We start from the raw sequence: 44,095 nt of genomic DNA on the forward strand, positions 1-44,095 counted from the left end.
TAGGAGTTCCACCGGCTTCATCGTCGGTTCCGAGGGGAGCGGCAGCGGGGTCCGTTGCGTCGACCTTGCCGCTGCCCTGGTCGATTGCAATGCGCAATTGCTCAGTAGTCTCTATCGGCTTTTTTGGGTCGACCTTGTGACCAGTTTGAGGGGAAGCAGTGGACGCTCGCTTATCCTGCATGGTGTCTGTCATGCACGACAACTAAGACATCGTCTAAAAGTTGCTCCAAGCCGTCCACGCCTCAACTGCGGCAAGAGCGGTAGTCGAGGTGCGTCGTATCCGTCGTAACAGGGCGCACGCACGGGGATAGCCGACCACGAATAAGGATAGCCCCGTCCCGCTTGCAGTCTCGCGCCCGGTACGCAGGAACGTTTTCCCTAGTGCGAATGTTGGATGTACAGGGTTTTGGAGAAGATATGCAAAAAGCGCGCAATCCTAGTCCGGATCTTGGACTGGGTACGACAGTGCTAGCGGGAATGGGTGGAACCGTTTTACTAGCGGTGCTTTTTCTACTTTTTTCTTCAAGCGGGTCCCACAACGCCGACAAATTCGATCCGAAGAAGATGGTGAGCTACTCGATGCGTCCCACCACCCCTCCTATAGCGTTGCCTAATAGATGATGCCTGTTAATTCTGTTCATCCCCATAGCCGTTGCGATTGCCCCTCCGGCAGCCCGCGAGTGATCTAGTTGAGGCTCACGAGACTTTTCGTTTTTACCGTCCATTATCGGCACTGGTGTTCGAGAGCGGCCGACATCCCGGGCAAAGAGCGAGCTCCGTTTACGTTAAGAAAATCGACAGTCAGCGTGAACATCACGGCTGGTCCAAGACCGACGACTGGTAACCGAATCGTTAAGCAACTTCGGCGCCCTCCCTTCGTTACATCCGCTCACAAAGGAGAGTGATCATGGATAAGGACCGCATTGAAGGTGCCGCAAAGCAGGCAAAGGGCACGATCAAAGAAACTGTCGGTAAGGTGACGGGCGACAGTAAGACCGAAGCCGAAGGAACTGCAGACAAGGCTGAGGGCAAGGTGCAGAATACCGTCGGTGGCATCAAGGATAAGGCTCGCGAAGTGCTCAACAAGTAAATTATCGACCCTGGGTCGTTGGAGGCCGGACGTATGGGGGTTAATCCCGTACGCCGGCTTTTTTGCAACGCTAAGCACCCGGCCACTTTCAAAACCCCTTCTTCTTGCTCTTGTCGAATCTGTCGAACTTCCAAGTCCAGTACGGGCGGTCTGGATAGCGCTTCCTCCTGGGCAGCTTTACGATCGGTAGTCGCTGCTCGCTACCGTCGGCAAAGGTCTTGACGATGAAGCGCTCCTCACCCTCCTGAACGATCTCGATACTGAGGGGAGTTTTCGCCATACCCATCAAGTGCAACGATCGCATGATCGTTCCTAGATCATACTCAGAGTAACGGGGCCGTCCAGGATCGCCTGCCGATTTGACCGGATGAACACGCTTGCCAAAGCCTGCCAGACTCTAAAACGAGATATCAGACGGAACGAAATTCAAAACGGTTCGCACCAATCTAAATTGAGTGGTCCCTCAACTTCGCGGGACCAGTAATCTATGCTGAGGCGCATCAGGAGCCGCCCAACGCAGCCAAAATTTGCAGTGGCCGCTTTGTCAGAGCGGTAGTTCCATAACCACTCATTACGCGAATCCCGCCTACCTGTCGGATCACAGACGGTGGTACTCAGCATCAGCGACGCCAGCTCAGCAAAGTGTCGGCACTGACGCAGCCATCCGTCCCAAGGTTCGCGGTCGTGACCGGCCATCTCGGCCATGCGGATGTCCGTCAAGTAACTTGCGGCTGATATCTGTGAATATCTGGTCGAACTGCATTGCACGACGTCAGTTCTGGCGGTAACCGTGGGGCCTTGCAGGGATATTCACTCTTACGGATGAGGAAGGGAATGCCTTGCAACAATGCCCCAAACTCCTGTTCTTTGCTCCGCCGTCGATCCGACCGCGCGTGGGCCTATATCTTTAGTCTGTCCCGAGCAGCTATCTCCCAATCCTAATAACCCCCGCAACCACACAAGAGCGCAAATTCGCGCGATTGCAAAAAGCATTGAGACCTTCGGGTTCAACGCTCCGATACTGGCCGACAAGGACGGATGCATCCTGGCTGGGCACGGTCGCGTTGAAGCAGCAAAGCTGCTCGGTCTAACCAAAGTACCAATCATTTTCTTGCATCATTTGTCCGACGCGGAAGCCAGGGCATATATGCTTGCGGACAATAAGCTGACCGACAGATCGAGCTGGAACGAAGCAACGCTGGCCGTACAGTTGAAGGAACTTACCGACCTCGCGCTCACGTTTGACATTGAGGCGACTGGGTTTGAACTTCCCGAGATCGACTTTCGTATTCAATCACTTGAGCCAATCGACACAGTTGACGGAAGCGATGATTTTAAACTCGCAAGCGGACGGCCAACGTGCTCGCTGGGCGAGATTTGGCAACTCGGAGAACACCGTATACTTTGCGGAAACGCCCTAGATGACCTTTCCGGGCTCTTCGGAACCGAAAAGGCGACAGCTGCGTTTACCGACCCGCCCTACAATGTGAGGATTGATGGCCATGTGAGTGGCAAGGGTGCGGTACAACATCGGGAATTCCCAATGGCGACTGGGGAGATGTCGAAGGCCGAGTTCGCCTCATTTCTAGCGTCAGCCGTCTCCAGCATTTGCCGGCACACCATACCTGGCGCCCTAATCTATACGTGCATGGATTGGCGACACATGTCGGAGATCCTAGCGGCGGGTCAGTCGTCGGGTTGCGAACTGCTTAACGTCTGCGTCTGGGTCAAAAGCAACGGCGGTATGGGGTCGCTCTACAGATCGCGTCACGAACTTTGCTTCGTTTACCGTAACGGTGCAGAACCGCACTTGAATAATGTCCAGCTTGGGCGATTTGGACGCAATCGCACGAACGTTTGGAACTACCCTGGCGGCAATGCTTTCGCGAGAAGAGGATCTCTACGCAATCTCGAACACCATCCGACGGTGAAGCCCATTTTGATGGTCGCCGACGCAATCCAGGACTCGAGCAACCGCAACGACCTTGTCTTCGATCCGTTTCTGGGAAGCGGCACCACACTTCTGGCAGCCGAACGCATCAACCGCCGCTGTTTCGCAGTAGAACTCGATCCGCTTTACGTAGATACGACCATTAACCGATGGCAGCGGATGACCGGAAGGAAAGCCCACAACCAGTTGGGTGAGTCTTTCGCGGTCATCAAATCCAGGCGGAGCAACGTCAATGACTGACGGAGCGGACGAGTACTCGGTGGGCTACGCCAGGCCTCCTGGAGCGACGCGTTGGAAGAAAGGCCAAAGCGGAAATCCGAACAAAAAGCCGAAAGCACACGACGCTCCCGAAGGTTTAGCCAAAATCATCGACCGACTGCTAAATGACCCAGTCAAGGTCGTGATCAACGGTGTTCCTCGGAAGATGTCTGCGCTCGAAGCGATAATTCAACATTTGACGCAGAAATGGCTATCGGGCAATGAACGCGCCCTGCACGTCTTGCTCGAGTATCGGGATCACTTCCAGCATCGCCAAGCCTCAAGGCCAACAAAGGTCGTCGTTCTTGAAGACGGCTCGAATGCAGCAACACCGCTTCACCAAACCAGAGAATAGCATGGCGAACTACAACGTTGGATACGGAAAGCCACCTACCCATTCGCGATTTAAGCAGGGCGTTTCTGGCAACCCAAAGGGACGGCCTAAACGCGAACCGATAGATTCTGCCGGCACAATTACCGGTGTCCTCAATGCTCCGATAGATTACCGCGAAGATGGCAAGATCAAGCAAGTGTCCCGCCAAGAGCTAGGCACAAAACTACTAGTTCAGCGCGCGATGACCGACGTATCGGCGGCGGCGGCGTTGCTGAAGGCCCGTATCAAGGCTGGCAGAGGCGGTGACGACGCCGAAGCCCTGATCGTAGAGGTTTCAGGTTGGTGGTCTGAACACGAGGGTCAGGACTTAAAGAGCCGACAGGGTAATCTCGCCCAGAACGACTTGGAACCGCTCGGACATGCTAAAGAGGAGGGATAAACCAAATACCGTCCAAATTTCGATCGACCCGCTCCACGCTGGTCAATCGAAAGCCCTTGCCACTTTTCGAGGCCATCGCTTCAAGGCACTCCGGTGTGGTCGCCGTTTCGGCAAGACTGAACTGGCCAAGGGATGGATCAAGCATGGCCTGATCCTCGGGCAGGAATGTGCCTGGCTTTCACCGCAGCACAAGACGTGGTCGGAGGTCTACTCCGAGCTCATGTCCGACATGGCCCCGATCATCGCGACCACATCGAAGAGCTCCGGCGTGATGAAATTCATCACTGACGGTCGTTTAGACTTTTGGACCTTAGAGAACCGAATTGCAGGCCGCGGGCGTCGTTACCATAGGGTAGTTATCGACGAAGCGGCTTTTGGAAAAAATGGGGACAACAAGACCGACGGGTCCACGATGGAGATCTGGGAGAAATCCATCAAACCGACCCTTTACGATTTCGGCGGCGAGGTTCTCATTTGCTCCAACTCAGCCGGCAAGAATCCTGACAATTTCTTCTATAACATCTGTACGGATCCTCAGTACGGGTTCAAGGAAGTCCACCACTCGACCATGGATAACCCGCTGCTACCAAAGCGGATGCAGAACGAGACCGTGGAAGACTGGCTGACCCGTAGAGAGGCGTACCAGGATGACCTCAAGAAGAATAACGATCCCTTGGTATATGCGCAGGAGTATCTCGCAGAATTTGTCGATTGGTCCGGCGTTGCCTTCTTCAGCCGCGATAAGCTCCTTGCGAATGGGCAACCAGTACCCTACCCCGCTCATTGCGATGGAGTGTTTGCAGTTATCGATACGGCCTCCAAGACAGGGACCGAAAACGACGCAACCGCCGTAACTTACTTCGCCACCGATCAACACTCGGATCGACCACCGATCACGATTCTGGATTGGGACGTCGCTCAGATTGAAGGCGCGATCTTGGAGCATTGGCTACCTTCGGTATTCAAACGACTCGAAGAACTGGCACGCAAATGCGGCGCGAGAAGTGGTGCGCTTGGTGCGTGGATTGAGGACAAGAATTCTGGGACGATCCTGCTTCAACAAGCGCAGCGGCGGGATATGGCCGCTCACGCAATAGAGTCCAAATTAACGTCCTTAGGAAAGGACGAACGCGCAATGTCAGTTTCTGGCTACGTGTATCGGGGACAGGTCAAATACTCGGAGTATGCTTTCAACAAAGTGACCGAGTACAAGCGCAAAGTGCGTAACCACTTACTCGATCAAGTGGAAAGCTTCCGGATCGGGGGCAAGGATAGCGATCGCGAAGACGATTTGCTGGACACTTTTTGCTATGGAATTGCGATCTCGCTCGGGAACAGCGAAGGCTTTTGATTTTTCCTGCTACCTCATCTGACGGCCATTTTCGACGACCACACAGGGGACATCACTATCGGTCCCAAGAGGTCCTCTTATTGAGCACAGGTCGACACGGCCGGTAACGATTGCCGGGCAACCAACTTGGTCTGCGCCGGGAGTAGCCTTACACTGCAGTAAGACCCTTCTGAAATCACGTGCCGCATCGTCGGTGACAAGCGGGACTTTTATGGCATTGCGCGCCTGCCCCGGATTGGACCTCGCCTGGATTGCGTCCAGCTGACTTGGAAAGAGCCACTCCAAATTGCCATCGGGCAAATATGAACCTCTCATGGAAACCCGGGCTTGGGTCGCAGCCAGGCTCTTGGCATCCAGCGCAAATGTCTCGAAGGAAATCGCCTTGTATCCTCGGGCAGCATCGGATTTCCGATCGATGACTTCTTGGGCCTTTCGCGCGGCTGCTACCAAGACATTCTGACGGCATTGCTGCCGTTTGAGTTCAATCTGCTCAAGCAGGCGCGGCTGACGATCCTGTTCCAGCTTTCGTTGATGCATGTCATTGAGTAGCAGAATTGGGTTCAATACTGAAGTTGGAGCAACCGGAGTAAGTTTGGAAGCCTCCGCATTCTCCCTTTCGGCTTGCCGGTCACAACTTAGAAATGCCTCGGCTTGAGCTGCGTCTTGCTGTGTTGATCTGCTGTCGTTGCAAAGCCCTATCGATGGGGCGAGTAGAGCAGCAATTGTCAAAAGGCCCGGCACGCCGAGCCGGACGGATGTTACCGCTCTGACTGCTACGATACGGCACTGGCTGAAGCGATTGGCAGTCGGCTTTCGCACTCCTGTCGGATCATCGAGATGCTGTCTCGAGTTACGTTGATTGCTCATTATTGCCGCTACCCTCCCGCCCGAAGTCACGCGAAGATAGCTCACTCACGCCAGAATATCCAATTTTGGGATAATCCTATTCCGGGATCAGATTGCCTACCGCCGAATCTTTGGCCTGGCGGTGCATGCAAAAGTCCCTCAAATCGGCGGAATACACCCGTTTAGTTGCGCTACTTGTCGCAGTGCGGAAAGACGCCGGCGTTCGCCAGCACACTTTGGCCAAGAAGCTCGGACGACCCCAGTCCTTCATAGCCAAGTATGAAGGTGGCGAGCGCCGTATCGATGTTGTTGAGTTCGTCGCCATTGCTCGCGCCTTGGGCGCCGATCCGGTCAGGCTCTTTCGCGACTTTACCGCTGAAAAGCCCGCCAAAACTGAACGAAAAGCCGGCTAGTCCCCTCGTTATATCCGACCGTGGAGTTGCGTCGAATTCGCTCGACTTCAGCGGCCACCAGAGCGTCACTGTTCCCATAATTGGAGAACGAGATGGCCAAGCCTGTTTTCAACGATGCTGTTATCGCTTGCCTTGATGAGATGCATTCGCGGCTATCCGAGGCCGCCCGGATAGCGAAAGCCGCCCAGGCCTGCGCACAGGCCGGTAGCGCCTCCGAGGCAGTGACGATTTCGATGGATATCGAGCAATTGATCTATGAGGCGGGGCGCCTTCACGATGCCGCTTCGCTCCTGAACAGGCTTTCGCAGGACTGAGAGTACTTCGGCCGCTCTTGCCCGGCTTCTGAGCCGGGCTTGTGTCAGTGGCAGCACAAGATGCTGTCGTTGAAACGATGGAGAGCCAAATGGCCACCCGTAACGCAAAGCCGAAATCAAAAGCCTTAAAGTCTCAGACCGGCCGATCAGCTCCCAAGGCGGGCAGCACCACCAAGACGGCGGCCTCGAAAGCGAAGGAGGCATCAACCGGCTCTTCCAAACAGGGAGCCGTGCTTGGCCTTCTGCGCCAGCCCAAGGGCACGACAATTGATGCGATCATGAAGGCAACGGGTTGGCAGCAGCACTCCGTGCGCGGCTTCTTTGCCGGAGTGGTAAAGAAGAAGCTGAAGCTGAACCTCACGTCGGAGAAGGTGGACGGCGCCCGCACATACCGGATCGGCAAGGCGGGTTAGGCCTCGTGAGAACTGAGAATGGACTGAACAAGGCTGATCCAACCGTTGAGGCGGAGCTAGATCGGCTGCCGGCCATGCCGATCGCAGACCTGCGGAAGTGCTACCGCGAGCTATTCCGGACCGAGCCGCCAAAGGCGTTCGGTCCGGACCTGCTCCGCCGCAGTATTGCTCACACGATTCAGGAGAAGGCCTACGGCGGCCTTCCCCCGACCGTTCGGCGACTGCTTGCCCAAATGGTGAAAACCGCTTCGGCCAAGCCCGCTGGCCGTCTGGAGTTGCCTCAGCGGATCAGGCCGGGGTCCGAACTGGTGCGGACCTGGAACCGCAAGACGTACCGGGTCACAGTGACGGCCAGCGGCTTTGTCCATGGCGGCAAGACCTACGCCAGCCTTTCAGAAATCGCGTTCGTTATCACCGGCACAAAATGGAACGGTCCGCGGTTCTTCGGGCTCCGCTCGGCTCGTAAGGAGATCCCCGATGGCCAATGACGCCAAGGTACTCCGCTGCGCCATTTACACCCGCAAATCCACTGAGCACGGGCTCGAGCAGGAGTTCAACTCGTTGGACGCCCAGCGCGAGGCCTGCGAGGCCTACATCAAGAGCCAGGCGTTTCAGGGATGGAAGGCTCTGCCCCAGCAGTACAATGACCCTGCATTCTCTGGCGGCAACCTCGACCGCCCTGCCCTGAAAAGACTTCTTGCCGACATCGAAGCCGGCAAGGTCGATGTGATCGTGGTCTACAAAATCGACCGCCTCACCCGTTCCCTGGCCGACTTTGCAAAGCTGGTCGATGCCTTTGACACTAAATCGGTTTCGTTCGTAGCTGTCACCCAGCAGTTTAATACGACCACCTCCATGGGACGGCTGACATTGAACGTGCTGCTGTCTTTTGCCCAGTTCGAGCGAGAGCTGGCTGCAGAGAGGGTCCGGGACAAGGTGGCTGCCAGCCGGCGCAAGGGGAAATGGACCGGCGGCACGGTACCGCTAGGATATGCCACCAAAGACAAAAAGCTCGTCATCGACGAATCGGAAGCGGAGACCGTTCGGACGATCTTCAGGCTCTATCTGGAGCTGGGATCGTTCAGCAAGCTGGTTACCGAACTCGATCGCCGAAAGATTGTTACCAAACGCCGCAGCACCAAGGTCGCGAAATATCGAGGCGGGATACCGTTCACCTATGGACCTCTCGCCTACTTCCTGAAGAATAGAATCTACATCGGGGAAACACATCACGGAGGCAAATGGTTTAAAGGAGAGCATGACGCAATTCTGGACCAGCCGACTTTCGACCGTGTGCAGGAATTGCTGAAATCCAATACCGTGAAGCGCAAGGTCAAGTTTTCTGCGAGCGGTGCGCTACTGCAAGGTAAGCTGTTCGACGACAAGGGCAATCGGATGGGCCCGAGCTTTTCCAGCAAGAACGGTGTCCGCTATCGGTTCTATGTCAGCACCGCGCTGCGCGGCCGAAGTCACACCGCCGGCTCTGTCACGCGAATCTCAGCGCCTGAGATCGAAGGTTTGGTCGAGACTGCGCTCAGCGAAAAGCTACAGCTGCCAGCAGACAAGATGCTTGATCAGGTCAAAACAATCACCTTGTCCGACAATCGGATCCGGTTGGCGCTCAATCCGACGAGAGGCAAACAGCGCTTGATCGATATTCCCTGGACTCCAAAGCCGAAGGGCTCGGCGGAAGTGAATACTCCACCAACTGCCAAGGTCGATGAAAAACTCATCAAGTCGATCGTCCGGTCCCATGTATGGCTTGCCGATCTGTCAAGCGGACGTCAGACATCCATCGAAGCGGTCGCTGCAGAAGCCAACCTCCACCCCAAGATTATCCGGCAGGAACTGCGGCTGGCATTTCTGCCGCCCGATCTGATAAAGGCAGCTTTGGAGGGCGAAGCCACCATCGAGCTGAAGCAGATCCCAAAAACTCTGCCCTTGTCCTGGCAGGAGCAGCATCGATCGATCGGCTGAATTTCCGGTATCGAATGTTATGGAATACTTTGCCTCAGACGAGTTCTGACGCGAACGCTGCGACCGCATCTGCGGTCTCCATGGAATACGTTCTATAAAAACCACCGTATTGATGGGCGGCTCGCTGTAATACTCGACGTTGAGCATACATCGCCGTCGTTTCGTGACCCGCCAGGCACAACGAATTTCAGCGACACTGATTATTTCCATTTGCCGCTCGACTCTCACATCGATGGCTACGCGGTCGGATTCTGGTCGCGCCCCCATTACTGGTTCGGTCTGAGGGTCGGACCCACGCCCGTCAAAAAAGGTCGCCAGTGGATCACACGCGATGATGTGAACGATGATCCCCTTTTGAACGCAATTTTTGGTGGACCGACCGGGACCGGTGAGATCAGGCCCAGCAGTTTTTCTGGTGGGATCAGATATCCGGATATCGTCGTGGTTGTTGCTGACCAACTTGCTGCGAAGCGCCTTGCGGATACCAGGGGCGCTTCCAACATGCCGATTGACGGAAGAGCCCTGGATACATTCCCGACGATACTGGAAACCAGCAAAAGTCCTTGGTTCATTGCGTGGGTAAGCCCGTCCATCGTGCAAACCGAAGGACCGTTCAAGCTGAACGTATAAGGCGGAAAGCCACTCGGAGAGATGAACTGCAAGATGTGTGCGGTATTACCACACAATCTTGGCAAGGGGGCCCGCTGACGCGCCCCCGTTGCATCCCCCGGCAATTGACGCTGACGGCATCGAGCCTTTCGCGTCATCGACCGTATCGCCGCTCAACCTCTCGCAGGGCTTGGAGCCTTCCCGCTCCACCTGCACCAAACCATGGAGGACCGTTATGGCCGGTCCAGCGCCACTCGGGGCGAGCCTCCATGCTCCCCGAACCCCATGGTCACCGTCTTGCCGATGAAGGACGCGCGGGAGATTTCGCTTTCCCAGCACCCATCGACCAAAGGACGTTTCGTCGCCCTTGGGACCACGCGCAGGACTTGAAGCAATCCCGCTCCGCCTGCACCGAACCAGGGAGAACCGCGGAGCTGTCGATCGATAAGCTTGATTTCATGGTGTCGTACACGCATTATAATCAACATGTGGCGGCAACTACGGAAACCGGCGTTCTGACGTCATAGCGTCAGACTATTGCAACGATTGCGATCTTCCCGCCCCCCAACTTATCAATTCGAGAAATATGTATTTCGAGGCTGAGCCATCACAGATTACGCGCCTAGACAGCACTGCCCTAGTGCAGTTGATGAAGCTGCTCTTGTTGGCAGAGTCACAAACCAATGACATCGCGCTGCGGGCCACGACTGTCGCGTTACAGATTACGCACGCGGACGGTGGTGAAGATGGTCGAGTGGAGTGGTCCGGTGGGGTTACCTCAACGGACTACTTCCCAAGTACCTTTTGTATTTTTCAAGCGAAGGCTCAGAATCTCACCGATGCTTCAATCAAGCGCGAACTTCTGAAGAAGTCTAAAGTCAGGAGCGGAAGGGGCAAAACTGAACTCAACCAAGCAATTTTGGATGTGCTCGCAAATAAGGGCGCATACATCATATTCAGCTCGGCTGCGTTCACAGGCCCTAAAATAAAAAAACTTAAAGATGCGGCAAAGGCCAGCATTCGAGCCGGAAAGAAGCACCCGAGCCACTTAGCGGCTATAGAAGTGTATGACGCAAACAAGATCGCGACCTGGGTCAATTCGCATCCTGCTGTAGCCCTCTGGCTCGCTGAGCGTGAGCGGAAGCGCCATCTCGCTGGATTCCAGACCCATGAAGGTTGGGCAAAATCAGCGGATATCACCACGGGACCATGGATACCCGGTGATAGCCCGAGATTTATCGGCGTCAATGTCCAGCCTGCCGACAATTCAAAACAGACATCCAACCGTGAATGGACTTTTGACGAAGTTTCCAAAGAAGTGTCGGAGCGCCTAGCAAATTCCGGACAACTCGTTCGGATTTTTGGACCGTCTGGGTTCGGCAAATCGCGCTTCGCATATGAAATACTTAAACAGGACGACACGCTGCGCGGCCGTTTGAATCGCGCCTCTACAATTTATGCGGACGCTTCCATCGTCGGCGACGAGGTTGGCAAACTAGCTTTGGAGATTGCTGACAGCGGCGCATCTGCCGTCCTCGTTATCGATGAATGTCCAGACGACATGCATCTCAAACTGGCCAATATTGCGCAACGCAATGGTTCCAAATTGCGTATCGTATCCATGGATGTCGAGACCAAGGTGCTGCAATCGAAAAATACGCTTCCCATCAGGTTAGCACCCGCTTCTGACAAGCTAATTGAAGAAATCGCAAAAGGCGTTTCGCCAAAACTATCCCCGGCTGATACAAGTTTCATCCACGATGTCGCTGCTGGCTTTCCACAAATGGCGGTCCTAGCAGCACAACAGAACGCCGACGGACGAGCAACCTTTGACTCTGTGGATCAGTTGCTCAATCGAATTCTATGGGGCCGCAGGCCTCAAAATGCAGACGCGCAAAGAGCTTTGGAAGTACTCAGCATCTTTGATTGGATTGGTTTGTCCGGCGAACACGAGGCTGAAGGCCGGATGATCGCCCACGAGTTGGCGGGATTGAGCTTCGACTCGTTTGTCGAACATGTCCGATCTTTCAAATCGCGAGGCATCGTTGTCGAACGCGGTAGCTTTGCCCAAGTACAGCCGGTGCCACTAGCAGCCCGGCTTGCGGGGGCCCGTTGGGGGCTTATGCCAGACGGAAAGATGCTTACATTTTTCCGAACGACAAATCCTCGCTTGCAAGAAAGTATCCTACGACGCATCCGCTGGCTTGACGGCACATCGCAAGCGCGCACGTTCGCACGAACCCTCTTGTCGCCTGAAACGTTTGGCAACCTTGGAGCGCTCAACAGCAAGTTCGGGAGCGAACTCCTTGATCGTTTGGTGCATGTCGATCCAGACTTTGCGGAAACTACGATAGTGAGAGTTTTTGGCGGGTTGTCGATCGCTCAACTTAAACAATTTCAACAAGGTCGCAGAAATTTGGTCTGGGCGTTGGAGCGCTTAGTATTCCGTCGGCAGAGCTTTGTGAATGCCGCAACCCTTTTGCGACGCCTAGGCGCAGCAGAAACTGAGACTGGAATTGGCAACAACGCGTCTGGCGAATTTGAGCAGCTTTACCAACTGTACCTTAGCGGAACCGAAGCCGAACCAAGCTTGCGCTTGCAGGTTCTCGACGAGGGATTGGCGTCCTCGGATCCCGACGAGCAGGCTATAGCGTTCCGAGCACTCACTAGGATGCTGGATACCGGGAGTTTCACCCGCAGCGGCGGAGCCGGGGAAATTGGAAGTCAGACTAGGCTTGTGGATTGGCAGCCCAAAATGAACGGCGACATTTGGGAGTTTTATCGGGCCGCCATACAGCGCTTGCTCCCCATAGCTATCAGCGACGACAAACGCGCCGACGCTGCGATGCGCGCGCTTGCCTCGCACCTCCGTGGTCTTTTTCGAGCCCTACCGTTTGAAGAAATTGAAGCATTGGTGCGTACGGTTACCAAGGCTAAAGGCACGTGGATCGGAGGAATTCAAGGGCTGAATTCTTGGCTTTACTACGATAGTAACAACGGCACCCCTGCGAAGTTGAGAAAGGACGTTCGTAAACTTTTTGATGAACTCATGCCTACCGATCCGGTCGATCTCGCATTGCTTTACGCTGAAGGATGGAGCGCCGATTTCCACGATCCTGACGTCCCATTCGACCTTAACACCAATGATTTTGAGTATGCTGCAAGGCAGCTTGTCGAACAGGCAAAAACGATCGCGCGGAGCCCAAAGCTCGTTGATCGTGCGCTAAAGATTTTTGTACACAATGATGCCAAGTCCCCATTTCCACTCGGCAGGACGCTTGCGGAGTTTGTCCGCGACCCCGTGGCACTTTTCCGCAAAGCTGCAAAGCTAGTCGAAAGAGGAGAAAAGCGTCCGAACTTCGCATTCTTTTCGGGTATCATTTTTGGTGCAGATCAGCGGAATCCCGATCTCGCGCGCCGATGTGTTCGCATAGCTTTGAATTCCGGAAAACTACGCGAAAACGCAATATCAATGATCGGGTCGGGCAAACTCCAAGCTACCGACTTAGACCTTGTAGTCTCACTGCTGAAATCTGGCGATGTAAAACCAAGAGAATGCGCTGTTCTGTCTTACGGTCGAGGACTCGATCACCTTTCTGCGAAAGACATTATGCCGCTTATGAGCGAGCTTACGCGGCATGGATCGGGAGGTCTTTGGACCGTGCTTGACATGCTCGGCATGTATCTCCACGGCGGCAAGGCTATGGATAAGCTAATCGTCGATAAACTAAAATCGATCCTGACATCACCGCAACTGTTTAGTGCTGCAACTGACGCGTCGAGAAACGGGCATTGGTTCGAAACAAAAGTTTCGCAATTGTCTAACCGCGGCTTGATAACGGCAGATTTTGCAAGCCGATTGACCAAGCAAATGTTGAGCATCTGCCGGACTAAGGACCATGACGTTTTCCATCACCTGGACGGCCCCGTCCAGAACGCTATCAAAGTTCTATTGCCGGACTTTCCGAAAGAAGTGTGGACAGAGGTAGCAAAACTTCTTCTTACGAAGGATTGGTTGGTGCGTCACCGCATCGAGCGATTGTTGCAGATAAGCGGCGAAGAGCACATGGGCGGCGGACTTCTTGCAACAATGCCGGATGGGTTCTATTTGTCATGGGTTCGTTCCGCTCCGAAAGGTCGAGCCGCAATTCCCATGCATTGGCTTCCTGTGACCACAAAAACTCCTGATGGGAAGCTGAGCTGGACACCAGAAATTGAAGCCTATGTGAGGGAATTTGGCGCATATCCAGGCGTAATGGGTCAATTAGCTACGCGTTTGCATCCCAATTCATGGTGGGGATCGCTCGCACCGCTGCTCGAACCCTTAATACCGCTCGTGAACGAATGGACCACACATCCGCTTGAGCAAGTTCGCCAATGGGCACGGGAATACGTGGTTCATCTTCACCGAGAAATCGCTAACGCTAACCAAAGAAGCGAAGAGGACGTAGTGCGCTTTGGCTAGCTGTTCTAACTACACGCCCAGAAGTTCTTACCAACATGTAGCGAGGAAATAGGGCTATGCGCTACCTCGTCTGGCAAGTTAATTGAGGTACGGATGCTGTCACAGCTTGCTTGCTCCAATCAAGAACGAGACCGCATGTTTACGATGCGCCGCCCCGCGCGCCTTGGTGTAGTCAATTACAGACTTTGCCGCTGGTGGTCCCGCAGTGGACAGGAAGGCGATCAGCGCACCGGCAAATCCCATCCATGTCATGGAAGCCAATGAGATCGTCGGAACTTTCCAATCAGCGATAACGCTCTTCATCAAATCAGCAAACAATGCATCTCGGACACTGGCCATCTCCGCTTTGTACGAGACTAGGCGAGGTTGCAGCTCCGCAATCAAAAGTTTGGAAATCCGCTCTTGAAGCTCGTTGATCGGCAGATCATCGAGTTTGGCGGCCATGCCGTTTAACTCAGCGGTCCAGGCCTCATAAACATCCGCCGCTTTTCTCCGATACTCGAGAACATCGTTAGCCTCAATTTTTGCGAGAACGTCTTCGGGTATCACAGCCTTCGCGAACTCAAGTCCGATCAACCACGCGCCCGGTGCCTGCTTGCCGAGATAAACTGGATCGCCCGTTCTAAGCGACAGCAACTTCAGTAGATGCTGATCGTCGGCGACAGGACTCGCCCCGGCCTCCTGTGCAACGGTCAGCGCACTCGTGACCTGAATTGATGCTTCAACAATGATCGATTTGAGCGTAGCTCTGCGATCCTCGAGCGTTTCGACCTTAAACATGCGTCGCGGATCGCCCTCCTCGAGGAGGGTCAAGGGCATAGCTGGCGGGTCGGCCAACAGGCCGCGAAGAACGTCTTCACCACTTAAGCCATCACCATAATTCGCTTTGGGCTGGATGAATTTCGCAGCGAAGTTGCTGTCACGAAGTCCCGCCATAACCGCTGAGACGAAGACTGGGTTCTCAAGATCGGCAGCCGCGTAAGGTTGATACACATCGCCCGCTGGCCCCGAAGTGGGCGCATACACCGAGATCGGCACAATATCCGAAGCTCGAATCAAATCCCGCAGAGGAGATGCATGGCCTATGGTCCCCCAATTCCCAAATGTAACGGAAGGACGATCCATAAAGCAAAGCTCACTTCCGACGAGGAGCAACCTCTTCAGAGTGTCGTAAGAGCAGGCAGTGCCACCGCTATACAAAAGCTTCATAATAATAAGCTGTCGCCTTCCTCTTCCAATCTTGTTCAGTATGTCCACGGCATCGAAGTGATTACGCCTTTGACGGAGATACTTCGTCACTCCAGCTGTAGAGTCCGGATAGGATAATAACTGGTTTGACTGAAGCTTCGGAAATATCGTCGAGACGCTTCCACTTGTGGACCTCTTCGAGTGATAACAGTCCAATTTCGAAAGCATTGGTGATAATTCCGTCGCCAATGCGGTCGTGAAACCCAGAAAGACGCGTGACCGGGAACTGGCCAAAGTAGAGAATCTTAGAAACTAGCAATCCCACGGTGAGGTCGACCGGGATTTGCGTCCCGTATCCGTTCTCCATCTTCAGCTTACGAGCCAATATCGGAATGCGTGCATGTTCGCCGGGCTCGGTTGGATAATTGCCCGCGTCCCATTCAGCTGAAGCAATCGCAAGCATCGTGCCGAGTTCTTCGCCGGAGTCGGCATCCGTAATCATGGTCGTGGTCATAAAGTCATTGGGTAGCTTGAATGGTAGCGGCGCACTGGTTGCGACACCGAAAGACATCCTTGCTTCACGAAAATCGCACACTGCTGGCACTTTTAGACGCGCTTGCCACTTATGCGGCTCCGTATCCACGGGGCTATAGAGATCAATCTGTAATTGTTGTGCGCGCGTTTTTGCATTTTTAGTGAAACCAGCAGGGCAAACGATCACGCCTCTCATCGCCGACACGTCCTCGAACAGTCCAGCACACTCCTCTACATCCTTAATATCGACTGGGTGCTTATAGTCCTTGCAGTCCAGAACAATGCGCACGTTATACTGACCAATCTTGTCTTCGACTAAAACGTCGATCTGACGTTGCGCGCCAGATTTTCCCTTGAGACGAACATTGTGTGTCACCTGCGAGCGAGGAGCGAGGTCTTGCTGGATTCTTGCGACCAGCTTCTCAAGCTTTTTGTAGTCCGCGTCATCCTTCGGAAATTGTGCTTCTTTTTCAGTCATGTGTTCCAACCAACAGTTGCCGTTCGAAACTCAAGTGATCGTACCCTTGACGGCCAACTCGCAGAGTTTCTTTTTGATGAGATGTCCGAGCGCGTCTGTATCCGGAAGAGCCAGCAACTCACCGGTTGACAGGACAACGAGCTTACGGCGCTCCTTCAGCGCGGTTGCGACAATACTATGCGCCGCCGTCAGGTCGTCAGCATCGCCGGTTATGCCATGGGGGGATATGAGAATCCCAAAATCCAGACCCCGGTTGCGCAACTTCGTATCAAACCAATTCACCTCAATACTGCTGACAGCATTCGACCAGTTTTTTGACTCGATCAGGATGACGTTGGGAAGAAAGTGCAGGCCTGCTGCGTCCTGTTCATTCCACAACGCAACGTCTATCTCTTCCGTGTTGAACGGATTCATATCGTTGCGGTGGGTGATTGCGACGCCAGGCACGAGGCCAAACAGGTAGCAAATCATGTCTTCGAGGGCCTTGCCCCTTACGGCGGTTGTTCCCGCCCCGATTCCTGTCGCTATAAAACCTTGCAGAGTTGCGGTCTGGATCGCCGGCATCAGCGCTCCCCACCGTGAACACGGCGATTGCGCAGATCGCGGACGACTTCCGCGAAAGAACGGGTCCGCAATTGCTCAACGAGATCGACAATCGAATAAACAAGGATCGTAGGCGGTAATCCTTTTGGACTCGCTGAGAGGTATTCCGGACCTTCGCCGTACAAGAGCAGTCCCCAGGCTCCGCCTCGCGATGTAATCGCTTCAAATAGTTGATTGGCGGCGCGCCGCAGGTCGTCCGTTCCGCGAAAGCGGCTTTTTACCTCGATCAAAAGCGGATTCCCGACGAACGGTTGAAGTTCGTCCGACCAGACCGCAATGTCGGCCCCTAAATCGGGATTGGTGGCCTCCGATACAATGTCCGCGCCGGATCCTCGCAGCGCCTGAACAACCACCCGTTCGACGCCGCGATAGTCATTCGATGCTATCGCCGCACGTAAATCCCTGATGATCGAATCGGCATGTGAACCCAACGCGGGCCGGGACGGCGGAGTTATCGGCTGCTGGGTGTTCGGTCGTTCGGGGGACGCTAGAATCTGGTCCAGAGTGAAGTTAATTGCGTCGCGATTTTTCGGCCCTCCGCGGATCACTAGAAACCGTTTCAGGTGCGACGGGACCGCCGCGAGCTTGGGTGGCGCAATAAGTACAATCTGACGTCCAAGCGCAGCAGCCTGTCCAAGTTCGAACAGAACCCATTGGGATCGGCGCTCCGACGTGAGAACACCGATGACGAGGTCCGCCTCGATGAGTTTCCGGGAAATCGACTCGGACCAGTTTGCACCCGGGTATAAATCGTCAGGGACTGCGGCCTGGATCCCGCGCTGCACAAGAGCGCTCCGAAGATACGTCAGGTCCGTTCCAGCTGGACTGGATATGTAACAACTTCTGATCCGCCCCAAGTCACCACCGTATTGTTGTTCTGAAGCGTCAATCTAGCGAATTGCGCGACCGAAGCATAGAAAACGTGCGTTCCCGATAACTTGCAACTGTCGGGCGCGTCGGCTACGCAGATTGAGCTCTCTTCGCTGGGTCGCTCACGGAGCCAAGCCGTTACCGCGAATACGCGGAACGTTTGTCTCGGCCGTACGGCAACGATCCCTCGCGCAAAGTAAGCGGGGCGCGTCGCGCCCCGCCCTTTACGCCACGTTCTAAGAAGCGCTCTTCCAGAATGGTTCGACAAATATGTCTATCGGGGAAGCGCTGCAAATCGGGCAATGCCACATATTCTCTGCCATCTGCGTTCCCGAGGCGACGCAATCGCAGTGCAGGCAATGCCACTCGTTGCTAACGCCTTTCGATAGAGGATGCTCTGCCTGACCTTCCGCATCCGGCTTGGTCGATCGCCGGGGCCAATCGGCGGAGATACGCGCACGCACGCGCTCCGCGCCGTTTTGAGCGATCGCCAATGCCTTGGCCCTAAAGCCTGAGTCAAAGATCGGGTTGGCGTCGCTGAAATCATAAACTTCCAGCATGGGGCGCGCAGAAGGCGCATGGCCAACAACGATGGCCCAGTGACTGATCTGCGCCATGATGACCTCAAAATTCATGTGCAGCGAATACGGGTGGCCGTCCAGCTCCCCACGCTCTTTGACACCTTCGCTAATGCCGAGCATTGGAATGTCCATCACGGGATCCGTTGCTTCGTCGATGCTGGCCAGTGCGTCGATCGCGTCGTCCTCGGGTCGCCATCCTCTCCCCCATGCGGTCGTCAGGGCATTCCAGTGTGGTTGCCCGAGCGTGCTGGCTACGAGATCAAGCGCCACATGATGCGCGACGCGCCTCATGCGGGCCAATCGCTTGGCGAATGTTTTTAGAGATTGCAGGTCAAAATCGTTTGTCATGGTCCATTCCTCAGATTACGGACCGGACTGTGTGCCCACTGCCAATCAAGCCCGCCCAAATGGACGAATCATGAGGTTGATTTGAGAAAGCACCGCGTAGCTTCGCGTGATGGGCACACCGGCCTGTGCTTGAGGCCACGATAAGAGTAGAAAAGTTCGTTCAGACCGTCAAGCAGGTCCTTTGCACTACAATTGGACCTGCCGTGGTTAAACACCGCCGGAGAGCTAGGCATCAGCCAAATAGCGCTCAATCTGCACAGGCGTATCGTCGATGGTAAACTCAAACACCGTTTCGCGCACTTCCACGTCAACGCCACCATAGTGCATTTGCCGGTGGTGGTTAGCGCAAACGACCATAATGTTGGACGCCGCAAGCGAACCAACTTGCAGCTCTGAAACCGGCATGACGTGATGCGCTTCGGCGTAGTGCTCGCCGCTCTTCTTTAGGAAACCCAGCGGCTTTTGGCCTAGCGCTTCGCAAACTTGGCACTTGAAGCCAAGCGCCTTTTTCACCAGGCTGCCGACGCTGCCACGTTCGATGTATTTGCTTACGCGCTCCTTCACCTCGGGGCTTGCGTTCACGTACTTCTTTTGAAGTGCGGCCAAGGCGGCGGCGGAGCTACCCGTCTCCGGAGTGCTTGCTACGACTTCTTCAACGTCCTCACCAAGCAGCGCGACAACCGCGTGAAAGTCTTCGGCGCTGATAGGGAAGGATGCGGCCTGGAAACCATCGAGCAGCAGAGCCGAAATCTCGGCTTGCTCAGCGCGAATCTTTGCGATGGTCAGCGGGCGATTCAGATAGGTACGCAGGTAGCGTAAGCGCACCGTCGGCCATCCGGGTTCGCGCCCGGCGTCGTCATTCCAAAATTCATCATTGGCACCGGTGCCACTAAACGCGGCGCTCTCGACTTCACAAAGCGCGTAAATCCCAGCTTCGAGAGGTGGATTTCCAGCTCGTTCTTCTATGGTACGACGGTCGACGCCCACACGGACGATGCCGAGTTGGCCTGGCGCGAAGCGATCGCGGTCGGAAGGCCTCACACCCCAGGTGTCATGTTCGATATTGCGATCGAGGAAGTGGTCAATTGCCCATTTTTTCGGATTGCACACAAACACCCAATATGGCGCTGGCGCTGGTTGCGGCGAGGTTTGATCGACCACGCCAGCGCGAATTGCATTTACGGCGGCAGCAAGCTTTGCCGGATCCGCATGGAATTCATTCCAGACAACCTCTTCAAGTTTATTGCCTCGGACGAGGCCGACTTTTCCATCGACGGTGTATTCAGGATCAAATCGCCGGAAATTCATCATCTTCATGTAGACGCCGTTGACGTTCCGGAACGTTTGCGCATCTGACCCACTCCGCGCACCGGCCAACTGGCTGAGGAAGGCCGAAAGCTCCGCGACTTCAGAACTTGTCTTGGACGGCGGCGATATCCGATGGCGTAAGTAAAGATCCAAGGCGAGGATAAGCTCGTCGCGGCTCCAGCTGGGATTTCGTTTGACGGCGACAACGCCGTCTTCCCCATCGCTAGCATCGGCGGGCTTGTTCGGATCGGCATCCGCGAGACCTAACGCCCACGCTCGAACTTTCGCTTCGTGGTCACTAAACGCGCGCTTCCAGGAGATATGCGCTTGGCCTGGGAGCCGCTCGGTCTCGTTCAATACGAGTTCGAAGTCTTCATCGCGCCACACTCGGGCGCGCGCGGCGGCTTGCATTATTTCGATAGGGAACGCCCAATCCCGGTCTTGCTGCGACCATGCTAACTCGAATGGCTCATCAGCCAACAGTCCGAGCGGTGGCAGGTTCAAGGAGTAGCATGCGAAATCAATACGGGACTGAATATTGCCAAAGACGCGGCCAGAGCGATGCATATCCGTGAGCCCGATCGCCGCTGCAGCTTCTGCGTTCGTAAATTCTCCTAAGTGCCCATCATTGGAGCCAGCACTGTCCTGAAGCCATCGGAGAAGTTGTCCGGTTCGCTCCTGAGTCAGACTTGCGCCAGGTGCGGGTGGCTTGTCGGTATTGTTCGGCAATCCCAATGCTCGGCGCGAGTACCATTGCGCGCGCAATGAGAATTCTTCGGGATGATCGACGATGATCTGTTCATAGGAAAGTTCGACGAGATCGGCATCTTCCAGCGCCGTAAAGCCCTGGGTCGGTCTCGATTTCATGACTGATACTTCAGCAGCCCCGATCAATCCACGATTCTTGAGTTGGCTGAATGTCCGTGTAGCTGGATTTCCAAGTCGCTTTTGGATGCCGGCATATTCGCTGGCGGCACGCACTATCTTTTCCTCGGCAGGGGAAAGGTCAGTTAGGTCGAATCCCGTCCGTTCTGCTACCAGCGCACGACCAAGTTCAGTCGATTTCGCACGGATAGCTGCCCGGACTTCATCGGAAGAGGCCTTAAGCCTTTCCACGTTTGCTTCGAGCCGCGATAAGTCGTCCAACGACCGCACGCTGCGTAGGGCTCTTTCAATCCGCTCGTCCAAGTCGCGCCCCCTTTTAATTCACTTAGTTTCGTGAGATCCCCATCATATGCAACCATGAAGAGCTCATTCTTGGTGCGTTGCAGAGACTTCTGCCTCGTGGTCAAATCGACAGCAATTCGCTCCATTCCGTAGTATAGCGCGGGGACATGAAATCTCGTCGCAACTTCCAAGCCTGTTGCTTACCGGCAGCGGCATAAGTCAATGTACCGCGTCCGTAGTCCCGATTCAGAGAGTCGAGCGCCCGCATCAGCGCATTAGAGCGCGGCGTATCGGCCAAAGTCCAGAGATCGCCCTGGACTTTGGAAGCCGGTACAAGATCCAGCAACATCACGCCCGCTTTTTTGTAACGATACCCGTCTTTCCAGAGCAGACGCAACGCACGGGCAGCGGCGATTGCCAGCGTCCCGGAGTCAGCGCTTGCCACGGGCAAACGCACGGCACGGGTGGCATGATACTGAGCGTCGCTCGGCTTGAAGCTGTTGGTTTCAACGAATACCGCAATATGCGCGGTGGCCAGAGACTGGCGGCGCATTTTTTCCGCAGCGCGCGCTGTGTAGGAAGCTACCGCCTCGCACAATTCCTGAAAGCTCGTGACCGCTCGCCCGAACGAGCGGGACGCGATGATGCTTTTTCGATCCGGAACATGCTCTTCGAGTGCAATGCACGGAATGCCTCGCAGCTCCAGCACCATGCGCTGCATGACCACACTGAAGCATTCACGGATAAACGCCGGGTCGCTATCTTCTAATTCAAGCGGGCTTGATATGCCCAGCGCTTCGAGCCGTTCCGCGAACGGCGGGCAACGCCCCATAGATCAGTAAGCGCCATGCGGCTCAAAGTTTTTTCGACGGCGGCGTCATCAAGCATGACGAAGACGCCGTTGCGATCCGTGTCTTTCTTGGCAAAGCGGTTCGCGACCTTTGCCAGGGTTTTGGTGGCGGCTACGCCGACTGCCGGAATCCCGGTCCACTGCAAAACCGTTTGCCGCAACTGGGCTGCGTGAGATTCCAGTCGTGTCTCAAATCCGCCGAGCCCTAGGAAGGCTTCGTCGATGGAATAGATTTCCAGGTCAGGCGTGAAGCGCCCGAGAACTTGCATGACCCGCGCGCTCATATCTCCGTAAAGCGTATAATTACTGGATCTTATGATAACGCCATCGCGCTCGAACTTTTCTCGGTTCAGGTGCCAGGGTGCGCCCATCTCGACGCCAAGCGCCTTGGCTTCGTTCGAGCGCGCAAAGATGCCATTGGCCGTGAGACTTACCTACGACTGGCCAGTGGCGCACGCTATTCGACCCGACCGGTCGGGCGGCAGTCCTGATCGAACTCGTCTCCGCCGATAGTCTCCCCAAAACGGGAATATTTCCGGAAACGGCCGGAGACTTTCGGCGATTTCCGCCTCAGGTCCTGCAAAGCGGGAGTCCGGAGACCAAAGCGAATGCGCGAAAAGCCGGGATTTCCGGCCCATTCTCGGGTCTCTTGGGAAGCTTGGCAGAACGCTGGAATGCGTGGCTGCCCTGGGAGGGATCGAACTCAGACATCCCCGATTGAGTTTGGATCTTTGAAATATCAAGGGAATTTCGCCTCGAAAGCCTCGTTTTCATGCCCGGAGACTATTCAGCCTTCTTACAATCGAAGTGGGAGCCTGGAGACTAGCCGTGAAAAACGAATTGGGGCCGTTTTTCGAGCACTGGATGGCAGAGTTGGCAGTGAATTTGCGCCCTTCTGACCGCTCGATACCGCTGCTGTACGCGCGGCAATCGCTGACCCACTCGATGTTCCCATGTCTGCTCCTGGAAGATGAGCAGGCATCCGAAGCGGACATCGTCGGCTTGGACCTCTACTGTAAAATTGCCTAGTCTTGAGCGAGTGCTATGGGCCGCAATGCTTCGTTGAGCAGATGCACCGGGCTCGGTGCGAGGGAGCAGCAAATGAAACGAATATTCGTGATGAGCGGATTGTTTATTGCCGGTGCAGTCTTGGGAGGCATGACGATGGAATACAGTCGGGCTCAAACGCCCCTGTACTCGACGAACCAAATCTTACGCACGGACTTGAACAACCTCCCGGGTCAGGAACTGTTGATCTTCTCCTCGACATGGCAGCCCGGCTTTAGGTTGCCACTGCATCAGCACCCGAACGGACACGAGGTCACATTCGTTATCGAAGGGGAACAGACCTTTGAAATCGACGGCATTGGAACGAAGGTCGTGAAGGCGGGCGAGGCCCTATATACACCGCCCAATACCCCTCACTTTGGGCGCAATGCGACCGACAAAGCTTCCAAAACACTAGTGGTCCGCATCAAGGATAAAGATCAGCCGGTGATGGTCGAAGTGAAACGCTAGAAGCACCAGCAGACTGACGCTGGTTCGCGAATTTCACCCGGAGGCATGCCGGACTTATGGTAGGTTACTCCAATGCCGGTGTGTGGTGGGGGATAGCGCAATGAAGCGGCGCAAATTCATCAAACTTGTCTGCGCAGCCGCGGCGTGGCCGCTGCCAGTCGCCGCTCAGCAATCTTCCGAGCGTCGGGTAATCGGCGTTCTCCTGCCGATTTCGTCAACCGCGGCGGCGCGTAATCTCGAAGCGCTTCGCGCAGGGCTGCGCGGCCTTGGCTACACCGAGGATCGCAACATCACGCTCGAAGCGCGGTACGCTGACGGAGCAATCGAGCGTCTTCCTGGTCTCGCGGCCGAGTTGGTGGCGCTTAAGCCCTCCGTCATCGTGGCCGGCTCACCGCCGGCGGTATTGGCGGTGCGTAACATCACCCGCACTATCCCCATCGTGATGAACTCGTCCCCAGACCCGGTAGCGATTGGGCTGGCCAGCAGCATCTCTCGGCCGGGCGGCAACGTCACGGGATTTTGGTGGGCTGACAAGACACTGGTCGGAAAACGGTTCGGATTGCTCAAGGAACTACTTCCCGATGCGGTTCGAGTAGCTTTCCTTGTCCATCCTGATGATCCAACCGACGCGGAGGAAATCAAAGAAGCTCCGATAGCAATCCAACGCTCTGGGTCTCAACGTCCGTATCTTTGAAGCACGCACGGCAAGTGAAGCTGAGGCCGCCTTCGCAACTATAGTACGCGAAAACATGCAGGCGATTTGTTTCGGTACCTCTCCGTTATTCGTAAGTAACCGGACGGTGTTGGTCGAACTTGCAGCGCGTGCGCGCTTACCCGCAGTTTACAGCTTCCGCGAGTTCGCTATCGTAGGCGGGCTAATGTCATACGGAGCGAGCTTGTCTGATCTGTATCGGCGCAAGGCGGCCTTCATAGACAAGATACTCAAAGGCGCCAGTCCAGCGGACCTACCAATAGAACGGCCAGTCACATTTGAGTTGTTGATCAATCTGAAATCCGCCAAAGCGCTCGGCTTGAATATTCCGCCATCATTATTCGCCCGGGCCGACGAGGTGATCGAGTGAAGTCGCTTATTGGGCACTTAGCGGGCATCCCAGCCCACTCGCGCGATCTCCGCTTTGAGGGGGAAGCGGAAGTCGACGTCGGGCCTCGCTTGGACTTCGAGTTTGGCTCATAGCGGCCTCGGCGGCGTTCTGAAACAGCGTCCGCTGTTGCAGGAAGCAGACCGCCACGTCTACCACTCAGTGGTGTTCGAACCTGTCTCCGCCAATCGTCTCCTCGAAAACGGGAATTTCTGCAGTTTGAGCCGGAGACTTTCGGTGAATTCTCGCTAGGGTTGCCATTTTTCGGAGATCGGAGACTCGAAATTTTTGTAAGAAAAGCTAATGAAATACGGCAATTTCAGCGATTATTCGGTCACTCTCTCCGGTTGAGTGAGTGGCTGGCTGGGGCGGGAGGGATCGAACCTCCGAATGGCGGAATCAAAATCCGCTGCCTTACCGCTTGGCTACGCCCCAACAGGCCGGGAACACCGCAGGAAACCCGCTGCGGATTCCCTCCGGCAACGTGGGTCTATAGGGAGAGGTGAGCCATTTCAACCGGCTAGAGCATGATCCGAAAGGGCATGCCCCGCACGGGATGCGGGCTGGGCACCCGTTCTCCGGAAAGATCACGCTCAAACAAAAGGATAGGCATCGGATTCGGGCCTGAATCGGCTCCGGAAACACGACCCTCTATAATAGGCCTGACGGTTCGTCCGATGTGGACGCCCCGGGCTCGCGATGGCCTCAAACCGCCCGCCTCGCCATGCCGGCCCTCCCGCCCATCGGAGAGTTGAGAGAAGGCCGGTTTCGTGGGAAGACGGCCCCCCGCTTTCCCGACTGAGGCGAGTAACCGACATGACCTACCGCGCGCCGATCAACGACATCCTGCTTGCCCTCAACCATGGCGCCGGCCTCAAGGCCGCCGTGCAAGCCGGTCATTACGGCGATTACGACGGTGATATTACCGCAGCCGTGCTGGAGGAAGCCGGCAAATTCGCTTCCGACGTGCTGGCGCCCTTGAACACGGTGGGCGACGAACACGGTATCAAGCTCGCCGACAACAAGGTGACGACCGCGCCCGGCTGGCCCGACGCCTATCAGCGCTGGACGGCGGCGGGATGGAACGCGGTGTCGGGCCCGGAAGCGTTCGGTGGCCAGGGCCTGCCGCTCGCGATCAACGCCGCCTGCACCGAAATCTGGAGCGCCTCGAACATCGCGTTCGGCCTCTGCCCGCTCTTGACGCTGTCGGCGATCGAGGCCCTCGACGCCCATGGCAGCGAGGAGCTGAAAAAGATCTATCTGGAAAAACTGGTGTCGGGTGAATGGACCGGCACCATGCAGCTCACCGAACCCCAAGCGGGCTCCGACGTCGGCGCGCTGCGCACCCGCGCCGAACGCGCACCTGACGGCAGCTATCGCATCAAAGGCACAAAGATCTTCATCACCTATGGCGACCACGACATGACCGATAACATCGTGCATTTCGTGCTGGCACGTTTGCCCGATGCGCCCGCGGGCACCAAGGGCATCTCGCTCTTTCTTATTCCAAAATTCCTCGTCAATGCCGACGGCTCGCTCGGCGCGCAGAACGACATCTATCCGAGCGGCGTCGAGCACAAGCTCGGCATGCATGCTTCGCCGACCTGCACCATGACGATGGGCGACAAGGGCGGCGCGATCGGTTATTTGATCGGCGAAGAAAACCGCGGCATGCTCTGCATGTTCACGATGATGAACCAGGCCCGCCTCGGCGTCGGCCTCGAGGGCGTCGGCATCGCCGACCGCGCCTATCAGCAGGCGCTGGGCTATGCGCAGGAGCGTCGCCAGGGCCGCGCCGTCGGCTCCAAGGGCGACGGGATGGACGCGATTATCGTGCATCCGGACGTCAAGCGCATGTTGCTGCAGATGCGCGCCATGACGGCAGCCGCGCGTACGATTTGCTACGCCACCGCGGTGGCGCTCGATGTCTCGGTGCGCGCCAAGGATGCCAAGGTGCGCGCCGACGCCGCTGCCCGCGGCGCGCTGCTGACGCCGATTGCAAAAGCCTTCTCCACCGATATCGGCAATGAGGTGGCCTATCTCGGCGTGCAGGTTCACGGCGGCATGGGCTTCATCGAGGAGACCGGCGCCGCCCAGCATTATCGCGACGCGCGCATCACCTCGATTTATGAAGGCACCAACGGCATCCAGTCGATCGACCTCGTGACGCGAAAACTCGCAGCCAATGGCGGCGCGTCGGTCTGGGCCCTGATCGACGAGCTCTCCGGCATCGTCAAGCAGGTCGAGCTATCGAACGATCCGGCCTTTGGCACCACGGGGGCAAAATTGCGCGACGCGCTCGGCTCGCTGGAGCGCTCCAGCAAATGGTTGCTGGAGAAGGTCGCCTCCGCGCCGAACGACGCGCTCGCGGGTGCGACGCCCTACCTGCGGCTGTTCAGCTCGACGCTCGGCGGCTGCATGCTGGCCGGCGAGGCGCTCGCCGCCAAGAGCAATGGCGAGGCCGGCGATCCGCAGCGCTACGTCACGCTGGCGAGGTTCTTTGCCGAAAACATTTCGGTGCAGGCCACCTCGCTGGAAAAGACCGTCATCGACGGCGCCGACGCCGTCAACGGCGCGGATGCCGTGTTGCTGGCCTAACTTCGTAGGATGGGTGGAGCGAAGCGATACCCATCAATTTCTATCTGCAAAGATAATGGGTTTCGCTTCGCTCTACCCATCCTACGAGCTAACACTGACGCCGCAAAGCTGCCAACGCAGGAGCCACTGTCCCGATGTTTGATTTCGATCGCGTTATTAATCGCCGCGGCACGCACGCGTCGAAATGGGACATGATGGCCAAGAATTCGGGGATCACCGCAGCGGACGGAATTCCGATGTGGGTCGCCGACATGGATTTTGCGGCGCCTCCCGGCGTCACGGAAGCACTGTCCACGCTCGTTACCCGCGGCGTCCATGGCTATTATGCCGACACCGGCAGCTGGGCGGCAGCGCTCGCCGAATGGATGGCGCGCCGGCATGATCTCGCGATCGACCCGGCCTGGGTCAGCCCGACGCCCGGTGTCGTCTCGGGCCTCGGTCTGATCCTGCAAGCTGTCACCGAGGTGGGTGATGAGGTCGTGGTGTTTCCACCGGCCTATCATGCGTTCCGCAAGATCATTCTCGCCAATGAGCGGCGCATCCTCGACGCGCAGCTGGTCCAGCGTCAGGGCCGCTACGAGATGGACCTCGATGCGCTGGGAAAACAACTCACGCCGCGAACCAAAATCGTCTTCTTCTGCAGCCCGCACAATCCAGGCGGCACGGTGTGGTCATCAGAGGAGATCCGTGAGCTCGCCGCCTTCTGCGCCGAACGCAATCTGATTCTGGTTTCCGACGAGATCCATTGCGACCTGCTGCTGGGCGACGTCAAACACACGCCGACGCTGTCAGCCGCACCCGAGATCGCCGATCGCCTGATCACCTGCCTTGCCGCGACCAAGACCTTCAATCTCGCCGGCGCCCATGTCGGCGCCTGCGTCACGTCGAACCCGGTTTTGAAGCAGCGGATCGACGCGCGGATTGCGGCAAGCGGGCTCGCCTCCTACAACGCCTTCGGCATGATCGCGACCGAGGCAGCCTGGCGAACCGGCGACGCCTGGCTCGATGCGCTGCTGCCCTATCTCGCCGGCAACCGCGATACGCTCGCCACACGAATAGAAAAAGCCGCGCCCGGCGCACGCTCGATGCGGCTCGATGCGACCTATCTCGCCTGGGTCGATTTCTCCGGAACCGGATTGGCGGCTGCGGACGTTGCCGCACGGGTCAAGGATCGGGCACGCATTTTTGCCAGCCCCGGCGAGCAGTTTGGCCCCGGCGGTGAAACCTGGCTGCGCTTCAACTTCGCCACGCCGCGTCCGATTCTCACCGAGGCGCTTGATCGGCTGGACGACGCCTTTCGAGACCTCCGAGCTTAAGCTGCGGATGCGGTCCTACCGCAGCGGCATCGGCGGCCTCGGCACCGACGCCAGCTCCGGATCGCTCAGCGTTTCACCGGTGGTTGGTGATTGCGCCTCAAGCTGTCGCGGCACGTAGGGTGCCGAAGTCGCTGACAACGGCGCGCCGGCGGCCGACGGCATGGCTTGCTGCCGGACCGGCCGCGGCGGCACCGGCGGCGGAGCCGGCGTGCGCGGTGGCGCTATCGCGGCGACTGGCCGCGGCGGCGCCGGTTTTTTGGCTTGCGCGTTTTGCGCGGCAGATTTCTCCGAAACCATCGCCACGAGCTGCTGCTGGCTGGCCTTGAGCTGCTCAATGCTGGCCTTGAGCTGTTCGATCTCCCGGCTTGCGCTGGCCAGATCGCGCGCCATCGTCTCGAGCGATTGCGACTGATCAGGCGCGGCGGCGGCCGGCGGGGCTGCAGCGGCCGGCGCTGCTGTCGCAGCAACCTCCGCTGCAGCCGGCGCAGCAGCAGCTTGCGCTGCGGCCGGCGCCTGGGGCGCCGGTTGAGCCGGTGAAGTATTCGACGCGTCGACACCAGCGGCAGCCAGAACCGGCTGCGCGGTGAGCCCGGTTTTTTCCGGCGCCAGCGATGATTTCCGGGCAAACAGCGGCGCCCATTCTGCGATTACCTGTTGAGCCGCCTCGGCATGGTAATGCCAGGCCATGGCGGCGCCGCCGATACAGCCCGCCAGCAGCAACGCCGTGACGGCACGCATGGCGCGCCTCGCCATCGACGACCTCGGCCGGCGGCGGCTGTTGATCAGGGCATCTTCGACGGCGGCTGCGCGAAACGTGATTTCATCGACGGCGATTGCGCGAAACGTGGCGTCGACCGGCGGCACCGCTGCGCCGGCCCGGAAGACCGGCTCGATGTGAGGCTGCGGACCCGAAGGTGCGTGCACAGGATCCGGCGCCGGGCCGAAAAATTCTTCTTCCGCGGGCGCGACCCTGACGGGATCTGGTGCGACCCTGACGGCATCGGGTACGACCCTGACGGCATCGGGTACGACCCTGACGGCATCGGGTGCGACCACGAGGATATCGTGCGGATCATCGGTTGGCTTCGGTTTCTGCATCGATTGCATCGGCGCTCCGTACTCCATCCAATGTCGCCTGCGCCCCAAGAGCCTGTCCCAAGCTTTTGCCTAAGACCCTGCCCAAGATTTACCCCAAGAGCGACCGGCGGATTTGCGTGAGATCGACGACTTCCAGCCCCCAGAATTCCCCCACACGTCGTTCCCCTTACCCCATTCCGGTTTGACCAAAGCAAGGCAGTACCATGGAGAGGTTGCGGCCGATGGAACTTGTCAGGTGACAAAGGTGCGCCTGCCTGTGCCACACCCGACTGCGCTCTCCGTCGTCATTGCGTGCCAACGGGTCGCGCGAATGCGCGCCCGATGACAGGCTCCGCGAAGCAATCCATCTCGCCGCGCGAAGGACAGATGGATTGCTGCGTCGCTGGCGCTCCTCGCAATGACGTGGATACGGACGTCGCTGAAGCCCGATTCTCAGCGGCCTACCAGCTGCTGCAGATGTTCCGGGTACCGCGCGCCCTGCACCGCCACGGCAGAGATCGCACGCTCGATCTCGCCGAGATCGCCTGATGTGAGCGTCACCGCCGCCGCGCCGATGTTCTCATCCAGCCGATGCAGCTTGGTGGTGCCGGGGATCGGAACGATCCACGGCTTCTGCGCCAGCAGCCAGGCGAGCGCGATCTGCGCCGACGTCGCCTTTTTGCCTGCGGCGATTTTGCCGAGCAGGTCGACCAGGGCCTGGTTCGCTTTTCGCGCTTCCGGCGAGAACCGCGGCACCACGTTGCGGAAGTCTGATTTGTCGAACGTCGTCGTCTCGCTGATCGCGCCGGTGAGGAACCCCTTGCCGAGCGGGCTGAAGGGAACGAAGCCGATGCCGAGTTCTTCGAGCGTCGGCACGATCACCTCTTCAGGTTCGCGCCACCACAGCGAATACTCGCTCTGAAGTGCGGCGACCGGTTGCACGGCATGGGCACGCCGGATCGTCGGCGCGGCGGCCTCGGAGAGTCCAAAGTGCCTGACCTTGCCTTCGCGAATGAGATCCTTGACCGCACCCGCCACATCCTCGATCGGCACGTTGGGATCGACGCGGTGCTGATAGAACAGATCGATGACGTTGGTCCTGAGCCGCTTCAGCGAAGCCTCCGCCACTTGCTTGATGTGCTCCGGCCGGCTGCTCAGACCACTCTGCGCGCCCGTCTTCGGATCGATGTCGAAACCGAATTTGGTGGCGATCACGACCTGGTCGCGGACCGGCGCCAGCGCCTCGCCGACCAGTTCCTCCGACGTGAACGGTCCATACACTTCGGCGGTGTCGAAAAACGTCACACCGCGCTCGACGGCGGCGCGGATCAGCGCGATTCCCGCCTGCTTTTCGACCGCCGGGCCGTAGCCGAAGCTGAGTCCCATGCAGCCGAGCCCGATCGCCGAGACTTCGAGGCCGCTCTTGCCAAGTTTACGCTTCTGCACTCTGTTCTTCCCCAATTGTTCGACAAATCATCGCGCGTACTGTTCGTCGCTGACCTTTTCCATCCAGTCGACGGTCTTGCCGTCGAGCGCTTCCTGAATTGCCAGATGCGTCATCGCCGTCGTGGGTCCCGCGCCGTGCCAGTGCTTCTCGCCGGGCGGAAACCAGACCACGTCGCCGGGCCGGATCTCCTCGATCCGCCCGCCCCAATGCTGCACCAGGCCAAAGCCTGACGTGACGATCAGGGTCTGTCCGAGCGGATGGGTGTGCCACGCGGTGCGGGCGCCGGGCTCGAAGGTGACGCTGGCGCCAACCACCCGCGCCGGCTCGGTCGCCTTGAACAGCGGATCGACGCGAACGGTACCGGTGAAATAATCTGAAGGTCCCTTGCCGGACGGCTGCGAGCCGCTTCGTTTGATGTCCATGGTACTGATCCTTCGTGGTGGTGTTACCGGCGCGTTTGCGCCAGCAGCTCCCGCTGCCAGCACGACAACGCCGCCACCGGCTGCAAGCATGCGTCTGCGCGTGATCATCGTGGGCGGTGCGCGGGCTCGGCGCTCATGCCACTTCCGGCAGCCGGGCGAGCAGCTTGTCGAGCGTGATCGGATAATCGCGCACCCGCACACCGGTCGCGTTGTAGATCGCGTTGGCGATGGCGGCACCGACGCCGCAGATGCCGAGTTCGCCGACGCCCTTGGCCTTCATCGGCGACGACATCGGATCGGTCTCGTCGAGGAAGATCACGTCCTGATGCGGAATGTCGGCATGCACGGGCACTTCGTAGCCGGCGAGGTCATGGTTGACGAAGAAACCGGCGCGCTTGTCGACCGCCAGTTCTTCCATCAGCGCGGCACCGGCGCCCATCGTCATCGCGCCGATCACCTGGCTCCGCGCCGATTTGGGGTTGAGGATGCGGCCCGCGGCACACACCGCCAGCATTCGGCGCACCCGAATTTCGGCGGTCGCGGCATCGACGCCAACCTCGACGAAATGCGCGCCGAAGGTCGATTGCTGGTACTTTTTGCCGAGATCGCCGAACTCCATCACATCCTCGGCCACGATGCCGCTCTCGCCCGCGGCCTGCGCCAGCGGCACGCTGCGATTGCCCGAACGGACCTGCCCGTCGGCGAAATCTGCCTCGGTGGAATTAAACCCGAGCTTCTGCGCCACGGCCTCGCGCAGCTTGACGCACGCGGCATAGACGCCTGATGTCGAGCTGTTGGCGCCCCATTGCCCGCCCGATCCGGCCGAAACCGGAAAGGCCGAGTCGCCGAGGCGTACGATGATCTTGTCGAGCGGCAGGCCCATCATCTCGGCTGCGGTCTGCGCGATGATGGTGTAGGTGCCGGTGCCGATATCGGTCATGTCGGTCTCGACAACAACGACGCCCCGGTTGTCGAGCCGCACGCGCGCCGCCGATTTCATCACCGGATTGTTGCGGAAGGCAGCCGCCATGCCGATGCCGACCAGCCATCGCCCGTCGCGAACCTGCCCCGGCTGGGGATTGCGCTTGCTCCAGTCGAAGCGGTTGGCGCCGAGCCCCATGCACGCGATCAGCGGCCGGTGCGAATACGCCCGCTCCGGCTTTTCGGGATCGACCTGGGTGTCATTGAGGATGCGGAACTCGATCGGATCGAGCCCGAGCTTTTCCGCCATCTCGTCGATCGCGATCTCCAGCGCCATCATGCCGGGCGCCTCGCCTGGCGCACGCATCGCATTGCCTTCCGGCAGGTCGAGCACCGCAAGCCGCGTCGCCGTCATGCGGTTGGCGCCAGCATAGAGCAGCCGTGTCGCCTGCACCGCAGCCTCCGGCTTGCCGCCGGGCAGGTTGCCGGACCAGCCCTCATGGCCGATGGCCGTGATCTTGCCGTCCCTGGTCGCACCAATACGGATGCGCTGGATCGTGGCCGGCCGATGCACGGTGTTGTTGAACATCATCGGACGCGTGAGCGCCACCTTGACCGGCCGTCCGGCCGCACGGGCGCCCAATGCCGCGAGCAGCGCGTCGGCGCGCACGAACAGTTTGCCGCCGAACCCGCCGCCGATGAAGGGCGATATCAGGCGGACTTTGTCCTTGGGCATGCCGAGCGTCTTGGCCAATTCGCCAACGCTCCAGTCGATCATCTGGTTTGAGGTCCACACGATCAGCTTGTCGCCGTCCCAGCCGGCCATCGACGCGTGCGGTTCCATCATCGCATGGGCGTGATCGGGCGTGGTGTAGGTCGCGTCGAGCTGAACCGGTGCCGCGGCGAATGCGCCGGCGAAATCGCCGACCGCGGTATCGGCCGGACCGCCGGTGATGCGCGCGGGCTTGCCGGAATCCTTGACCGCTGCGAGATCATAGACGCCATCAGTCCTGACATAATCGACGCGGACCAGTTGCGCGGCGGCGCGGGCCTGCTCGAAGGTCTCCGCCACCACGAGCGCGATCGCCTGGTGATAATGCTCGATCTCGGGACCGCCGAGCAGCGTGGCGAAGTTCAGGTTGCCCTTGGCGAGCTTGCCGGCATTGTCAGCCGTGACGATGGCAAGCACGCCGGATGCTGTTTTGGCGGCTGTCAGATCCATCGAGGCGATCCGGCCCTTGGCAATCGCTGAACCGACCACATAGCCGCAGGCCGGGTTCGCGATGTTGTCGTGCCGCTCATAGGCATAGGGCGCAGTGCCCGTGGTCTTGAACGGACCATCGATGCGGTCCGCGGGCTTGCCGATGATCTTCAACTGGTCGATCGGGTTGGTGGTCGCCGGGGTTTCGAATTTCATGGTCTATCCCCTCGCCTCTGCCAGCACCGCACCGAGCGTCCGCTCGGCCAGCAGCAGCTTGAAGGCGTTCTCATGGGTAGGTTTGGCCTCGGCGAGGAGTTTTGACGTCACGGCTTTCGCGCCGCGCGGCAGTTCGGCCTCGGCGGCTTCGACGCGCCAGGGCTTGTGGGCGACGCCGCCGAGCGCGACGCGTCCGGAGCCGTCGCGCTGCACGATGGCCGCGACCGCGACCAGCGCGAACGCATAGGAAGCGCGGTCACGCACCTTGCGATAGATCTGCTTGCCGCCAACGGGTTTCGGCAACGTCACCGCCGTGATCAGCTCACCCGGAGTCAGGGTGGTCTCGATCTCAGGCGTATCGCCGGGCAACCGGTGGAAGTCAGCGATCGGAATGCTGCGCGCGGCGCCGTCAGGTCGAATTGTTTCCACGGTGGCGTCGAGCGCGCGCATGGCCACCGCCATGTCGCTCGGATGGGTCGCGATGCACGCTTCGCTGGCGCCGATCACGGCGTGCTGACGGCTGACGCCGCCGATCGCCGAACAACCGCTGCCGGGCTGACGTTTGTTGCAGGGCTGGTTGGTGTCGTAGAAATAGGGGCAGCGGGTCCGCTGCAGCAGATTGCCCGCGGTCGTCGCCTTGTTGCGCAACTGGCCCGAAGCGCCGGCGAGCAGCGCGCGCGACAGCACGCCGTAATCGCGCCGCACCCGTTCGTCCGCAGCAAGATCGGTGTTGCGCACCAGCGCGCCAACCCGCAGTCCGCCATCGGCGGTCGGCTCGATCTTGTCGAGCCCGAGACGGTTGACGTCGATCAAATGCGCCGGCGTCTCGATTTCGAGCTTCATCAGGTCGAGCAGGTTGGTACCACCAGCGATGAATTTGGCGCCCTGCTGGCGTGCAGCCGCGGCGGCGGCCTCGGCCGGCGAATTGGCGCGCTCATAGGTAAAGGATCTCATGCCTGCCTCCCGGCGACTTCGCTGATGGCTTCGGCGATGTTGGAATAGGCGCCGCAGCGGCAGATGTTGCCGCTCATGCGCTCGCGCAATTCGGCATTGGTGAGTTGCGGGACTGCGTTCAGATCGGCGCTGACATGGCTCGGTATGCCGGCCTTGATCTCGTCGAGCACGGCGACCGCCGAGCAGATCTGCCCGGGCGTGCAATAGCCGCATTGATAGCCGTCATGCTTGACGAACGCCGCCTGCATCGGGTGCATATTCTCCGGCGTGCCAAGGCCCTCGATGGTGGTGACGCTCTCACCCTCGTGCATGACAGCCAGCGTCAGGCATGAATTGATCCTGCGACCGCCGACGATCACGGTGCATGCGCCGCACTGGCCGTGATCGCAGCCCTTCTTGGTGCCGGTGAAATGCAAATTTTCGCGCAAGGCATCGAGCAGCGTGGTCCTTGTATCGACCTCGAGTTCGCGCGCCTTGCCGTTCACGTTGAAGGACACTTTCGACATCACCGGGGCTCCGGAAACCGCAGGCTTCAGGGCGATCTCGGCCTTGGCCACGAAGGTCGAGGTCGTCACCCCGAGGGCCGGCGCCGTGAGAGAAGCGGCGCCGACGACCAACAGGTCGCGCCGAGAGAATCTGAAATCACCGGGGCTTCGCATGCCATTAATCCCTTTTTGCCGCTTCGCTCGTTTTGCGCCCGCCTCGTCCACTAACGCCGATCATGATCCGGGGTTGCGCGCAGCCGACATCGCGCAGGTCACGACCGCGTGCCTTCAGGCATTTAACGGGTGCAACGCCGCCGGATTAGGCCTAATAATCGGCATGGACTTATGAAACCGGCTCATGAATGCTCGGCAAAAACACCAACGACCTCATGGCGTTCCTGGCCGTGGCGCGCGAACGCAGTTTTACGCGGGCGGCAGCGCAGCTCGGGGTTTCGCAATCGGCGCTCAGTCACACCATTCGAGGACTGGAAGAGCGGCTCGGCCTGCGGTTGTTGACCCGCACTACCCGCAGCGTGGCAACGACCGAGGCCGGAGAGCGGCTGGTTCGGACGGTGGGCCCCAAGTTCGAGCAAATCGACTCCGAACTGTCAGCGCTGACCGAGCTTCGGGAAAAACCCGCCGGTACCATCCGGATCACGGCCGGCGAGCATGCGGCCCTGGCCGTGCTCTGGCCTGCCTTGACGACGCTGCTGCCGCGTTACCCCGACATCAAGGTCGAGCTGACCATCGATTACGGCCTGACCGACATCGTCGCGGAGCGATACGACGCCGGCGTTCGCCTCGGTGAGCAAGTGGCCAAGGACATGATCGCCGTGCGCATCGGACCGGACTTCTGCATGACCGTGGTTGGCTCGCCCTCGTATTTCGAACGAAAGCCGAAGCCGAAAAAGCCGCAGGATCTTACGGCGCACGACTGCATCACTGTCCGCCTGCCGACATCAGGTGGAATCTACGCCTGGGAATTCGAGAAACGCGGCCGCGAAGTCAAGGTGCGCGTCGATGGGCAGCTGGTGTTCAACAGCATCCCGCTCCGGCTGAACGCGGTACTGGCGGGGCACGGCCTCGCCTATCTGCCCGAGGACCAGGTCAAGAAGCATCTCGCCGACGGCCGTCTGATCCGCGTGCTCGACGACTGGTGCGCGCCGTTTTCCGGGTATCACCTCTATTACCCGAGCCGCCGGCAACCCACGCCGGCGTTTGCAGTGCTGGTGGAGGCGCTGCGATACCGGGGGTGATGGGCAGCGGCCGATCAAGCGGCAGGGTTTCGGGCGGCCGGGCCGGAACTCAACCGTCATCCAGATGTCATCGAATGCGCCAACAGCTTGCTGGACACACATTCGAGGGCACCGATGGACTATTTCCGACGCTTCACCTTTCTGTTCGCCGCACCGGTCTTTGATACCGACGATCTCGAAGGCCTCCGTTTCAACCAGATCATCACCGAGATCGAGCGGTCCGGCTTTGAAGTGGTCCGGGCGCGCAAGCTCGAGGATGCGGAAATCCAGGTGCAGACCGACGCCGCGATCGGCTGCATGGTGGTCGACTGGGGCAAAAAGGGCCTCGAGGGCAAGACCATGGCCCTGATCAACCTGATGCGGCGGCGCGGCCTCGATTTTCCGATCATCCTTTTGATCCGCCGCAAGCGGTTCGAGGACCTGCCGGTCGAGGTGCTGGATTTCATCGACGGCTATGTCTTCCTGTCCGAGGAAACGCCGCCCTTCATCGCCAAGAACCTGATCAGCCGCCTGAAGCAATATGCCGAAACCCTGAAGACGCCGTTCTTCGGCGCGCTGGTCGACTATGCCGAAGAGGGCAACCAGCTATGGACCTGCCCGGGCCACAATGGCGGCGTGTTTTACAGCCGCAGCCCGATCGGCCGGGTGTTCGTCGAACATCTCGGCGAAGCCGTGTTCCGCGACGACCTCGACAATTCCGTGCTCGACCTCGGCGATCTCCTCACTCATGAAGGCCCGGCGCTGAAGGCGCAAAAGGAAGCGGCGCAAATCTTCGGCGCCGAAAAGACCTATTTCGTGCTCAACGGCACCTCGACCTCCAACAAGGTGGTGCTGGGCGCGCTGGTCACCGACGGCGACCTCGTGCTGTTCGACCGCAACAACCACAAGGCGGCCCATCATGGCGCGCTGATGATGGCCGGCGGCATCCCGGTTTATATCCCCACCGTCCGCAACGCCTGGGGCTTGATCGGCCCGATGCGCTGGGACGCCATCGACGAGACGAGTTTGCGCGAACGCATCCGCAGCCATCCGCTGGTCAAGGATCCGGAAGCCTGGCGCAAGCCGCGTCCTTTCCGGGTCGCCGTGGTCGAGCAGTGCACCTATGACGGCACGATCCACAGTGCCGAGATGATCCTGAAAGCGATCGGCCATCTCTGCGATTACATCCTGTTCGACGAGGCCTGGGCCGGGTTCATGAAGTTCCATCCGCTCTATGCCGGCCGTTTCGCGATGGGACTGTCCGGTCTCGGCCCCGACGCACCGGGCATCATCGCGACCCAGTCGACCCACAAGCAGCTGGCGAGCTTCTCGCAGGCCTCGCAGATCCACATCAAGGACCGCCACATCACCGGCCAGAAGCGCCGCATCGAACACCGGCGCTTCAACGAGAGTTTTATGCAGCACGCCTCGACCTCGCCGTTCTATCCGATATTTGCCTCGCTCGATGTCGGCGCGCAGATGATGAAAGGCCGCTCCGGCGAGGTGCTGTGGGACGACACGATCCGGCTCGGCATCGAACTGCGCAAGAAGATGCGCGCGGTCCGCCGCGAGTTCGAGGAGAAGGAGGCACGGCCTGAACGCCGCTGGTTCTTCGAGCCGTTCGTGCCCGATCGCGTCGCGATACCAGACGTCTCCCGCGCGGGCGCCGTGCACAATGTGGCCTGGGAGACCATCTCCACCGACATGCTGGTCACCGACCCCGTTTATTGGCAGCTTTCGCCGGACGCGCGCTGGCACGGTTTTCCCGATCTGACCGCGGGCTTCGCCATGACCGACCCGAACAAGCTGACGGTGCTGACCCCCGGCTTCGACCATGCCACCGGCCGCTATGCCGACCACGGCATCCCCGCCCCCATCGTCGCACAATACTTACGCGAGAACCGCATCGTGGCGGAAAAGAACGACCTCAACTCGCTGCTGTTCCTGCTCACCCCCGGCGTCGAGGCCAGCAAGGCCGGCACGCTGATCTCGGGCCTCGTCGCCTTCAAGAAACTGCACGACGACAACGCGCCGCTGGAAGAGGTGATCCCCGAATTCCATCAGCGCCGGCCGAAGCGTTATGCCGGCGTGCGCTTACGCGATCTCTGTGGCGACATGCACGGCTTCTTCCGCAACGCCGGCGTCAGCGCGCTGCAGGCCAGGCAATTCCTCGCCGAGCATCTGCCCGACATCGCGATGTCGCCGCGCGACGCCGCGCGCTATCTGGTTCGCAACGACGTCGACTATCTGCCGATCGACGCCATCCCCGGCCGCATTGCCACGACGCCCTTTGTGGTCTATCCGCCCGGCATCGCCACCATCGTGCCGGGCGAACGATTGACCGAGCGGGCGCAGCCGATGATCGACTATCTCAAGATGTTCGAAACCTGCTTCAACACCTTCCCCGGCTTCGACGTCGAAATCCAGGGCGTCTACAAGGAAGTCGATCCGTCCGGCCGCATCCGGCTGCATACTTATGTGGTCTGCGAATGAACCGGCCCGTCGAAACAACAGATCCGGCCATGACCAACCAGCAGCCGGTGCTGGTCCGGCCCTCGCGCGATGGCGATGTCGAGGCAATGCTGGCGATCTACCGGCATCATATCCGCCGCGGCATCGAGGAAGGCGTCGACGACAGCGGCACCCCGGAGCCGGAGGACCTGCGCGACCGGCGCAAGAACCTGCGCAGCCAGCGCCTGCCGCATCTGGTGGCGACCTGCGGCGGCGAGGTGGTGGGCTACGCTTACGTCGTGCTGTTTCGCAAGCGGCCGGCCTATCGCTACGCGGTCAAGCATTCGATCTATGTGCATCGCGAGCATCAGGGACGCGGCGTCGGACGGCTGCTGTTGCAGGAGCTGATCGATGTCTGCGCGGCGGCCGGGTTCCGGCAGATGATCGGCTATATCGATTCCGACAACACGGCCTCGCTCGCGCTGCACGAAAGGTTCGGCTTTGCCCGCGCCGGCCTGCTGCCGGGTGTCGCCTACCGCTACGGCCGCTGGGCCGACACCGTCATGGTGCAACGCTCGCTCGCCGCCGGTTCAACCGCACCGCCGCTGATTTCCAGCCCGGGGCGGTGAGCGGGCGCGCGACAAATTCCATGTCGTCCCGGCGAAGGCCGGGACCCATAGCCACCGAAGGTCATCGTGCACGAGGCTGGAGCGACATCGGCTCTAACAATAAGCATTTGTGGTTATGGGTCCCGGCGTTCGCCGGGACGACGACGATTGGGTTTGCTTGGTGCCGCGCGCCCCCGCTTCGCCGCAACCCGGTGCGCCGCCGCGAGCGCGGCGCGCGCCCAGGCGATCAGCTCATCGGGTTCGTCGAACAGCCGCTCCGGCACGCGCCAGAAGGAGAGGTCGATCAGGGCGCCCTTCTTCGCATAGTTGAGCGGCGGAAACGCCTCGGCTTCCTTGAATATCTCACGGTTCTGGTCATCGACCCGGAAATAGAGCGTATTCTCCGTCACCATGGCAAGCATCACGCCGTCGCAGAACACGCCGGTCTTGCCGAACATGCGCCGCATGGTGACGCGGCCCAGCGGCGCCAGTTGCTCGCGCAGGAATTCGGCATAGGTGGCGCTGGCGACCATCCGCGATTCCTTTACGGCGGACCATTCAGGAGTGTAGCCCGCATGAGCGAAGCGACATGCGGGAACGGCGGTCCCGGATATCGCTTCGCTCATCCGGGCTACGTCCTCTCACCGACATCACCGCGCCTCGCCCGCAAACGCCTGCCGCAGTGCCGACAACCGGTCCAGCGCCGCCTGTGGCAATGGCCCTTTTTCAACCGCGGCGAATGCGCCTTCGAACTCCTGCGGCGTCGCCATACCGACCAGGATGGTGCCCATTGCCGGATGCGACAGCGCAAACCGCGTCGCGGCCTCGGTCAGGCTGGAAGCAAACCCCTCCTCCACCAGCGGCATCAGGCGGCGGGCGCGCTCTATATCGGCATCGTAGCTCATGCTCGATCCGATCGGCTCGGGCGCCGGGCTTGCAATCGGATGCCGCGCGGCCGAGCCCGACAGGGCGCCGCCCGCCAGCACGCGGATGCCGACGACGCCGACGCCGGCCGCCATCGTGCGATCGAACAACCCTGCATAATCCTGCGCCGGATAATTTTTCGGCAGGTCTTCGGCGGCGGATGGATTGAGCATGTTGTAGACGATTTGCGCGCTGTCGAAGACACCGGCATCGATCACCTGATGCAGCGCCGCGGTGTCGCCGACCGCCGAAATCCCGAGGTATCGAATCTTGCCCTGCTGACGCAACCGCTCGAACGCCGGCACCACTTCGTCCAGCACCTGCCGCGCGCTCAGCGCCGATCCGCCGCCGGAAACGGTAATCGGATTGTGCAGGTGAAAGATGTCGACGTGATCAAGACCCAGCCGCGCCAGACTGCCTTCGAGCGACGTCGTGACGGCATCGGCAATGCGGCCGAACGCATCGGGCGGTATTCGGACCTTGGTGCCGACGATCGCGTTGGCCGGCTTCAGCTTTTGCAAGACACGGCCAAGGTTCTTTTCCGATTCACCGTCGCCGTACAGCACCGCGGTGTCGAAATAATTCACGCCGACTTCGAGCGCCCGCGCCACGGCGCGCTCCTGGTCCGCAGGATCGCCGCGCACCATCACGCCGCCGACAGCGCCGCAACCAAAGCCCAGCACCGAGAGCTGCATTCCCGTGCGCCCAAAAATTCGCAATTGCATCGTTGTTCCTCCGGCTGCTCGCACAATACTCGAAATCTTCGTCCCGGGGTAATTTGCGGCTGACACAATTGTAGTTTGCGTTTCGGAGTTGCGGGATCGGCAAAACTGAAGCAAAGTTTGGGCCTGTGCCGGAAATCAACCGGCGAGTATCAAACGAGGAGCACGCCATGATCAAGGTAAGCGTTATGTATCCAAACACGCCGGGGGCGCGCTTCGACCACGATTATTACCGCGACAAACACATGCCGCTCGTGAAGGCGCGCATGGGCGACGCCTGCAAATCCTACACGGTGGACAAGGGCCTTGGTGGTGGCGCGCCCGGTGCGCCCGCGACCTATGTCGGCATGTGCCACATCTTCGCCGACTCGGTCGAGGCCTTCCAGGCCGGCTTCGGGCCCCACGCCAAGGAGATCATGGGCGACATCAAGAACTACACCGACATCGCCCCGGTCATGCAGATCAGCGAAGTCGTCGTCGGCTGACGGCGGCTGCGTAGCTGCGTGGGGTGGGTCAGGTGACTTGTCCGCGGTCGCTCGCAAAGAGAAGGCGGAAGCCATAACCCACCGCCGACGCGAATACGAACAGCGGTGGGTTATGCGGAGTTTATCACCGGGCCGCGCTGTGCGCGGCTCCGGTGGCAACCCACCGTAAGCATTAACCTTATTTTTGCCTGGTCAAGCGCTGAAGCGTGTGATGGGAAAGCCAATTCGGACTACCCCCAAAGAAGCGGTATCGTTCCACGATGTCTGTTGCGGAGACCCCGAAATCTCGACATCGTTTTCAAACGCGGCCGGACATCGCCCCCCTGACCAAAACCTGGCCGCGAACCCCAAGAAGCCGCGTCGGGCCTCAGCTCTTTCCCCAAGGAGCTGAGGTCCTTTTATGTTGTGGTGCCCTGTTGTGGTGCCCTGGAAAACTTTCATGCCGAAAATCACGATCATCGAAACCGGCGTCATTTCGCCTGCCAATCGCGCGCGGCACGGCTCCTTCCCCCAGATGTTCGAACGGCTGCTTGGCGAGGCGGATGCCTCGGCGAGCTTTGCGACGGTCCGGCTTGCTGACGGCGAAGCGCTGCCCGATTCCGTCGGCCTCGAAGCCATTCTGCTCACGGGATCGCCAGCCGGCGTCTACGACGATCTCGACTGGATCGCACCACTCGAGCGCTTTGTCCGCGCGGCGTATGCGGCGAGAATTCCAATGGCCGGAATCTGCTTCGGCCATCAATTGATCGCGCAGGCGCTCGGCGGAACGGTGCGCAAATCGGAAAAGGGCTGGGGCATCGGGCGCCACGTCTATGACGTCGTGCCCGGCAACGGCGTGATCGACGGCGATAGGCTAGCGATTCCCGCCTCGCATCAGGACCAGGTCATCGCGCCACCCACGGGGGCAACAACCATATTCCATTCGGCGTTTACGCCGCACGCGGGCCTTCTCTATGCGAACGGCGTAACGCTGTCCGTGCAGCCGCATCCCGAATTCACCACGGCCTTTGCCGATGTTTGTTGCGAGAAAGCCGGCCAAAACAACGCTCCCGCGCCATTGGTCGCGGCGGCCAAGGCCTCGCTCGAACAGCCGCTCGACAGCGCCGACCTCGGCCGTGCCATCGCGCGTTTTCTGGCGAGGCCGCGCGAGGCGTGACGCCGGAGATCACGAAAGCAATGTTCAAAGACCGTTCGCTGGCCTCGTCATTGCGAGCGAAGCGAAGCAATCCATATCGCGCCAAGCGAGGGAATGGATTGCTTCGTCGCTGACGCTCCTCGCAATGACGGTAAAGCCAGCGGCAAGCGTAGCCCGGATGAGCGCAGCGACATCCGGGGCTCTCTCAACGTATCTGATACCCGCAAAGGCATGCCGAAGGGAGCCGCGGCGCTACGTATCCCCGCCAGGACCGCCTATCGAATTCTCGGGATTACCGTCTGCATTCGGCTTCACCTTCGTCCCCTGACGAACAGCGAAGGCGATAAATCCCACCAGCGCGCACAACGCCAGCAGGGGTCCCAACCAGTTCGGCATCATCGTCCTCCGCCTCGTTTTGCACCAGGCACTCTCTTGCTCAGCTCATGCGGGCTACACTGTGCATGATTCATGCCCGTAGAGCGCAGCGAAACCCACCAGACCCAAGACCTATGGGCTTCGCCTCGTCAGAATTCCCGCATCGTTGGACGCGCTATTGGGCATATGGGTTCAACTTGGGAAGCCCCTGTTCCAATTGACCCATTCCTCAGCGTCCCGCAGCGACACAGAATCCGCAATCGGAATGTCCGCAATGAGAGGAGCTTGATTCAAATCGTATCGAATCGGGTTCCTGTCGGTAGACCTCTGATTAGCCATCTTGCCCGGCGGGCAAATCAGTTCTGATTTACGGAAGTCGTGTCAAGCCCCAAAATAAAAAATATTTCTGTTTACCAGAATGAAAATCAGATGCATATATTCGGCCATCCCGTCCTACTCAGAAGGGCGTCGGCCGTCGTCACGGACGTTGGACGGGTTGCGGTGGACGCTGGTTTACG

42 protein-coding genes and 1 tRNA gene (1 of these 43 cut by a window edge) are annotated in these 44,095 nt (G+C 59.1%); 24 read left to right on the forward strand and 19 right to left on the reverse strand.

Annotated features, from left to right (window positions below; translation table 11 throughout):
- On the reverse strand, positions 1-193 hold the 5' portion of the coding sequence (locus JQ629_RS22780; RefSeq protein WP_212414548.1) for a hypothetical protein. The gene continues 158 nt to the left of window position 1, outside the view; 193 of the gene's 351 nt are visible here — the first part of the coding sequence; its start codon is at positions 191-193; its stop codon lies beyond the left edge, outside the window.
- A 714-nt stretch (positions 194-907) separates the two neighbouring features.
- Between JQ629_RS22780 and JQ629_RS22785 the strand changes: the two genes are divergently transcribed.
- Positions 908-1,090, forward strand: a complete 183-nt coding sequence (locus JQ629_RS22785; protein ID WP_211996206.1) for a CsbD family protein — start codon at positions 908-910, stop codon at positions 1,088-1,090.
- Between the two features lie 88 nt (positions 1,091-1,178).
- Here the strand turns inward: JQ629_RS22785 and JQ629_RS22790 are convergent, their stop codons facing one another.
- Positions 1,179-1,394 carry a hypothetical protein gene (locus JQ629_RS22790; RefSeq protein ID WP_212414549.1) on the reverse strand — a complete coding sequence of 72 codons (216 nt, stop codon included), beginning with the start codon at positions 1,392-1,394 and terminating at the stop codon, positions 1,179-1,181.
- A 543-nt stretch (positions 1,395-1,937) separates the two neighbouring features.
- Between JQ629_RS22790 and JQ629_RS22795 the strand changes: the two genes are divergently transcribed.
- From JQ629_RS22795 to JQ629_RS22850, 12 genes are all read left to right on the forward strand, one after another.
- Positions 1,938-3,281 carry a site-specific DNA-methyltransferase gene (locus JQ629_RS22795; protein WP_212414550.1) on the forward strand — a complete coding sequence of 448 codons (1,344 nt, stop codon included), beginning with the start codon at positions 1,938-1,940 and terminating at the stop codon, positions 3,279-3,281.
- The gene (locus tag JQ629_RS22800; RefSeq protein ID WP_212414551.1) at positions 3,274-3,654 is read left to right on the forward strand and encodes a DUF5681 domain-containing protein; all 381 of its coding nucleotides are present in this window, start codon (positions 3,274-3,276) and stop codon (positions 3,652-3,654) included. Before JQ629_RS22795 ends, JQ629_RS22800 begins: the two co-directional genes overlap by 8 nt.
- A gap of 1 nt (position 3,655) precedes the next feature.
- Complete coding sequence (locus tag JQ629_RS22805; protein ID WP_212414552.1) at positions 3,656-4,072, forward strand: DUF5681 domain-containing protein; 417 nt, start codon at positions 3,656-3,658, stop codon at positions 4,070-4,072.
- Entirely contained in the window at positions 4,053-5,423 is a 1,371-nt protein-coding gene (locus JQ629_RS22810; protein ID WP_212414553.1) for a hypothetical protein, read from the forward strand. The genes JQ629_RS22805 and JQ629_RS22810 overlap by 20 nt, the downstream gene beginning before the upstream one ends.
- Before the next feature lie 327 nt (positions 5,424-5,750).
- A complete protein-coding gene (locus JQ629_RS22815) occupies positions 5,751-5,972 on the forward strand; it encodes a hypothetical protein (RefSeq protein ID WP_212414554.1) in 222 nt (73 codons plus the stop codon).
- A gap of 443 nt (positions 5,973-6,415) precedes the next feature.
- Positions 6,416-6,682 (forward strand): helix-turn-helix domain-containing protein, encoded by a 267-nt coding sequence (locus JQ629_RS22820; RefSeq protein ID WP_212414555.1) that lies wholly within the window; start codon positions 6,416-6,418, stop codon positions 6,680-6,682.
- Between the two features lie 92 nt (positions 6,683-6,774).
- A complete protein-coding gene (locus JQ629_RS22825; protein WP_212414556.1) occupies positions 6,775-6,996 on the forward strand; it encodes a hypothetical protein in 222 nt (73 codons plus the stop codon).
- An 89-nt stretch (positions 6,997-7,085) separates the two neighbouring features.
- Positions 7,086-7,409 carry a DUF3489 domain-containing protein gene (locus tag JQ629_RS22830; RefSeq protein WP_212414557.1) on the forward strand — a complete coding sequence of 108 codons (324 nt, stop codon included), beginning with the start codon at positions 7,086-7,088 and terminating at the stop codon, positions 7,407-7,409.
- 5 nt (positions 7,410-7,414) lie between these two features.
- The gene (locus tag JQ629_RS22835) at positions 7,415-7,897 is read left to right on the forward strand and encodes a DUF2924 domain-containing protein (protein WP_349631311.1); all 483 of its coding nucleotides are present in this window, start codon (positions 7,415-7,417) and stop codon (positions 7,895-7,897) included.
- Complete coding sequence (locus tag JQ629_RS22840; RefSeq protein ID WP_212414558.1) at positions 7,887-9,386, forward strand: recombinase family protein; 1,500 nt, start codon at positions 7,887-7,889, stop codon at positions 9,384-9,386. Before JQ629_RS22835 ends, JQ629_RS22840 begins: the two co-directional genes overlap by 11 nt.
- Positions 9,387-9,596: 210 nt before the next feature.
- Positions 9,597-10,016 (forward strand): hypothetical protein, encoded by a 420-nt coding sequence (locus JQ629_RS22845; RefSeq protein ID WP_212414559.1) that lies wholly within the window; start codon positions 9,597-9,599, stop codon positions 10,014-10,016.
- Between the two features lie 628 nt (positions 10,017-10,644).
- On the forward strand, positions 10,645-14,460 hold the full coding sequence (locus tag JQ629_RS22850) for a hypothetical protein (protein ID WP_212414560.1): 3,816 nt from the start codon (positions 10,645-10,647) through the stop codon (positions 14,458-14,460).
- 99 nt (positions 14,461-14,559) lie between these two features.
- Here the strand turns inward: JQ629_RS22850 and JQ629_RS22855 are convergent, their stop codons facing one another.
- From JQ629_RS22855 to JQ629_RS22890, 8 genes are all read right to left on the reverse strand, one after another.
- Positions 14,560-15,585, reverse strand: coding sequence for a hypothetical protein (locus JQ629_RS22855; protein ID WP_212414561.1), 1,026 nt, complete (start codon positions 15,583-15,585; stop codon positions 14,560-14,562).
- A 145-nt stretch (positions 15,586-15,730) separates the two neighbouring features.
- A complete protein-coding gene (locus JQ629_RS22860; RefSeq protein ID WP_212414562.1) occupies positions 15,731-16,660 on the reverse strand; it encodes a restriction endonuclease in 930 nt (309 codons plus the stop codon).
- A gap of 30 nt (positions 16,661-16,690) precedes the next feature.
- Positions 16,691-17,224: a restriction endonuclease gene (locus JQ629_RS22865; protein ID WP_212414563.1), complete on the reverse strand. Its 534-nt coding sequence runs from the start codon at positions 17,222-17,224 to the stop codon at positions 16,691-16,693.
- Complete coding sequence (locus JQ629_RS22870) at positions 17,224-18,048, reverse strand: TIR domain-containing protein (RefSeq protein ID WP_212414564.1); 825 nt, start codon at positions 18,046-18,048, stop codon at positions 17,224-17,226. Before JQ629_RS22870 ends, JQ629_RS22865 begins: the two co-directional genes overlap by 1 nt.
- A gap of 321 nt (positions 18,049-18,369) precedes the next feature.
- On the reverse strand, positions 18,370-19,062 hold the full coding sequence (locus JQ629_RS22875) for a hypothetical protein (RefSeq protein WP_212414565.1): 693 nt from the start codon (positions 19,060-19,062) through the stop codon (positions 18,370-18,372).
- 225 nt (positions 19,063-19,287) lie between these two features.
- Positions 19,288-21,558: an EVE domain-containing protein gene (locus JQ629_RS22880; RefSeq protein ID WP_212414566.1), complete on the reverse strand. Its 2,271-nt coding sequence runs from the start codon at positions 21,556-21,558 to the stop codon at positions 19,288-19,290.
- A gap of 100 nt (positions 21,559-21,658) precedes the next feature.
- Entirely contained in the window at positions 21,659-22,258 is a 600-nt protein-coding gene (locus tag JQ629_RS22885) for a DinB/UmuC family translesion DNA polymerase (RefSeq protein WP_212414567.1), read from the reverse strand.
- Positions 22,259-22,302: 44 nt separating this feature from the next.
- On the reverse strand, positions 22,303-22,758 hold the full coding sequence (locus tag JQ629_RS22890) for a Y-family DNA polymerase (RefSeq protein WP_249135220.1): 456 nt from the start codon (positions 22,756-22,758) through the stop codon (positions 22,303-22,305).
- Positions 22,759-23,215: 457 nt separating this feature from the next.
- Here JQ629_RS22890 and JQ629_RS22895 point away from each other — a divergent pair, with 457 nt between their 5' ends.
- From JQ629_RS22895 to JQ629_RS37570, 4 genes are all read left to right on the forward strand, one after another.
- The gene (locus tag JQ629_RS22895) at positions 23,216-23,416 is read left to right on the forward strand and encodes a hypothetical protein (protein WP_212414568.1); all 201 of its coding nucleotides are present in this window, start codon (positions 23,216-23,218) and stop codon (positions 23,414-23,416) included.
- A gap of 72 nt (positions 23,417-23,488) precedes the next feature.
- On the forward strand, positions 23,489-23,905 hold the full coding sequence (locus JQ629_RS22900; protein WP_212414569.1) for a cupin domain-containing protein: 417 nt from the start codon (positions 23,489-23,491) through the stop codon (positions 23,903-23,905).
- Positions 23,906-24,005: 100 nt separating this feature from the next.
- Positions 24,006-24,599, forward strand: a complete 594-nt coding sequence (locus JQ629_RS37565; RefSeq protein ID WP_212414570.1) for an ABC transporter substrate-binding protein — start codon at positions 24,006-24,008, stop codon at positions 24,597-24,599.
- Positions 24,592-24,987, forward strand: coding sequence for an ABC transporter substrate binding protein (locus JQ629_RS37570; RefSeq protein WP_349631312.1), 396 nt, complete (start codon positions 24,592-24,594; stop codon positions 24,985-24,987). Before JQ629_RS37565 ends, JQ629_RS37570 begins: the two co-directional genes overlap by 8 nt.
- A gap of 378 nt (positions 24,988-25,365) precedes the next feature.
- Here JQ629_RS37570 and JQ629_RS22915 read toward each other — a convergent pair.
- Positions 25,366-25,440 (reverse strand) — tRNA-Gln (locus tag JQ629_RS22915).
- 381 nt (positions 25,441-25,821) lie between these two features.
- On the opposite strand from JQ629_RS22915, the gene JQ629_RS22920 reads away from it, so the two are divergent.
- Positions 25,822-27,603 carry an acyl-CoA dehydrogenase family protein gene (locus tag JQ629_RS22920; protein WP_212414571.1) on the forward strand — a complete coding sequence of 594 codons (1,782 nt, stop codon included), beginning with the start codon at positions 25,822-25,824 and terminating at the stop codon, positions 27,601-27,603.
- A gap of 134 nt (positions 27,604-27,737) precedes the next feature.
- A complete protein-coding gene (locus JQ629_RS22925) occupies positions 27,738-28,919 on the forward strand; it encodes a MalY/PatB family protein (protein WP_212414572.1) in 1,182 nt (393 codons plus the stop codon).
- Between the two features lie 15 nt (positions 28,920-28,934).
- Here JQ629_RS22925 and JQ629_RS22930 read toward each other — a convergent pair whose 3' ends face one another.
- The 6 genes from JQ629_RS22930 to paoA form a co-directional block, all read right to left on the reverse strand.
- Entirely contained in the window at positions 28,935-30,026 is a 1,092-nt protein-coding gene (locus tag JQ629_RS22930) for a hypothetical protein (protein WP_212414573.1), read from the reverse strand.
- Between the two features lie 423 nt (positions 30,027-30,449).
- Positions 30,450-31,442, reverse strand: coding sequence for an aldo/keto reductase (locus tag JQ629_RS22935; protein WP_212385895.1), 993 nt, complete (start codon positions 31,440-31,442; stop codon positions 30,450-30,452).
- Between the two features lie 27 nt (positions 31,443-31,469).
- On the reverse strand, positions 31,470-31,865 hold the full coding sequence (locus tag JQ629_RS22940; RefSeq protein WP_212038670.1) for a (R)-mandelonitrile lyase: 396 nt from the start codon (positions 31,863-31,865) through the stop codon (positions 31,470-31,472).
- A gap of 133 nt (positions 31,866-31,998) precedes the next feature.
- The gene (gene paoC, locus JQ629_RS22945) at positions 31,999-34,203 is read right to left on the reverse strand and encodes an aldehyde oxidoreductase molybdenum-binding subunit PaoC (protein WP_212414574.1); all 2,205 of its coding nucleotides are present in this window, start codon (positions 34,201-34,203) and stop codon (positions 31,999-32,001) included.
- 3 nt (positions 34,204-34,206) lie between these two features.
- Positions 34,207-35,157 (reverse strand): FAD binding domain-containing protein, encoded by a 951-nt coding sequence (locus JQ629_RS22950; protein WP_212414575.1) that lies wholly within the window; start codon positions 35,155-35,157, stop codon positions 34,207-34,209.
- On the reverse strand, positions 35,154-35,816 hold the full coding sequence (gene paoA, locus JQ629_RS22955) for an aldehyde dehydrogenase iron-sulfur subunit PaoA (protein ID WP_212263179.1): 663 nt from the start codon (positions 35,814-35,816) through the stop codon (positions 35,154-35,156). The genes JQ629_RS22950 and paoA overlap by 4 nt, the downstream gene beginning before the upstream one ends.
- 188 nt (positions 35,817-36,004) lie before the next feature.
- Here paoA and JQ629_RS22960 point away from each other — a divergent pair, with 188 nt between their 5' ends.
- The 3 genes from JQ629_RS22960 to JQ629_RS22970 all read left to right on the forward strand — a co-directional run bounded on the left by JQ629_RS22960 (position 36,005) and on the right by JQ629_RS22970 (position 39,957).
- A complete protein-coding gene (locus JQ629_RS22960; RefSeq protein WP_212263180.1) occupies positions 36,005-36,898 on the forward strand; it encodes a LysR family transcriptional regulator in 894 nt (297 codons plus the stop codon).
- Positions 36,899-37,012: 114 nt separating this feature from the next.
- Positions 37,013-39,370: an Orn/Lys/Arg family decarboxylase gene (locus JQ629_RS22965; protein WP_212414576.1), complete on the forward strand. Its 2,358-nt coding sequence runs from the start codon at positions 37,013-37,015 to the stop codon at positions 39,368-39,370.
- Between the two features lie 29 nt (positions 39,371-39,399).
- A complete protein-coding gene (locus tag JQ629_RS22970; RefSeq protein WP_212414577.1) occupies positions 39,400-39,957 on the forward strand; it encodes a GNAT family N-acetyltransferase in 558 nt (185 codons plus the stop codon).
- Positions 39,958-40,070: 113 nt separating this feature from the next.
- On the opposite strand, the gene JQ629_RS22975 is transcribed toward JQ629_RS22970, so the two are convergent.
- On the reverse strand, positions 40,071-40,469 hold the full coding sequence (locus JQ629_RS22975) for a TfoX/Sxy family protein (RefSeq protein WP_212414578.1): 399 nt from the start codon (positions 40,467-40,469) through the stop codon (positions 40,071-40,073).
- Between the two features lie 117 nt (positions 40,470-40,586).
- Entirely contained in the window at positions 40,587-41,585 is a 999-nt protein-coding gene (locus JQ629_RS22980) for an aldo/keto reductase (protein WP_212414579.1), read from the reverse strand.
- Positions 41,586-41,752: 167 nt separating this feature from the next.
- Here JQ629_RS22980 and JQ629_RS22985 point away from each other — a divergent pair, with 167 nt between their 5' ends.
- Both JQ629_RS22985 and JQ629_RS22990 read left to right on the forward strand, forming a co-directional pair.
- Positions 41,753-42,067, forward strand: coding sequence for an EthD family reductase (locus JQ629_RS22985; protein WP_192735105.1), 315 nt, complete (start codon positions 41,753-41,755; stop codon positions 42,065-42,067).
- Positions 42,068-42,506: 439 nt separating this feature from the next.
- Entirely contained in the window at positions 42,507-43,223 is a 717-nt protein-coding gene (locus JQ629_RS22990) for a type 1 glutamine amidotransferase (protein WP_212414580.1), read from the forward strand.
- Positions 43,224-44,095 lie beyond the last annotated feature (872 nt).

This window comes from Bradyrhizobium sp. AUGA SZCCT0222 (assembly GCF_018130205.1).
Lineage (GTDB): Bacteria > Pseudomonadota > Alphaproteobacteria > Rhizobiales > Xanthobacteraceae > Bradyrhizobium.

What these genes read in the sequence shown, in the direction of transcription:
- JQ629_RS22800 (WP_212414551.1), top strand. Translation starts at nt 3,274, where the DNA reads ATGACTGACGGAGCGGACGAGTACTCGGTGGGCTACGCCAGGCCTCCT.
- JQ629_RS22950 (WP_212414575.1), bottom strand. Translation starts at nt 35,157, where the DNA reads ATGAGATCCTTTACCTATGAGCGCGCCAATTCGCCGGCCGAGGCCGCC.
- JQ629_RS22960 (WP_212263180.1), top strand. Translation starts at nt 36,005, where the DNA reads ATGCTCGGCAAAAACACCAACGACCTCATGGCGTTCCTGGCCGTGGCG.
- JQ629_RS22830 (WP_212414557.1), top strand. Translation starts at nt 7,086, where the DNA reads ATGGCCACCCGTAACGCAAAGCCGAAATCAAAAGCCTTAAAGTCTCAG.
- JQ629_RS22920 (WP_212414571.1), top strand. Translation starts at nt 25,822, where the DNA reads ATGACCTACCGCGCGCCGATCAACGACATCCTGCTTGCCCTCAACCAT.
- JQ629_RS22975 (WP_212414578.1), bottom strand. Translation starts at nt 40,469, where the DNA reads ATGGTCGCCAGCGCCACCTATGCCGAATTCCTGCGCGAGCAACTGGCG.
- JQ629_RS22855 (WP_212414561.1), bottom strand. Translation starts at nt 15,585, where the DNA reads ATGGATCGTCCTTCCGTTACATTTGGGAATTGGGGGACCATAGGCCAT.
- JQ629_RS22900 (WP_212414569.1), top strand. Translation starts at nt 23,489, where the DNA reads ATGAAACGAATATTCGTGATGAGCGGATTGTTTATTGCCGGTGCAGTC.
- paoC (WP_212414574.1), bottom strand. Translation starts at nt 34,203, where the DNA reads ATGAAATTCGAAACCCCGGCGACCACCAACCCGATCGACCAGTTGAAG.
- JQ629_RS22965 (WP_212414576.1), top strand. Translation starts at nt 37,013, where the DNA reads ATGGACTATTTCCGACGCTTCACCTTTCTGTTCGCCGCACCGGTCTTT.
- JQ629_RS22840 (WP_212414558.1), top strand. Translation starts at nt 7,887, where the DNA reads ATGGCCAATGACGCCAAGGTACTCCGCTGCGCCATTTACACCCGCAAA.
- JQ629_RS22990 (WP_212414580.1), top strand. Translation starts at nt 42,507, where the DNA reads ATGCCGAAAATCACGATCATCGAAACCGGCGTCATTTCGCCTGCCAAT.
- JQ629_RS22785 (WP_211996206.1), top strand. Translation starts at nt 908, where the DNA reads ATGGATAAGGACCGCATTGAAGGTGCCGCAAAGCAGGCAAAGGGCACG.
- JQ629_RS22810 (WP_212414553.1), top strand. Translation starts at nt 4,053, where the DNA reads ATGCTAAAGAGGAGGGATAAACCAAATACCGTCCAAATTTCGATCGAC.
- JQ629_RS22890 (WP_249135220.1), bottom strand. Translation starts at nt 22,758, where the DNA reads ATGGGCGCACCCTGGCACCTGAACCGAGAAAAGTTCGAGCGCGATGGC.
- JQ629_RS22850 (WP_212414560.1), top strand. Translation starts at nt 10,645, where the DNA reads ATGAAGCTGCTCTTGTTGGCAGAGTCACAAACCAATGACATCGCGCTG.
- JQ629_RS22805 (WP_212414552.1), top strand. Translation starts at nt 3,656, where the DNA reads ATGGCGAACTACAACGTTGGATACGGAAAGCCACCTACCCATTCGCGA.
- JQ629_RS22875 (WP_212414565.1), bottom strand. Translation starts at nt 19,062, where the DNA reads ATGACAAACGATTTTGACCTGCAATCTCTAAAAACATTCGCCAAGCGA.
- JQ629_RS22885 (WP_212414567.1), bottom strand. Translation starts at nt 22,258, where the DNA reads ATGCAGCGCATGGTGCTGGAGCTGCGAGGCATTCCGTGCATTGCACTC.
- JQ629_RS22925 (WP_212414572.1), top strand. Translation starts at nt 27,738, where the DNA reads ATGTTTGATTTCGATCGCGTTATTAATCGCCGCGGCACGCACGCGTCG.
- JQ629_RS22930 (WP_212414573.1), bottom strand. Translation starts at nt 30,026, where the DNA reads ATGCAATCGATGCAGAAACCGAAGCCAACCGATGATCCGCACGATATC.
- JQ629_RS22820 (WP_212414555.1), top strand. Translation starts at nt 6,416, where the DNA reads ATGCAAAAGTCCCTCAAATCGGCGGAATACACCCGTTTAGTTGCGCTA.
- JQ629_RS22865 (WP_212414563.1), bottom strand. Translation starts at nt 17,224, where the DNA reads ATGCCGGCGATCCAGACCGCAACTCTGCAAGGTTTTATAGCGACAGGA.
- JQ629_RS37565 (WP_212414570.1), top strand. Translation starts at nt 24,006, where the DNA reads ATGAAGCGGCGCAAATTCATCAAACTTGTCTGCGCAGCCGCGGCGTGG.
- JQ629_RS22790 (WP_212414549.1), bottom strand. Translation starts at nt 1,394, where the DNA reads ATGCGATCGTTGCACTTGATGGGTATGGCGAAAACTCCCCTCAGTATC.
- JQ629_RS22860 (WP_212414562.1), bottom strand. Translation starts at nt 16,660, where the DNA reads ATGACTGAAAAAGAAGCACAATTTCCGAAGGATGACGCGGACTACAAA.
- JQ629_RS22795 (WP_212414550.1), top strand. Translation starts at nt 1,938, where the DNA reads ATGCCCCAAACTCCTGTTCTTTGCTCCGCCGTCGATCCGACCGCGCGT.
- JQ629_RS22825 (WP_212414556.1), top strand. Translation starts at nt 6,775, where the DNA reads ATGGCCAAGCCTGTTTTCAACGATGCTGTTATCGCTTGCCTTGATGAG.
- JQ629_RS22980 (WP_212414579.1), bottom strand. Translation starts at nt 41,585, where the DNA reads ATGCAATTGCGAATTTTTGGGCGCACGGGAATGCAGCTCTCGGTGCTG.
- paoA (WP_212263179.1), bottom strand. Translation starts at nt 35,816, where the DNA reads ATGCGAAGCCCCGGTGATTTCAGATTCTCTCGGCGCGACCTGTTGGTC.
- JQ629_RS22985 (WP_192735105.1), top strand. Translation starts at nt 41,753, where the DNA reads ATGATCAAGGTAAGCGTTATGTATCCAAACACGCCGGGGGCGCGCTTC.
- JQ629_RS22940 (WP_212038670.1), bottom strand. Translation starts at nt 31,865, where the DNA reads ATGGACATCAAACGAAGCGGCTCGCAGCCGTCCGGCAAGGGACCTTCA.
- JQ629_RS22970 (WP_212414577.1), top strand. Translation starts at nt 39,400, where the DNA reads ATGACCAACCAGCAGCCGGTGCTGGTCCGGCCCTCGCGCGATGGCGAT.